Raw genomic sequence first — 57,671 nt, 5'->3', positions numbered from 1 at the left:
ATTGCTCAAGAAAATATGGTAACGGGCGGCACCGGTGCCAAAGTGCGCCCCATTGTTTCTTGCAAAGGCACCACCTGTGTTTTTGGCTTGTACGATACGCAAGCGTTGGCAAAAGAAATTCATATGCGTTTTTACGAAGGGTACAGGGATGTAGCCCTGCCGCACAAATTTAAAATTGGGGTGGGGGGCTGCCCCAACAACTGCATTAAGCCGGATTTAAACGACCTTGGGATTGTTGGCCAACGCGTACCCAAGATACAGGCAGAGCTGTGCAGACATTGCAAAAAATGCCTGGTTGCTGAGGCATGCCCTATGCACGCTGCTGAACTTACCGACGATGTGATTGCGATTGACCGCAATGTTTGCAACAACTGCGGAAGATGCCAAAAAAAATGCCCATTCAACGCAGTTAGCCAGAATGAAACCATGTACAAAGTTTATATCGGCGGGCGTTGGGGCAAACAAATTCGCATTGGCACCCCATTAAATAAGCTATTTTCAACAGATGAGGTACTGAACATGACCGAAAAAGCAATTTTATTTTATAAAAGCAGGGGTATTATGGGCGAACGGTTTGGCACTACCATTGAGCGAATGGGTATGGAAGAAGCCGTAAAGATTTTATTATCCGATGAATTAATGATACAGAAAAACGAAATTCTAAAAATAAAATAACCAAACATACATAAACAGGCGGTACAAAATTGTACCGCCTGTTTTTATTATAGATGAAAAAAGTAAACTGCACTTTTATTAAATTTACCTGTTGTAATATTACATTTGCGCGCCGTTGCATTGCGAAATGTTTTTGAGTGCTTCTTCTGCATTATCCTGAAGATTGGGTGCTACAGAAATATCGCCCAACGCAACCATACCCACTAAGCTGTTGTTTTCAACGATCGGCAAGCGGCGTATCTGCTTTTCGCCCATAATTCTGGCAACATCATGCACATCCATTTCGGGGGTGCCAACTACAGGGTTGCTGCTCATCACTTCGCTAACTTTTTGGTTTTTTGAGTTGATACCAAGTGCTGTAGACCGCAGCGTAATGTCTCGGTCGGTAACAATACCGATTACCTTATTTTCGCTACATACCGGCACAGAACCCACATCGTATTGTTTCATCATTTGGGCTGCTCTTTCAATCGTATCATTTGCATTGACGCAGGCTATATCTTTCGACATAATCTCTCTTACTTTCATTCCATTCACCTCAAGAATAGGTTTTCCATTTCATTTCGTATTATCCTCTTCCCAGGGTAAAACAATATTTTCATATCTTAACAAGTTCTTGATATTTAAGATTTTTTCTTGACACTGCCTTGCCATTGATTCTGCTATGATGGTTTATGAAAGAACAAACGTCGCAGAAGCCGAAAACCCCTTTATACTCATTTATAAATGGCATAAAAATATACAGTTACAGGAGCTGACGAAAAATGGGAATTGTTTTGGCGCTATCGGGCTTAATCGCCCTGGCTTTATTAATCTATTTATTTTACGTTTTGTTTCGAGGTGAAGATTTATGAGCATTATCATCCTTCAAGATTTATTTTACATTGTACTTTTGGTTGGGCTGTCCGTCCCTTTGGGAAACTATATTTACAAAATAATGAACGGGCAAAAAGTATTTTTAACACGCCTGCTTGCACCCGTTGAAAACGGTATCTATAAACTAATGGGGATTCAAAGCAATGAAGAAATGAATGCAAAAAAATATACTTTATCTGTTCTTTTGTTCAGTGCTGTGGGGTTTGTATTTATTTGGCTGCTGCAAATGCTTCATGGTTTTCTGCCATTTAACCCCCAAGCAATCGAGGGCACAAGCTGGCACTTAGCCTTTAACACTTCTGCAAGCTTTGTATCCAACACAAACTGGCAGGCATACGCGGGCGAATCAGCTATGTCGTATCTAACGCAGTTTTTAGGGCTTACTGTACAAAATTTTGTTTCGGCTGCAACGGGTATTGCCGTTTTATTTGCCCTGATGAGAGGGTTTGTTCTTAAAAAAAGCACAACCATCGGCAATTTTTGGGTAGACCTTACCAAAACAACACTTTATGTTTTGATTCCGCTTTCGTTTATAACAGCACTGCTGATTGCCTCACAGGGCGTTGTGCAAACATTTATCCCCTACAAAGAGGTTGCGGTGCTGGAAAGCGGTGCGGTGCAAACCGTGCCGTTGGGCCCTGCAGCAAGCCAAATCGCTATCAAGCAACTTGGCACAAACGGCGGTGGCTTTTTTGGTGCAAACTCTGCGTTTCCTTTCGAAAACCCAACGGCATTTTCAAATTTAATTGAATCGTTATGCCTTATTCTTATCCCCGCTGCACTTTGCGTCACCTTTGGCAAAGCAGTAAAAAACAGCAAACAAGGCAGGGTGCTTTATGCGGTAATGCTGATTTTGTTTATTGCAGCACTTTCTGTAACCACTGTCAGTGAACAATTTGCCGCACCCATATTTCAGGGGGCAGCTGCTTCGGGCAGCATGGAGGGCAAAGAGATTATACACGGTGTGGGGGCATCGTCGCTTTGGGCAACCGCTACCACCGCTGTATCCAACGGCTCGGTTAACTCTATGCACGACAGTTTCACCCCTTTGGGCGGAATGATGCCGATGTTTTTAATGCAGTTGGGCGAAATTGTATTTGGCGGAGTGGGCAGCGGCTTGTACGGTATGCTTGCATTTGTACTGCTGACCGTATTTATTGCGGGGTTGATGGTTGGGCGTACACCCGAATATCTGGGCAAAAAGGTAGAGCCTTACGATATGAAGATGGTTTGTCTTATTGTGCTTACGCCTCCCCTGCTTACCCTTCTGGGTACCGCCGCCGCGGTTATTATGCCCGCTGCCGAAACATGGCTTAATAATTCGGGCGCACATGGCTTTTCAGAGATACTTTACGCATTCTCGTCCATGGGCAACAACAACGGCAGTGCTTTTGCCGGTTTTCAAGCAAACACCGTATTCACCAATGTTACGGGAGGGATTATCATGCTGCTCGCACGTTTTATCCCTATGGGTGCGGCTGTTTATTTGGCAGGTAACATGGCACAAAAAAAATCCGTTGCCGCTGGTGAGGGAACATTGTCTACCAGCAATGCCACATTTGCGGGGCTGCTAATTGGTGTTATCATCATCATTGCGGCACTAAGCTTTTTACCTGCGCTTGCGCTGGGGCCGATTGCCGATTACTTTACTACACGATGAAAATGAGGTTATAAAAATGAAAGAAAAAAGCGTAAATGGTGGCATTTTTGCAGATGCGATACGCCAGTCTTTTGTAAAGCTTGACCCACGCATACAGGTTAAAAATCCTGTTATGCTGGTGGTATATATTGGTGCTGTGTTCACAACGATACTTTATTTTTTATCTTTTGTGGGTATTAAGGACGAAAGCAGCGGATATATTCTGACGATCGCATTGATTTTATGGTTTACAGTATTGTTTGCAAACTTTGCCGAGGCAATTGCAGAGGGGCGCGGGCGGGCACAGGCACAGAGCCTGCGCAGTGCCAGAAAAGACGTAAAAGCAAAAAAGTTAAAATCACCCGCCAACCCCGATGACTACACCGAGGTATTGTCTAACACACTGAAAAAAGGCGATATCGTCATTGTAAAAGCGGGGGAACAAATCCCTATGGACGGCGAAGTAATTGACGGTGCCGCCTCGGTGGATGAGAGCGCGATTACAGGCGAATCCGCCCCTGTCATCCGCGAATCGGGCGGCGACCGCAGCGCTGTTACGGGCGGAACCACTTTGGTATCCGACTGGTTGATTATAGCGGTAACCGCAGAAGCAGGAGAAAGCTTTTTGGATAAAATGATTGCCATGGTAGAGGGCGCATCCAGAAAGAAAACCCCTAACGAAGTTGCCCTGCAAATTCTACTGGTAACGCTAACAATTATTTTTCTTGTTGTTACAGCTACTTTGCTGCCCTTTACCAGTTTTGTAAGCAAGCAGGCAGGCTCAGGGGCCGCTATTTCGGTCACCAATGTCATTGCACTTTTGGTTTGTTTGGCACCTACCACCATTGGTGCGTTGCTTTCATCCATCGGCATTGCAGGCATGAGCCGCCTCAACCAAGCCAACGTGCTTGCAATGAGCGGGCGCGCGATTGAAGCCGCAGGCGATGTAGATGTTCTTTTACTCGATAAAACGGGAACAATCACCTTAGGCAACCGCCAAGCAAGTGAGTTTTTGCCTGTAAACGGGGTAACGGAACAAGAGCTTGCCGATGCTGCCCAGCTTTCGTCCATTGCAGATGAAACCGCCGAAGGGCGCAGCATTGTTATCTTGGCGAAAGAGAAATTTGGTATACGCGGGCGCGATATGTCAAAACTTCAAGCAACGTTTGTGGAGTTTACGGCAAAAACCCGTATGAGCGGCATCGATTTTCAAGGCAACGAAATAAGAAAAGGTGCGGCAGATACCGTAAAGCAATATGTTTTACAACGAAACGGCGATTATCCGGATGAATGCGACCGTATTGTTAAGCATGTAGCCGCAGCAGGCGGCACACCGCTTGTGGTGGCAAAAAACCAACAGGTGCTGGGGGTAATCAACCTAAAAGATATTGTAAAAAACGGCGTAAAAGAGCGGTTTGAAGATTTGCGTAAAATGGGCATTAAAACCATTATGATTACCGGTGATAACCCGATGACCGCTGCTGCCATTGCAGCAGAAGCCGGTGTGGATGACTTTTTAGCCGAAGCAACCCCCGAGGCAAAACTGGCACTAATCCGCGATTACCAAACAAAAGGGCATCTGGTTGCTATGACGGGCGACGGCACCAACGATGCGCCCGCTTTGGCTCAGGCAGATGTTGCTGTTGCGATGAATACAGGTACACAGGCAGCCAAAGAGGCCGGCAATATGGTGGATTTGGACTCCAGCCCTACAAAACTCATCGACATTGTAAGAATCGGCAAGCAGCTGCTAATGACAAGGGGCTCACTTACAACATTTAGTGTAGCAAACGACGTAGCAAAGTATTTTGCTATCATTCCTGTGCTGTTTTTCGGCATCTTCCCCCAGCTTACCGCACTGAATATCATGGGGCTAACCAGTTCAAAAAGTGCTATCTTATCCGCAATTATTTACAATGCCTTGATTATTATTGCATTGATTCCGTTGGCACTGAAAGGTGTAAAATACCGCGAACTGCCTGCCGGCAAACTACTGGAAAGAAACTTGCTTATCTACGGTTTGGGCGGCTTGGCAGCACCCTTTGCAGCCATCAAATTAATTGATATGATTTTGACCGCATGCGGTCTTGTGTGAGGCGAACAACTATGAAAAAAACTATAAAATTAATCCGTCCCGCTCTGATGTGCTTTGCAGTTATGACGGTTCTCTGCGGCGTACTTTATACCGCAGCAGTAACCGGTATTTCGCAGCTGTTATTCCCAAAACAGGCAAACGGCAGTATAATAACCGTACTTTTAAAAGACGGCACCCAAAAAGAATACGGCTCTGCTTTGATTGCACAGGAGTTTACAAAGCCGGAATATCTCATCGGCAGGCCATCAGGCGTCAGCAACCTCTCCCCCGTAAGCGAAGAGCAGAAACAACTTGTACAAAAGCGCATCGAGTGGTGGAAAGCCTTTAACCCTCAAAACACGGCAGATATCCCAATGGATTTGGTTACTGCCTCGGGCAGCGGTGCAGACCCGCATATCTCGCCTGAAGCAGCGGAATATCAAGTGAACAGAATTGCACAGACCAGAGGAATACCCCAAGATGAGGTACGAAACATCATTCAAAAATATACAACGGGGCGATTCCTTGGTTTTATCGGTGAGCCCGCCGTCAATGTGCTGCAAGTAAATTTAGCGCTGGACGGCTTGCTATAAACAGCTGTTGTGCTATATGATATGTAAAAAGGTGGTGATGAATCGGTGGACAACTTTGATAATCGCCCCGACCCGGATAGCATTCTCGAATCTCTGCATGAGAAAGAGGACAGCAAACAGGGCCGGCTGAAAATATTTTTTGGGTATGCGGCAGGCGTAGGCAAAACCTATGCTATGCTGGACGATGCCCACGAGCAACTGAAATGCGGCGTAGACGTTTTAGTGGGATATATCGAACCGCACACACGGCCCGAAACCATGCAGCTGCTGCAAGGTTTGCCGGTGCTAAAGCCGCAGACGGTATTATACCGCAACATTGAACTAAAAGAATTTGATCTGGATGAAGTGCTCAGACGCAAGCCGCAATTGGTTTTGGTCGATGAGCTTGCGCATACCAATGCGGTTGGCGTACGCAATCGCAAACGCTACCAGGATATTGAAGAATTGCTTAACGCAGGCATCGATGTGTATACCACAATCAATGTACAGCATATCGAAAGCCTCAACGATGTTGTGGAGGATATTACAAAAATCCGCGTGCAAGAAACTATACCCGATTATATCTTTGACCGCGCTGATAATATCAAACTGATTGATATTGAACCGGATGAGCTGCTGCACCGCTTTACAGAGGGTAAAATCTATCGCCCCGAGCGGGCAAAAACAGCAATGTCTAATTTTTTTACGCATGAAAACTTAAGGCTGCTGCGAGAAATTGCCATGCGTAAAGCAACCGACCGTATCAGTTTCAAAAACCAAAACGAGCGCAAATTTTCAGACAAAATGGCAAATACCAAACTTTTGGTTTGTATCGGGCCATCCCCTTCCACCGCAAAATGCATTCGGTGGACAGCCAGAGCCGCCGATGCTTTCCACGCACCGTGGACAGCTGTATTCGTTGAAAATATGGAAAGCGAATGTCTCACCGAAGAACAGCAAAAATCTATACGCGCTAATATGGATTTGGCTGTAAAGCTTGGTGCAGACCTTGTTACCCTGAACGGACATGATATTGCCGCCGTAGTTGCCGAATATGCAAAGCTTTCGGGTATCACCAACATCGTTATAGGCAAAAGCAGAAAGATGAAGACAATCAAAAGTTTGTTTGAAGTCGACTTTGAAGATAAACTAATTTCTCTGTTGCCGAATATCGAAGTTCACATCATCCCGGGCAATGTTGGGCGCCGCCCATATCGGAAACCCAGAAAAGCAGAACAAAAATTTAACTTTTGTTTTTCTTGGCAGGATACCATAAAAACAATTAGCATGCTGATTGCAACTACGCTGTTGTCACTGGCACTTCGTGTATTCGATATAGGCGACCAAAATATGATTATGGTTTATATCTTATGCGTTTTGGTGATTTCAAGGGCAACCGTAGGGTATGCGTATGGTATTATTGCATCGGTAATCAGCGTACTAACATTCAACTTCTTTTTTACAGAACCCTATTTCACGTTCAACGCCATACAGGCGGGTTACCCCATTACATTTGTGATTATGCTGCTGGTTGCACTGATTACCAGTGCCTTGACAGTGCGTGTAAAAACGCAGGCAAAACTTGCTGTAGAACGCGAACGGCGTACCGACGTGCTTTACGAAATTAATAAAAAGCTTCTTGCCACAAGAGGGCTTGAAAAAATTGTTGCGCTGGCAAATGACTATATTGTTAACTTGTTTGGGCGTTCTGTGGTATTTTATACCGCCGACCCTGAACAAGGGCCGGCAGGGAATTTTGCACAAGCACCAGAGGATGAAGATGCGTCTTTTCTGCTGACAGAAGATGAAAAAGCCGTTGCGCATTGGGTGTTTATCAATCAAAAACGTGCGGGTGCCGGCACAGACACCTTGATGGGCGCAGGTGCATTTTATATGCCGATTATTGCACAGGGCAGAGTTCTCGCCGTCATGGGTATATCCTGTTCAAAAGGCATTTTAAACCACAACAACCGCCTGTTTTTGCGTATGATTGGTTCACAGGTGGCAATGGCACTGGAGCGCCAGCGCCTGTCGGACGAACAGCGCAGCATTTTGGTGGAATCGGAAAAAGAAAAGATGCGGAGCAACCTGCTGCGCGCCATTTCTCACGACCTACGCACCCCGCTCACCGGCATTTTAGGTGCCAGCTCTGCAATTTTAGAAAATGATGATTATTTGGATAAGCCAACCCGCAACAAACTGATTTCGAATATTAAAGAAGATTCGCAGTGGCTTATACGCATTGTGGAAAATCTCCTTTCTGTAACCCGCATCAACGAGGGAACTATGAATGTTGCAAAAGTACCCGAAGCTGCCGAAGAAATTATCGCAGAAGCAGTTACACGGATACGAAGCAGGTTTCCGCAGCGCAGAATATCCGTACAAGTGCCAGACGAATTGCTGATGGTACCAGTGGATGGTACATTGATTGCGCAGGTACTCATCAACTTGCTTGAAAATGCCATCAAGCATTCGCCGAATGAATCGCTGATTGAGGTTTACCTCAAAAAAAACGGAGCATATGCAATATTTGAAGTTTTAGACGAGGGCAGCGGAATTTCAAAAGAAGACTTCCCATATTTATTTGAAAGCTATATGCCAAACAGCACCAAATCTCCCGATTCGTCCAGAGGGATGGGAATTGGGCTTTCTATTTGTATGTCAATTATAAAAGCGCACAGCGGTAAAATGGAAGCCGAAAATCGAAAAGAAGGCGGAGCCATATTTCAGTTTACACTGCCTTTGGAAAAGAGTGATGAATTATGAGCCTAAAGCCTTTGGTTTTGGTAGTTGAAGATGATGAAACCATCTGCAACTTTATTTCAGCGGTTCTCACCTCGAACAACTACAGCGTTGTTAAAACAGCAAAAGGCAAAGAAGCCATTGCTATGACTACGTCTCATGTTCCCGATGCCATCCTGTTGGATTTGGGGTTGCCCGACCTGGATGGTATTGAGGTGCTAAAAAACATTCGTCAATGGTCGAAAATACCCGTAGTGGTGGTCTCTGCCCGCGGCCACGAGCGCGAAAAAGTTGAGGCTCTCGATTTGGGAGCGGATGATTATATTGTCAAGCCGTTCGGAACATCCGAATTGCTTGCACGCATACGTACCGCCATACGCCACAGCCCCAAAGATGTGGACGGCAGATTGGATAACAATAGTATAAAGATTGGCGAACTTGAAATTGACTATGATAAGCGCATTGTATCCGTTGCGGGAGAAAGAATTCACCTTACGCCGATAGAATACAAAATCATCGTATTGTTATCCAAAAACCGCGGTAAAGTGCTGACTCATGATTTTATTATCCGAGAGGTGTGGGGGCCATACACCAACGAAAGCCATGCGCTCCGTGTGAATATGGCAAATATCCGCAGAAAAATTGAAAATAACCCCGGGGAGCCCATTTACATTTTAACCGAAATGGGCGTGGGGTACCGCATGGTAGAGGAAATTTAAATTGTAAAGCCTCTGAACATACGCTGGAAATCAGCGTTGATTGTAAGTTTCAGGTTTTGCCGAATGAACAGTAATAAACAGTTGATGCAAAAGGATAGGCAGTGCTAAACGGCATTGCCTATCCTTTTGTTTTACAAGCGCAACACATATCCTAGAATATATCTCATATTTTACATGACAAAATCATAGGCATTCAAAATACATTTTCCATCCTTTTATAGAAATATGTGGAATTTTATTGTATAATGCTAACATAGAAGTGTTAACCAAAAATGTAACGATTACATCGAATTGGAAGTAACAAGAATGATAGGAGATTCCTGTTTGCTAAAGATATAATAACATTAACGCAATATTGAATTTTAGAGCGACACTATATTTATCATGAAAACAATTATGAGAAGGAGAGGGTACTTTTGTATGTAGGCCATACAAGTGAAGATGGGCGAGAGCAATCAGTTATAGATCACCTAAAAAAAACGGCACAACTTGCGGGAGACTATGCACAAGCTTTTGGCGCAGGTGAGTTGGGTTACCAAATTGGGCTGACGCATGATATCGGCAAATACTCGGCCGAGTTTCAGCGGCATATTTTGCACAATGCCCCCTCGGCAGACCACTCTACCTGCGGCGCCAAAGAGCTTAAAAACCTCAACATGCTGTGCGCGGCTATTTGCGTGGCAGGGCATCACACAGGGCTGCCCGATTTCGGCAATCCCAGAGATACTGCCGAAAACAGCACCTTGTGTGGTAGGTTAAAACGCGAGCCGCCTACCCTGCCCGATTACAGCGAATACCTCAACGAAATCTCATTAAAGTATGCGCCTTCTCCCCGTTTTGGCAATAATTTTGATAATTCGTTTTTTACCCGTATGCTGTATTCTTGCTTGGTGGATGCAGATTTTTTAGATACTGAGGCATTTATGTCTAATGGTGTTGTCCAACGCGGCGGATATGACCACCTTGACCAGTTAGCCAGCCGCTTAGAAGTTTATATTCAGCCTTGGTGGGATGCAAAAAGCGAGCTGAACAAAAAGCGTTGTGAAATTTTAAAATCCTGTCTGAATGCAGGCAAGAACGCCAAAGGGCTGTATTCATTAACCGTTCCTACCGGCGGCGGAAAGACCGTCTCATCTCTTGCTTTTGCATTACTCCATGCGGTAGAACACAAAATGTCCCGCATAATCTATGTCATACCATACACTAGTATTATAGAACAAACCGCAGACGTTTTTCGCAAAATTGTGGGGGCAGAAAATGTACTTGAACATCATTCCAATATCAGTTTTGACCCAAAGGACGATACGGAAAAAAGCAGAAATAACCTATCAAAACTTCGCCTTTCTGCCGAAAACTGGGATGCGCCTGTAATTGTAACCACCAATGTACAATTTTTCGAGTCTTTGTTCGCCAACAAGTCCTCAAAATGCCGCAAGCTGCACAACTTGGCAAACAGCGTGATTATTTTTGACGAAGCACAAATGCTGCCTTTGCCTTATTTAAAGCCCTGTGTGCGGGCAATTGCAAATTTGGTGCAGTATTATGGGGCAACTGCAGTACTGTGTACCGCCACCCAGCCCTCGCTGGAAAAACTGTTCCCTGCGGATATGACGGTAACAGAAATTTGCCCCAATACCTCCGAAATGTACGAATTTTTTAGGCGTACAAGCCTAAGACATATTGGTAAACAAAGCAACGGTAAACTTGCCGAACATATGGCACAGCAGGAACAGGCGTTAACGATTGTGAATTCGCGTAAACAAGCACACGAGCTGTTCGAGCTTTTGCCGAAAGAGGGCAGGTTTCACCTGTCAACGCTTATGACGCCCCTACATAGGAGAAAAATTCTTCTTGAAATTCGGCAACGGCTGAAAAACGGCTTACCTTGCCGGTTGGTTGCAACCTCTTTAGTGGAGGCAGGTGTAGATGTCGATTTTCCCGCCGTATTCCGCGCGGAGGCGGGGCTGGATTCTATTATTCAAGCGGCGGGGCGCTGCAACCGCGAAGGCAAAAGAACCGCCGAAGAAAGTGTGGTTTACATATTTGAGTCGGAGGACAAGCCCCCGCGCTTGATTGAACAGAATATTAAAATGATGAGAGAAGTGGCACGTAGGTTTTCGGACCTCGCCTCACCGCAAACCATCCACAATTATTTTGATACACTGCATAGTTTTCAAGATGAAAACTTAGATAAAAAGCGAATTATTGATGCGTTTGAGCATGGGCGCAGCGGTTGCTTGCTGCCGTTTGCACAGGTTGCGTCAGACTTCCGTCTGATTGAAACCGAAACCAAATCTGTTTTGATTGCCATTGAAGAGGATGCCGTAAAGTTGGCTGACGAAATGCAATGGGGCAACTGGTCGCGCCAACTGACGCGCAAAGCAACGCAGTACATAGTAAATGTATACCCCCAGCATTTTAAAGCACTGGTTAATACAGGCGCTGTCTCGGCTTTGACCGAAGATATGGGAATACTCAAAGATTTAACTCTTTACAGTGAGCATACTGGTTTATCCCTAAACTGCGACGAAGGGCAATCGTTGTTTGTATAATCTGCTTATAAATTTCATTGATAGAATCAGAAAGGAGCGAGCTTTATGTCTGTAAAAATCGAGGTGTGGGGCGACTACGCCTGCTTTACACGGCCTGAGATGAAAGTGGAACGCGTATCTTACGATGTAATGACCCCGTCTGCAGCGCGCGGATTGGTGGAAGCGATCTATTGGCACCCGGGGCTTGCGTGGCGTATCGACCGCATTTATGTTCTAAACCCCATCCGGTTCACCAACATCCGCCGCAACGAAGTAAAATCAAAAATATCTGCACAAAATGTTCGGTCGGTAATGAACGGTGCTCAAAAACCGCTTTATATCAGCACATCGGAGGATATTCAGCAGCGTGCAGCAATGGTTTTAAAGGATGTGCGTTATGTTATCGAGGCGCATTTTACTCTTACCGACAAGGCAAATGAAACGGATAACGCGGGTAAATTCCAGGATATTATTAAACGCCGCCTTGTACGGGGGCAGTGCTATCATCAGCCGTATTTTGGGTGCCGCGAGTTCCCTGCCAACTTTAAGCTGTTTGAAGGCATCACCATTGATACCGCCTACCCCAACGAGCAGCGGGATTTGGGCTATATGCTGTACGACATGGATTACAGCAACCAGGAAGACATTCAGGCTATGTTTTTTCGCGGTACACTGAAAGACGGTGTAGTGGATTTGACAAACTGTGAGGTGATTCGATGATTTTGCAGGCATTGTACAGCTATTATCATGCTTTGGCTCAAAAAGGTGAAATCTCCAAAGAAGGCTGGTGTGTGGCAAAAGTATCGTTTGCACTGGTGCTGGACCAAAACGGTGCTCTGCTGGACATTATGCCGCTTAAGGTGAGCAAAGAATTTGGTAAAAAAACAGTGGATGTACCGCGAGAAATGAACCTCCCCAACCAATTAAAACGCTCTGGTTCAAAGGCACCTCCGTATTTTTTGTGCGACAACACGCAGTACATACTGGGGCTGGAAAAAGGCGAAGTCACCGAGAAATCGCTGCGCTGTTTTAAAGCTTTTTCCGAGTACCATATTCAAATGCTTTCCCCGCTGCAATGCCCCGAAGCGCAGGCAATCGTCCGCTTTTTACGTTCTTGGCAGCCCATCGAAGCACTCAAACATCCGGTTATCATTGCAAACCAACCGCATTTGCTTGAGGGGGGCAACTTTGTTTTTCGCCTGAGCGAAACCTCTAGCTACGCAATGAGCGGAATTGAGCAAACCTTTCCGCCTCATCTAAATTTGGACGAGCAGGGAACGTTTATACTGGGCTACTATCATCAAACTCAAAAACAATATGAAAAACAGAACAAGGAGGACTAGAACATGTCAGAGCCAATTAAAAACCGCTACGAATTTACAATCCTGTTTGAGGTAGAGAACGGCAACCCCAACGGTGACCCCGATGCCGGAAATATGCCAAGAATTGACCCAGAAACCAGTTATGGTCTGGTAACGGATGTTTGTTTAAAACGTAAAATCCGCAACTATATTGAAATAGCAAAAGAAAATCAGCCGGGGTACCGCATCTATATCAAAGACGGTGTGCCGCTGAACCGCAGCGATGCGGAAGCCTATGCCTATTTGAACACAGACGAAAAATCAATCAAAGACGCTAAGAAAAAAGACAATAAAATTGATGAAAAAATCCGTAACTTTATGTGTCAGAACTTTTATGATATCCGTGCTTTCGGGGCGGTAATGACGACATTTGTGAAAGCGGCACTCAACTGCGGGCAGGTGCGAGGGCCCGTGCAACTGGGCTTTGCGCGCTCTATCGACCCCATTGTACCTCAAGAAGTTACCATTACCCGTGTTGCAATTACCACCGAGGCGGATGCCGAAAAGAAAGGAACTGAAATGGGACGCAAATATATTGTCCCCTATGCACTGTACCGTGCCGAAGGTTATATCTCGGCAAATCTTGCCCGCACTGTCACAGGGTTTTCTGAGGACGACCTTACTTTGCTGTGGCAGGCAGTGATTAACATGTTCGAAACAGACCATTCGGCGGCACGTGGCAAAATGGCAGTACGCGAGCTGATTGTATTTAAGCACGATTCCGAGCTAGGCAACTGCCCGGCATACAAATTGTTTGATACCATTCATGTGGAGCGTAAGGACAGATCTTTGCCCGCACGCTGCTACCAAGACTACGATGTTACCATTGACACAGCTGCAATACCCGACGGGATAACTTGCACACGGATGATATGATGGGTTATTCAGAAGATGAATTTCTGCTTCTTTCAGGGCTTCAGCACTTTGCTTTTTGCAAAAGGCAGTGGGCGCTCATCCATATAGAGCAGCAATGGACAGAAAATTTGCATACCGTGGAAGGCAATTTTATGCATGAGCGTGCACACGACAGCAGTTTAACCGAATTTCGTGACGGTATATTGATTTGCCGAGGCATACAGGTGTTTTCGCGGGAGTTAGGCATTACCGGTGCTTGCGATGTGGTGGAGTTTCACCCATCACCCGACGGCGTTCCTATCGTGGGCAGAGAGGGGCTGTGGCGTCCGGTACCCATCGAATATAAAAAAGGGCGACCTAAAGAGCACGATGCCGATGCCCTGCAGCTCTGTGCTCAGGCAATGTGTCTTGAAAAAATGCTAGTCTGCACCATCCCCGGCGGGTACCTATTTTACGGCGAAACAAAGCGAAGGCAGCCTGTGGAATTTACACCGGAACTAAGGCATACTGTAACCGATATGCTTAATGAAATGCATATGCTCTATCACCGCGGCTATACACCAAAGGTAAAGCCGTCCAAATCTTGCAATGCCTGTTCACTCATCGAAACATGTTTGCCCAAATTATGCAAAAACTTATCTGCGGTACAGTATGTGAACAAGCATTTAAAGGAGGAGGACTTATGAGACATTTGCTGAACACATTGTTCGTTCTAACAGAAGATAGTTATCTCACGCTTGAAGGCGAAAATGTTGTGGTTCTATGCGAAAGTGAAGTTCGTGCAAGGTTCCCTTTGCATACTTTGCAGGCAATTTTGTATTTTGGCTACAAAGGTGCAAGCCCTGCTTTAATGGGTGCATGTGCCAGCCGCGGCGTAACGCTGAGTTTTCTTACATCGTTTGGTAAGTTTTTAGCACAAGCATGCGGCAAAATGCAGGGGAACGTGTTGTTGCGAAAACAGCAATACCGATTGTCGGACAGCGAACATGACAGCTGCCAAATTGCGCGGCATTTTATTATTGGAAAGGTTTATAACTGCCGTTGGATTTTAGAGCGTGCGACCCGCGACCATGCGATGCGGGTTGATGTGGCAAGGCTGAAGAAAAACTCTTTACAGATGGCGGAAATTTTATCTCAATTAGCTCCCTGCTCTGATTTAGATACATTGCGTGGGTTAGAGGGTAAAGCTGCTAATTTTTATTTTGATGTGTTTGATGAATTGATACTGCAAAATAAAGAGCACTTTTATTTTCAAAACAGATCGCGCCGGCCGCCGCGAGACAATGTCAACGCTTTGCTGTCTTTCGCTTATACGCTTTTGGCGAATGACTGCGCAGCTGCATTGGAAAGCGTGGGTTTAGATTCTTACGTAGGCTTTTTGCACCGAGACCGCCCCGGCAGAGCATCTCTTACGCTTGATTTAATGGAGGAATTTCGCGGAGTTTATGCAGACCGTTTCGTAATCTCTTTAATAAACAACAGAGAAATACTGCCAAAGCAATTCGAGCAAAAAGAAAACGGTGCGGTTTGGCTGAATGATGAAGGCAGAAAAGCGGTGCTATCCGCGTGGCAGGCAAGAAAAAAAGCAACCATTACACACCCGTTTTTAAATGAAAAACTGCCATGGGGATTGGTGCCATATGTTCAGGCATTGCTGCTATCCCGCTATCTACGGGGCGATTTGGATGCGTATCCGCCATTTTTTTGGAAGTGAGGTTTACGCCATGCTGGTACTAATTACATATGATGTCAACACACAGGATGCTGCAGGAAGAAAACGGCTTAGGCAGGTAGCAAAACAATGTGTTAATTACGGTCAACGCGTTCAGAACTCTGTTTTTGAATGTATTGTAGATGCCGCACAATGTAAAATTGTACAACATGAACTGGAAGCCATAATCAATAAAGAAAAAGACAGTTTGCGGTTTTACTATTTGGGTAATAACTATCACACAAAAGTAGAACACATAGGTGTCAAAACATCTTATGATGCAGAAGGAGTGTTAATTGTATAGGCAAGAGGGAGTGCGAACTATAAGCAAACAGTTTTCTCCCGGAACGTTCGCACCCTAAAATAAGAGAATTTTATGCTTAATCATCATTGTAGGTTGTTGTAATATGTAGTTTTGATAGTGAAATATATCAAAACAGCACAATAAATTTATTGTTTTCTGTTTATTTTTGCCGTCGCACCCTACGCGGGTGCGTGGATTGAAATGTTTATACTTGCAGACTTAGCACCACTAAAGAATGTCGCACCCTACGCGGGTGCGTGGATTGAAATTACAGTAATGTTTTTTTCCTTGACTTCTGAAATGGTCGCACCCTACGCGGGTGCGTGGATTGAAATTATCAGAACATGTATATGATAAAGAGCAAAATAGTCGCACCCTACGCGGGTGCGTGGATTGAAATTATGTGTGTATTGTCGTATTTTTTGTGTTGTAAAGTCGCACCCTACGCGGGTGCGTGGATTGAAATACCCGCGGAGCTTAATATCTTTAATCTTGTATGGTCGCACCCTACGCGGGTGCGTGGATTGAAATCGTTGAGGACATGCTAAACAAAGTTAAAGGCGATAAGTCGCACCCTACGCGGGTGCGTGGATTGAAATTACATATCGTAACCGTTTCAGCTTGTTCCCTTAAGTCGCACCCTACGCGGGTGCGTGGATTGAAATTGATAATCTTCATAGGCTGCTTTCGCACCCTGTGTCGCACCCTACGCGGGTGCGTGGATTGAAATACCCTCGTCATAAAGTAGCTGAATGAACTCAATGGTGTCGCACCCTACGCGGGTGCGTGGATTGAAATTACCAAGTTTAGTTACAGTATAGCTTATCCTACGTCGCACCCTACGCGGGTGCGTGGATTGAAATAGTTGTACGGCAGCTTTCGTGCCGCATCAGTTCTCGGTCGCACCCTACGCGGGTGCGTGGATTGAAATATCGCAGGGGTTGCAGTATAGCTATGTTTTGGCGTCGCACCCTACGCGGGTGCGTGGATTGAAATTTGACAGTGGCGTTCAAAGCCCCGAAGCGCAGAGCGCGTCGCACCCTACGCGGGTGCGTGGATTGAAATCTTGCATTGTTTACAGTATGGCTTTATCTCTCCTGTCGCACCCTACGCGGGTGCGTGGATTGAAATATTGAATAGGATGGTTAAATCTATTGATTTTGACCGGTCGCACCCTACGCGGGTGCGTGGATTGAAATGTGTCCAATAAATTAAAATGTTTTTTGCAATACGTCGCACCCTACGCGGGTGCGTGGATTGAAATAATATTGGCAAGCTTGATTTGCTTGTAGTGCTCGGTCGCACCCTACGCGGGTGCGCGGATTGAAATGTATTGATATTTGTTGGCATATGCTCCGCTTACGGTCGCACCCTACGCGGGTGCGTGGACTAAAAGCAAACGAACTGGCTCTGAAACAAAACTTATATCTTTCATCAGCACCCTATATTATCTTAATCCAGTTTAGTATATAATGTAAATAATGGACATCAATAAACAAATAGGGGGATTTTATGAAGACGGTATTGATAAGTGAATGCAGTGACTATAACATACCTCATACTGCGCTGCTTGACCTTTCGACTATCAAGGTAAAAGGCTGTACTGGCTGCTGGACTTGTTGGTGGAAAACACCCGGCAAATGTATTCAGCATGATTTGGATGATTTTTACCGAAGTTATCTTAACTCTGATAAAGCTATATTTATTGCAAAGCTTGAAAATGGATTTATCAGCGGCAACATGAAGTCGTTATTTGATAGAATGATACCACACTTTTTACCTTACTGCGCTTTTGCCAACGGCGGAACAATGCACATGCCCAGATATAAAAAATACCCCGATATTGAATTTTACTATGACTATCAATTTGAAAATCAAGATGTATACAACATATTCTTCGATTATATTAATAAGGTCTTCACACAATTTTACTCTAAAAATATACTTATCAAAAATGTATCGGATTTTAATACAAGGAGGGAGCGCGATGAAAACAATAATCTTGAACGGCTCGCCCAAAGGTAATGTAAATAACAGCGGAAGCTACTTCTTAGCAAGGGCATTTGTTAGTAAAATGGAAAATCCCTGTGAAATACATTCAATAGCAAAAGAAAACCAGCAAGACCTTTATAATTACATCGAACATTTTGATAACATTATAATTATTACACCGAATTATGTACATTCTGTGCCAGGTGTAGTTCTTGATTTTCTACACAAGTTTCCCTCTGCAACATGCAATAAATCCATTGGATTTATTATTCAATCAGGGTATCCTGAAACATCCGAAAGCGAAATTATATGTCGATATTTTAAAAAGACAGCGGAAAGATTAGGATATCATTATTTGGGAACCATTGCTAAAGGTGAATGTGCCGGCATTGCAATTATGCCGAATATGTTTAAAAAGCTTGCAGAACAATTTGCAGAGCTTGGTAAAACTTTTGAACAGACAAATTCATTTGATAAAAAATACATTGATTTATTTTCTCAACCTTATTTACTTCCAAAAGGGATTGTTGTGTTTCTAAATTTACTTAATACGATAGGCATTGGAAAACTTGGTTGGATAAAAATGATAAAGAAGAATAATGCATATCAACAAAGGCTTGATATGCCGTTTTTAGATCAACCGAGATAGATACTTTGATGAAATAATGAAAAGTGCTAATCAAACACAAGTACTAAAAGAGATTATGAAAAAATATAATTTAAAATTTCAAGAGGTTAGCAGCGATTAAAGAAAATTTGTATCATAGTTAAGGATTATAATTCTTACCTTTCCAAACTATATGACCAGTCATTATCTCCGTTCTATACAAAGCTTCTTTTCATCCGGCTCCTAATGATATTCAAGTATCAAAAACACACACAAAATAGGCACTCGATTCTATTATCGGGTGCCTATTTCTTGTCTGCGTTTAGAATTACGTACTGTAAGACAGTACATCTCTCGATTTTTATCTGCCGTCGTTCCAGCTAATACATATATTTGCGGAGGTTCTTTAAATTATTGCAGTAAGTAGTCACTATTTAAATCAGATACACGCTTTTCCAGAAGACTCCAACTATGTTCACCTAAGGTACCATCCGCTTTAATTTGTTCATCAATTTGGAATTGGCGCAGAGCTTTGTACGTATCAGTACCAAATCGTCCATCTGGTACTCCATCGTAATAGCCAAGTTGTTTTAACATCACCTGCAGTTCGAGTACATCGCTTCCCACTTTGCCATCCATAAGAACACGGAATGGTGCGGTATCATGCTTTATGTACACAAGCACACCAATGGATATATACTTTTTCAACTCCGACACATCTTGATTTTTCATTCGGATACACCCGTGTGAGATGTTATGATTGCCCACCACCCAAGGATTTACCGTACCATGAATACCATATTTGCCCCAAGGAACATTAAGGGCAATCCAACTACCGCCAAAGCCTTGACCCCAATTTCCAATATCGGTAACAATCCATAAACCGGTGGGGGACGGATTTTCTTTGCTTCCTCCGGAAACTGGCCATGACTTGATTTCTTTTTCACTCTCATAGAGAATTAGTATTTGCCGATCCAAATCAACAAGGATAGAATAGCCTTCCAACGCAGGTGTAAAATGGCCAAAGATAGATTGGTAGTGCCAATTACCAACAGCTGGATTAGGCTCTGGCATCTGGTAATGAATTACCCATTGGTCCCATGGTCCATGAGTAGCAACTAACACAATTGAAGTAAAAATTATTAAGGACAATGCAAATTTTATAATTTTTCTCTTTGTAAAAATAACAAACACGGCATCCCCTCTTAAAAACAGATACTATATATAACTATATGCAAAACATATATACTATATAATTCGTATTATTAATTTACTATTTACTGGCAGGCACACTAAGCTGCCCGCCACTATTCATGCCTACAAACTCCCTAATAGCGTTTTTATAGTTTATGTGTAATTTACTTACTCAAATGCAAATGCAGCAAGAGCCTTGAGGCTGTACCCAGCCTGTTACATTAGAAGACACACGTGCAAATACGATTGCATGGTGGCTTTCCTCCGAACGCGCGATCGCAGTTTTAAACTATTTTGTGGATGAGTGTCATCTTCCCGAAAACCAAATGTCTGTAGCAGGATATGCTCATTTCCTTCCTGTCAGCAATAGCGATTGGGCAAAATCCCGTTCACTAAACCGTAGGGTGGAAATAAAAATTAGCGGAAGAGATTTTTAGAATCGATTCTGTACATTGTATCAATAATAATGCCCGTAGGCATAAAAACATTGAAAAAATGCTTGTCCATCCTCTGCTCTGATGATAAATTAAAAAAGCAAAAAAGCCTATGAAACCATAGACTTTTTTGCTTTTTAGTAATATAAATGGTGGGAGAGGATGGATTCGAACCATCGAAGCGATTCGCAACAGATTTACAGTCTGCCCCCTTTGGCCACTCGGGAACTCTCCCCTATTCACTTTTACAATGCGAAAAAAATGGAGCTGGTGGACGGATTCGAACCCCCGACCTGCTGATTACAAATCAGCTGCTCTACCAGCTGAGCTACACCAGCATATTTTCGACGCTCTAATATATTATCACATTTAAAACCAGTTGTCAACAAGTTTTTCATGTCTTTTTATAACAGAGCAATCCGCCCATAATTTGTATTGCTTTTTTGTCAAACCCCTCGCTTTAATTAAAAAGCTATAAAGGTATTGGTGGTCGAGGCGACAGGACTTGAACCTGCGGCATCTTGGTCCCAAACCAAGCACTCTACCAAACTGAGCTACGCCTCGTTGTTGCACCGGGGAACTAAGTTGTACCTGCCTGTGTCAATATATTTACCTTAAAACAGGAAGTTTGCGCAACCGACACAAGCAACATAATTAACAGTGCAAAAAATATTATAGTATAGTTTTGCATTTCTGTCAACCTACAATTATAATAATTTTATAAAAACCGCCTGCATATGGGGGTTTTTGCTTGACTTATAGGTATAACACATTTAAAATAGAACGGTAAGACAGATTTTATTTGTACTACCCACAATCTGTGAATTTTGTGCCTTGAAATGGCAGAACGGAGGACCCCCCAATGCTGAAGAATTCAGAAAAAACTATGGATAAAATCGTTGCCCTTTGCAAAGGCCGAGGTTTTGTATATTCCGGTTCCGAAATCTATGGCGGACTTTCAAATACATGGGATTACGGCCCGCTCGGCGTTGAATTTAAAAATAACGTGAAAAGAGCATGGTGGAAAAAATTTGTGCAGGAAAGCCCTTACAACGTAGGCTTGGATTCTGCTATTCTTATGAATCCTCAGGTATGGGTGGCATCCGGCCATGTGGGCGGATTTTCGGACCCATTGATGGATTGCAAAGACTGTAAAACACGCCATCGCGCCGATAAACTGATAGAAGACCAGACCGGTGTTTCGCCCGAAGGCTGGGAATTTGATAAAATGAAGCAATTCGTTGTAGATAACAACGTGAAATGCCCCGATTGCGGCAGCCAAAACTTTACCGACATCCGCAAATTCAACCTGATGTTTAAAACATTTCAAGGCATTACCGAGGACAGCAAAAACGAAATTTACCTGCGCCCCGAAACTGCACAGGGTATTTTTGTTAACTTTAACAACGTACAGCGCACCACTCGCCGCAAACTGCCGTTTGGTGTCGCACAGGTTGGCAAAAGCTTCCGTAACGAAATTACCCCCGGTAACTTTACTTTTAGAACCCGCGAGTTTGAACAGATGGAGCTGGAGTTTTTCTGCAAACCAGATACCGACCTTGACTGGTTCTACTACTGGAAAGACTACTGCCACAACTGGCTGCTGAGCCTTGGCATCAAAGAAGAGAACCTTCGCCTGCGCGACCATGCACCCGAGGAGCTTTCGTTCTATTCAAAAGCAACAACCGACATCGAGTTTGTGTTCCCCTTTGGCTGGGGCGAGCTGTGGGGCATTGCAGACAGAACCAACTACGATTTGTCGCAGCATCAAAATCATTCGGGCAAAAGCATGGAGTACTTTGACCAAGAAACCAACGAAAAATATGTACCCTATGTGGTTGAGCCGTCTTTGGGCGCAGACCGTGTAGTACTTGCATTTCTTTGCGAAGCGTATGATGAAGAACAGATTGATGAGAAAGATACCCGCGTAGTGATGCGCCTGCATCCTGCACTGGCACCTATTAAAGCATGTATTCTGCCGCTTTCGAAAAAACTAAACGAAAATGCAACCAAGGTGTTCCACGACCTTTCGAAAAAATTTATGGTGGATTACGACGATGCCGGTTCCATCGGCAAACGTTACCGCAGACAGGACGAAATCGGAACACCGTTCTGCATCACCTACGATTTCGATTCGGAAAATGACGGCTGCGTAACCGTACGTGACCGCGACACAATGGAGCAGCAGCGTCTGCCCATCAGCGAACTTGTTTCGTTCATTGAATCTAAACTTGAATTTTAGTGACGGTATCGCCACAAAAACGGGTGTAACCCCTTTGCACATTTACAACAAGCCGTCGAGCCTCTCGGCGGCTTTATTTTATTGGAGGATTAGATGGCACTTTTAAAAAAATATCTTTACAGCGACATGGATGGCACACTGATCGGCAATAACAAAACCGTATCTCAGCGTAACATTGATGCCATAAAAGAGTTTGTTGCACATGGCGGTGAATTTTCGGTAGCAACCGGGCGTTCGGCAGAACTTGCACTGCCCTATCTTGCAGGCATCCCGCTTACGATGCCTGGTATCATTTACAACGGCGCTGCGGTGTACGATTTTGATAAGTGTACTTACCTGCACAAGTGGTGCATACCCGAAGATATTATGCGCAAACTCGTTACCACAGCCATACAGGTTTACCCTACCGTATGTGCCGAAGTGTGCGACGGCAGACCGATGCAGCTTGTAAACCCAAACAGTGAAATGGATGTTTACATCATTGCAGAAAACCAGGCTTATGAGTTTGCCTCTCTCGACAGCTGCGGTGATTGCCTCAAGGTTTTATTCTACGGTGAGCATGAGCGATTGCTCGAGGTGCAGGCAGCCATAGAAAGCGCAGGCATCCGCGGTGTTACCTCTTGCTTTTCTGCTCCGTTTTACCTCGAATACTTGCCCGAGGATGCATCAAAAGGGCATGCTTTGCAATGGATTAGCGAAAACCTCGGCGGAGACCTTGCACAAACCGCTGCCATCGGCGATTTTGATAACGACATCACGATGATTGAGGAGGTTGGTTTCGGCGCAGCGCCCTCCAACGCACAGCAGGTGATTAAAGACCGTGCCGACGTAATTGTTGCACACCATACCGAAAGTGCAGTGGCAGATTTGATTTATTCGCATTTGCTCCTTGATGAGCACGCTGTTTTATAAAAAATGTTTCAAGGGCGGGCGCAGTTGTTATGCTGTGCCCGCCCTTTTTCTTTGGTTATCTTGTTATAAATAAGGTGAATCGGGCATTACTACCGCAGCAATGATATATGCCAAAATACCAACACCACAAAATATAAATACCAACCGAACAATGGTCGGGTCCCAATTAAAATATTCGGCAATACCGCCGCAAACACCTGCAATAATACGGTCATTACGGCTTTTGCAAAGCCTTTTATTCTCCATTGTATTTTCACCCCTTTACAAAATGCAATAAAAATTCTATCTTAACATACTTTCGTTTTCAGCAATCGCTCATTTAGAATAGTTGATGATATCATTGATATCTTGTAGGTTTTTAACAAAAAACACCTTGCCTTTATAAGGTTCTAAAAATTCTATGATTTTTGGGATATTGTATTTCTGATATTTATTTGTCCAAATCAGTAAATCTTTTAATGATTTTAATGTTTCTTTTTTCGATTTTTCGATACCAAACTTTCTTCGGATAAATCGACGGATGATTCTATAGTGAAATACAATGGGTTTGGTTGTTAAAATAAATATATAGTCAGCCTTCGAAAAGCTATCTTGTAACCAATCGTAAAACACGCCTTCTATAATCCAATCATTATTTTTCAAGATGTCATTTAACTTTTGGGTACGATTTTTAACCGACATCTTTGTACCATATGTATTTGACATATGATCCCAATAAATATTGTCTAAATCAAAATGACGAATGTTATACTGCTCGGCAATCTTATTGGCAATATAAGTTTTGCCTGTGCCGCTGCCTCCGAGAATATGTATTTTCAAAATAGCGCCACCCAGTTTAAATCAAAATTTTTTCCTCTTTTATTTTCCGCTTATCAATAGCCCATTTTACAAGCAGTAAAATAGCTACATAGCCAAAAAACACCGCCCCTAACAAGTTGCTTGTGTTATCAACTACTTTGCCGTTTTCAACCAACGCTTTGTATACGCCCACTCTTGTTGATAGGCTTGTAAAGCTGAGAAAGTTAAGTATGCTAAATATAGAAAAACATACAATCTCTGAAGCAAAGCTATCTCCTTCTCTAAGAGATGCATTTTTAATAATCGTACAAGTGGAAAAGTATACCGCCGGCATAAACAGCAAAATACATGCTTTCGCTATGGGTTGTGCCCAATCATAATTGCACTCAATCCAACTATTTATAATGATTAGTGCAACGGTTATGCCAAGCGTTTGATGACCAATTTTTTGTCTGATTATTTTTTGTGTTTCATCGTAACAATAGCGTGACATGTCTTCTTCCCCCTTATATTATTGTTGCTATAAGCGCAGATGTTGTTCGATTTGCGTTTCACCAATTACTTTTATACCGTTTTTCAGCAGCAGCTCTGCGGTGAACCCATTGCCGTTTATTAATTTGCCTGTAAAACTGCCGTCATAAATTTTACCGCACCCGCACGATGGGCTTCTCTCTTTTAATATAGCAAGGCTGCATTCGTAAAACTCTGCCAGTTTTAAAACCTCTTGGGCACCTTTTATATAGCATTCGGTAACATCTTCGCCCGCTGTGTTTACCACCCTGTTATTTAGTATTTCCGCAGGCTCACGCGGTGTTTTCATTCCGCCGAATATCTCTGGGCAAACGGGTATAAAGTGGTATTTCTCCTTGTAATTTTGCAATCCGTCATAAAGTACACCGCTTGCATTGTATCTGCAATTTACGCCCACCAAACATGCACTAATCAAAACGTTCATATTAAAACAGCATCCTCCATCGTTTGCAAAACGCAAATATTTCAATAAAAATTTAGGCAGCCGTTTCAAACACAAACCGCTGCCTTTCTTTTTTATAATGTTTTTTCAGTAACAGCAAAAAGAATATCAATGGCAGGCAGCCTGCCATTACTCGCTTGCGTGTGGTGCTCATATTCCAAATTCAGCGCCTTATAGTCGCTTGTCGGCAGCCATTGTGTATAAAAAAACCGCTTTGCCTCGCCAATGGCGAGTCCCCACAAAAAACCGAATTTTGGCTTTACCGTAATTTTAGCATACAAACCTTGGGGTAAAACAGCGCTTTCAAGGCAATTGCTGTTTGCAACGCTGCCCACAAACAATGCAAAGTCTTGTGTGCTTGGGTTATAGTCTTTGGATAAAACAAAAAACGGCAATACGTTTCCTTTTTCTTTTTTCGTGATTTGATAATACTGTTGCGAAATATGTGCTATATCTTTCGCTATCGTCTTATCGTTCGATTTACCCCAAACGCCATAGAGATTGCGCGCCTCAAGCTGATGCAGCGTCACTTCGAGTTTTGCCATATCAAATACCTCCGCACAGTATATCAGAGTATCATTTTTATTTTAACACTAATATTTTCCATTTGCAACAACACTTTTATTATAAAAGCGGCTGCATACTAGCGCGCGCAACAAAAAAAGCAGCTATTTCTATTAAGAAATAACTGCCCTGTTTTTTGCTTATATTATTTAGCGGATGGTTCATTATCTAATCCCGAAATCTCTTTTTGTACTTTTTTTGTAAGAGTTTGCAGCACTGCCATGTAAGCCTTATCCGCCATATCGCGTACCACATCATCGGGTACATTACCGTCAAGATACAGTGAGTTCCAGTGTTGTTTGTTCATATAGTAGCCGGGCACAATATCTTTGTATTGCTTGCGCAGATAGTCGCCAAACAGCGGTTCTAACTTCATTGTAAAAATAGGTTTGCCGTTTTTATCGCCGCCCTGCATAGCAAACATTTTGCCGCCGATGAAGTATCTTGTTGCCTGCCACTCGGGTTGGTAATCTTTTATAACGCCTTGCTTATTCAAACAATACTCATCCAGCCATTCGTATGCCATATTAAGCCAACTTTCTGTACAAATATTCTTTTTTGCAAACTTCAGTAAAGTCTTACGCCAAAACGCTTGATTTTTTCCAACATTCACCATATAATAGGTTTAGAGGCACATTAAGTGCAAAGCAGGCACAGAGTGATAGAAGCACCCTGTACCCTGTATACGGAGCACAACCTCCATAAACAACGGCATAAAAGCCGCACTTTGCATATCTATTATAAGCCGAACAAACCCGTTTTGTAAAGCATAATATGCAAATTGCACTTGAATTCTGGTGTTGTATGGGTTAACTCCATGCAGCACTTTTTTGTTGCCTCGCGGATAAGCGATGGGGGTTAATAGCCTGCTCCTCCAAGCAGTATATTTCCGTCACCCCCCATCTTGCTTATTCCGTCGAGGAAGAGCAAACCCCGCCGCGCACAATGCGGACGGGGTTTTTTGTTTTAAAATTTTACATGAAAAGCGTTTGTACCTGCGTATTCGGAGGTTGTGCGCAAGTGTTCTTCAATCCGGAGCAAACGGTTGTACTTGGCAACACGGTCGGTACGGCAAGGTGCGCCTGTTTTAATTTGCCCCACACCGGTAGCCACTGCAAGGTCTGCAATGGTGGTATCTTCGGTTTCGCCCGAGCGGTGCGAGATAATGGCGGTGTAGCCTGCCTTTTTGGCAGTTTCGATTGCCTGTAAAGTTTCGGTAAGGGTACCGATTTGGTTTACCTTAATCAAAATAGAGTTTGCGGCGCCAAGCGAAATGCCCTCTTGCAAACGCTTGGTATTGGTAACAAACAGGTCGTCACCCACCAACTGCACACGGCTGCCCAAGCGTTCTGTAAGCTGCACCCAGCCGTCCCAGTCCTCTTCGCCTACGCCGTCTTCAATCGTAATAATGGGGTATTTCGAGATAAGGCTCTCCCAATGGGCGACGAGTTCTTCGCGCTGCAAGGTTTTTTGTGCTTTGGGCAGGGTGTAAACACCGTTTTGGTACCATTCGCTGCTTGCGGCATCTAAGCCGATTTTAATTTGATTGTCTGTATTATATCCTGCTTTTACTACAGCCTGTATAATGTAATCAATTGCTTCCTCATCGCTTTCAAGGTCGGGTGCAAAACCGCCCTCATCACCGACAGCAGTTGCAAGCCCTTTGCTTTTTAAAATGCCGCCCAGTGTGTGGTAAATCTCTACACACCAACGCAAAGCTTCGGTAAAGCAGCAAGCACCCACAGGCAAAATCATAAATTCTTGTATATCAATGTTATTGGTTGCATGTGCGCCGCCGTTTAAAATGTTCATCATTGGTACGGGCAGTGTACGCGCACTTGCGCCGCCAATATAACGGTAAAGCGGAAGATTTACCGCCGATGCCGCCGCCTTTGCCGTTGCCAGCGACACTGCCAGCATGGCATTTGCGCCAAGGTTTTGTTTGTTTTCGGTACCGTCTAACGAGTTGAGCGTATTATCGATGAGTGTTTGGTTTGCGCCGTCCAAGCCCACCAGCTCTTGCGCAATCGTTGTATTGATGTTGGACACTGCCTGCTGCACGCCTTTGCCGTTATAACGGCTATTATCGCCGTCACGCAGCTCATGCGCCTCAAAAATGCCGGTAGATGCACCGGACGGCACACTTGCAACGCCCTTTGCACCACATTGTAACCGAACCTGAGCCTCTACCGTAGGGTTGCCTCTTGAATCTAAAATCTCTCTGCCGCGAACATCTGCAATGCGAAACGGATAATCCATAATGAAACCTCCTAAATTTTATATTGTTATTTTTTTATTTTATTTCTAAAATATACCTAATTGTTTTTTTGATTAAATTTGCATTCCTGCACATACTAGTTGTGAAATAAGGTTGAAATTTTATGATTTCTTCATTTATTTCGTCGAAGAAGGTGGTAAACTATACTTATAAACATATTTATAATAATAGTTTGCCCAAATTCCGACAGGAATTATACTTGGAGGTATATTTTCAATGAAGTTTTTAAAAACAGCACTGATTCTGGCAGCAATGACGGCGATGGTTACACTTTCTGGTTGTACCGCATGTAACAACCTTAAAGGTACTACTACATCTTCGGTTCCACCCGTAACATCGTCTGTTCCGCCGGCAACATCATCTGCACCTGCTATAACCAGCAGCGAAGGCAGCGTGTTGCCATCAGAGCCTAAAACAAGTTCCAGCACACCCTCTCCTTCTGGCACTATGGTACCGACCTTGAGCACCGATTTCTCTGAAATCGGTGCCCTTGACGGTAAACAAGTTACCTGGGGCCCCGGCAGGCAAAAGGATGAAGTAAACCGCCCTACCGCGTGCCTTCAGCTACAAAAAAAATACGGTAAATACAACGCTTATTTTATCGGCAGCGAAAAAGGTAAACTATACTTAACTTTTGATGAGGGCTATGAAAACGGTTACACCTCAAAAATTCTTGATGTACTTAAAGATAAAAAGGTGCCTGCCGTATTCTTTGTTACCATGCACTATGTTAAAACCAACCCCGAACTGATACAGCGAATGATTGATGAGGGGCATGTTGTGGGCAACCACAGCGATAAGCACCCCAACTTTACCACACTTCCGCTTGATGCAGCACAAACCGATATTATGAGCCTGCACAATTACATGAAAGACAATTACAATTATAATATGAGCCTGTTCCGTTACCCCGAGGGGGCATTTAGCGAGCAAACATTGGCTCTTGTAAATAAAATTGGCTACAAACAGCTTTTTTGGAGTTTTGCTTACAACGACTGGAACCCCGATAAACAGCCCCCTGTAGAAGATGCAACAAACCGAATGGTTGATGCTGCCCATGACGGTGCAATTTACTTGCTGCATGCGGTTTCCAGCGCAAATACCGCCGCATTGCCCAAAGCGATTGATACTCTGCGCAATCAAGGTTACGAGTTTGTCCTGTTTAACGAGGACAGCCCAACAACAATCAGCTAGTTTCTGTAAATATCATAACTTATAATTGTGTACAAATTTTGTATTATAAGAAAAATTTGCTAAAAATTTAATTCCGTCCGAAAAAATCCGTCTCTGACGGATTTTTTTTGCTTAAATGACCGTTCAATAAAAATAAGTGCAACATGTTTACAGTTATTCGGTTAAATTATCCATATGCTTTTTCATGTAACACTCTGTACAAATTTGTCGAAAAAATGTTATACTATTTTTAAGCGTAAAATTTGTATAAGACGAAAAAAGAAAGTTTCGTTTAGGAGGAAAAAAATGGCGTTTGGTTTTTTTGAGGTTGTAAATTTATTAGGTGGCTTGGCGTTGTTCTTGTACGGCATGAATTTACTGGGCGGCGGGCTTGAAAAGCTCTCTGGCGGACGTATGGAAAAAACCCTTGAAAAATTGACAAGCAACGTGTTTAAAAGCGTTTTGCTGGGTGCTTTGGTAACTGCGGCAGTACAAAGTTCATCGGCAACAACAGTGATTGTAGTTGGCCTTGTAAACGCAGGCATTTTAAAATTGCGGCAAGCAATCGGCGTTATTATGGGTGCCAACATTGGTACTACCATTACCGCGCATATCCTTCGCCTGTCCGATATTGACAGCAGCAATTTTTTTATACAGCTGTTAAAACCCACCAGCCTTGCCCCCATGATTGCAATTGTGGGCATTCTGCTGCTGATGACTTCGAAAAAAGCAAGCAAACGTGATTGGGGGCAAATCCTAATTGGGTTTGGTATTTTGTTCACCGGTATGTTTAATATGGAGGCGGCTGTTCGCCCCTTAAAAGATTTGCCGCAGTTTGCCGAGATGTTCGCATCACTCTCCAACCCTATTCTCGGGGTAATTGTTGGTACTTTGGTAACTGCAATCATCCAGTCGTCTTCGGCATCGGTTGGTATTTTGCAGGCTCTCAGCTCTACCGGTATTATCTCCTATTCTGCGGCGTTCCCCATTATTATGGGGCAAAACATCGGCACTTGCATCACACCCATGCTTGCAAGTATCGGCGCCAATAAAAACGCAAAACGTACCGCTATGGTTCATCTTTACTTCAATCTTATCGGTACTGCAATCTTTTTGATCGCTACCTATACCATTCAGTACACCATTGGTTTTCCGTTTTGGGATTCACCCATCGGGCGTGGTGGTATTGCTAATTTCCATACCATCTTTAACGTAACCATAACACTGCTGTTTATGCCGTTTACCCGTATACTCGAACGGCTTGCCTGCTGGACAGTGCGCAGCAAAGAGGGGGATGCCCCCGATGAAGAAGTTAATATTTTGGATGAACGCTTTATGGTATCCCCCGGTCTTGCAATCAACCAGGCACGCAACACCGTCATTCATATGGCAAAGCTTGCCCACAAAAATTTTCTTGAATGCACAGGGTTATTTCATAAATTCGATTTAAAGGCTGTCGAGCGCATTAAAGAAAACGAAAACCTCATCGATAAAATGGAGGATTTACTCTATCCTTATCTGCTCAAGCTAGCCGAGCATGAATTAACAGAGCTGGAAAGCCGCCAGGTTAGCGAATTGCTGCAGCTTGAGAGTGAGTTCGAGCGCATCGGCGACTACTCCATTAATGTGCTGGAATGCGCACAGTCGCTTTACGAAAAAAGCATCAGCTTTTCTGATACTGCTTTGGCAGAACTTGATGTAATCAACCGTGCGGTAAGCGAAATCATCGGCATCGCCGTAGAAACAACCGAAGGGCACGACTTGAAAAAGGTACTGAACATTGAGCCGCTGGAAGAAAACATTGATTTGATGGAAGAAACCCTTAAGGCACGCCATATCGACCGGCTTAAACAAGGGCTTTGCTCGGTGGATGCAGCCTTCCCCTTTGTGGAAACTCTCGCAAATTTAGAGCGTATTTCCGACCATTGCTCCAACATCGGGGTATACCTCATTGGGCACGAGGGCGAAAAACGCAACCTCGACCGTCACGAATACATCCGAAAAATCCACAAGGGAGAAACCGAACACTATAATGAAAAGTTTGCATTTTACGAAAACAAATATTACAGCAAAATAAAATAACAGCCTGTTCTGTAAAAGCTATCCAAAATTACGGGTAGCTTTTTTAATTGAGATGCAACAATTCACCCCATTATCGGCACTATATGATTACTGGAACAAAAAATTCAAGCATCATTTAACGCTCAATTCTGTGTACAAAATGTAAAATGCTTGGCATCGCACTTGCCATCTATTTATAAATAGTGTATCATAAAAAATGTTAATTCATGCGTTTTGATGTTGTTGTATGGCAAAAGAGAGGAGTATTTTTCTTATGGGAATGGATCCATCGGTAGGTATGGCAGGCGCTGCAGGTGCCGCAGGCATTGTGACGGTGCTCAAATATATTATTATCACGTTGGTCGGTGGGGTTGCCCTTGGGGCAATCGGTGGTTTGATTTTTGCAGGTATTAAATATCCCAATCCAAACAAAAAGGCTATATTTACTACCAAACAAAAAATCATTGTGCTAATTGTTATTGCTATCAGCATTTCGCTGATTGTATTTGCATTTGTTAAAAAGCCCAAATCGGGTGGAGACATGATGGTAAACGGTGATGGAATTGAAGCAAGCATGGCTCTGGATGAAAATGGCAACCCCATTGAAAACGGCGATGCCGCTTTAGATTCAGAGGCATCACACCCTGCTGAGGGCGATGGCGAAACAGAAGCTAGCGGTGAAGCCGATGCAGAAAGCTCTGAAAAAACAGACGAAAAAAGCGAAACAGAAAGTTCGTCCAGTGAAGATGCATCGTCTGAATCCGAAAGCAGTACGGCATCTAAATCCAGTGGCACTGTTAAAAGTGGCGGCAGCAAGGTAATTGCTGGCGGCGGTGTAACCATTGCCCGCCCAATGATGTAATTTTTTCTATGTAAAGAACATAATTTGAACAGCCTGTAAAGATTTTTTCTTTGCAGGCTGTTTTATTTGCAATATGCTACAGACATGCTGTATAATTAAAACCTGTCAGACATTACATTTTATAATAAAACCAATTGGAGGGTATTATGAATTTAATTAAAAAATCTGCTGCTTTGGTGCTTGCGCTTGCAATCTCTGCTGCAGCACTTACCGGTTGCGGTGCTGCATCAAAAAAACAGAGTTACCTTACCGACAGCGAGGGCAAACCCGTTCAAGTAGAAAATATTGCAAAGATTGACGGCGAGGATATTTCTCTTGAAGAATACCGCTATTATTTCTTGTCATCAAAAGCATATTTTGAGCAGATGTTTGCAGGTGCGGCAAGTTCTTCGGCATCGGGTGAAGAAACCGACATTTGGGCAAATGAAGAAATGCTGAATTCTGCCAAAGACCAAGCCCTGGAAGCCATAAAATTTGACCGGATTCTGCGCAAATACGCAAAAGACAATAAAATTGAGCTGACTGCCGAAGATAAAAAGAAAGTTGACGACAACATCAAAAGCGCCATCGAACAAGCAGGCGGATTAGAACAATACAAAAAAACACTGGAAGAAATGTTCCTTAACGAGAACCTCTACCGCAGTGTTGTTGAGTCACAAATACTTCAATCCAAAGTGCAAGAGGCTATGACCTCTGCCGGCAGCCGTCTTGCGCCGTCTGAGGATGAAGTGAAAACCTATTTTAACGAGAATTATTTGCATGCAAAACACATCCTCATTTCAACACAGGACATCACCGATGAAGCAGAAATAGCAAAGAAAAAAGAAACTGCCGAAAAAGCACTGAGCCGTGCCAAAGCAGGTGAAAATTTTGATGCTTTGATAAAAGAATACGGTGAAGACCCCGGGATGACCAGCACCCCCGACGGCTACTATTTCCCTGAAGGGCAAATGGTTACCGAGTTTTACGAGGGTACAAAAGCACTGAAAGATAACGAAATTAGTGGTTTGGTCGAATCCAGCTTCGGTTATCACATCATTCAGCGCCTGCCCATTGCAGCCGATTACTTTGACAAAAACAAAGATACGGTTGCCCCGCAAATTGTTGCTGAAAAAGCCGGCGCAAAGTTGAATGAAGAAATTTCTGCTTTAATGGAAGCCAGTGTTGTGGAAAAAACCCCGGAGTTTGAAATGATTAATTCTAAAAACCTAAAATAATAAATACAGCCGAAGGAGCGATGCTTAAAGCATCGCTCCGTTTTTGTTATGCTTCTATCCACTTTTCGCCGTCAGCATATTTACCGTTCACGCGTACTTCAAAGTGGCAATGGTAGCCTGTAGCAGTGCCCGTTTTACCTACAACTGCAATCACATCGCCTTGCTGCACCACGTCACCCGGCTCTACCAAAAGTTCTTTGCAGTGTGCATAAAGCGTAGTTATTCCATCGCCATGGTCAAGAATAATATGTTTGCCATAACCATATTCCGTATCTTTCGCAAATGCAACGGTTCCGCTTGCAGCCGCAAGAATGTCCGTACCTTCAGGCGCTGTATAATCTGTACCCATGTGCTTTTCATAGCTCCAAAAGGATGCGGAAACCCAACCATCCGTCACCGGCTTAATCAGCGAGATTTTAGGCTCTCCTAAATATTTAGAGTCATCAATCACAGTAGCCAAATCTTCGGCAGAATCTTCAAATTCTTGTTCGGGCTCAAGCAAAATTTCACTGCTGCCATAATCGGTTGCCTCGTTGCTCATAGCCATCTGTTGGGGCTTTGGTGTTTTAGGGTTGAACGCACTTGCTGTAAATACGCCCACTGTGCTTAAACCGATGACCGCACAGATACCAACAAACAACAACAGCTTTTTTGTTTTTTGAACACTCATAATTAAATGCAATCTCCTTTTCATAAGTTTCTTTCCTCCTATGAAACCAGACACTACATCGGGAACTCTCCACCGTTTACCGTTCATTTGGTTGAGAATCGCAAAACCATATGCCCTGCGCTGCTCCTTATCCATATACTGTACCAGTGTTTCATCACACGAAAGTTCGCACAGCTCATTTATCTGCCTGCTTAAAAGATACATCAGCGGGTTAAACCAATGCAGTGCATTTACAAACAGTGCCGCAAGCTTATAAACTAAGTCTCTGCGCTTGCAGTGAGTTAGTTCGTGTAAAAAAATCAATTCGCATTCTTGCTTGCAAATCTTGGGGTTGGGCAGGATAATAGCAGGTTGAAAAATGCCCATCAGCATGGGGCTGCCCACCTGTTCACACACTCTAACCCCCACGTTGCGCTTTATATGCAGGTTCCCTTTGCACCAATCCAACTGTTGTGTTAATGTGCTGTCGGTAACCGTGGCACTGCAATGACGTACACTTTGGTAAAACCGCGCCCAAACAAACAGCTTGTACATTGCAAACAGCAACGCACCAACTGCCCATACCCCAGCCACCACATGCAACGGTGTTACCGTGTTACTCGGTGTAGGCAAAGGCGGTTGTACAACGGCTTCAAACAATTGGTTTACCGCCGTTATATGAACATGTGCATCAGCGGGCATTTCGTGCGGGCGCTGCTGAAAAGGCAACACATGAAACGGCACAATAAATACCACAAGCGGGATTAGCCGCGCATAGTACTGCCATGTACTGTTCCAAACTTGTTTTACAAGTGGAGTAAGAACGAGCAAAACGAGCATGGTTGCTGAACCTGCCATCGTAAGCGGCAATATTGTGCGATAAAAAAAGTTTAGCATGTTACTTACCTCTTCGACAGCCAATCTTTCAGCTCATCGATTTCTTGTTGCGTCAGTTCGTTGGAGTCAACCAGCGATGCCATAAAACTTTTTACAGAACCGCCGTGTACATCTTCCAAAAAGCTGACTGTTTCTTTCCCCCGATAGCTCTTCTCACTCACCAAAGCTTTGTAAACATTTGCCTTGCCTTGTTTTTCTACCTGCACCATGCCTTTTTCTGCAAGGCGCGATAAAAAGGTGAGTACTGTGGTGTTTTTCCAGTCCCTGCCCAAAGGCAGACGCTCCAGAATCTCGCCACTGGTAATTGGTGCGGCATGTTCCCAAATAATTTGCATCAGTTCCATCTCGGATTTAGAAATTTTCGTCATGATCATGTGGCTCCTTTTATCTTCTACACTGTGTAGTAACATCATTCTACATTATGTAGAATTTAAAGTCAAGCATAAAAAAGAGAAACTTTTCCAAGTCTCCCTTTAAAAATCCAGTATTAAAAATTTATCCGAGTTACTTTCTATTTCTTTTTTTATAGCGGTTATATAAAACAGTGGATGCAAGCGAAATAATAATCATAACAGCAAAAGGCAAAATAAACTGCATCGAGGTGGGGTTTTCAAGGTTTTTGCCAACCAAAACCGCGGGTATCATCACAGGCAAAAGCCCTAAAATGGAGCCTACCACATAGGTGCGAAAATCCATGCCCGAAGCACCCAGCAACATGCTTATAATATCGCCTGGCAGAATGTTTACCACTCTAAGCAGATAAGAGAGAAACACACCGTTTTTCTCAGAATAATCCGATAGCTGTTGTGCTTTGGGGTATTTTTTTACCAGTTTGCCTACCGCCTCACTACCCGAAAATCGCCCGATATAATATGGAATTGCAATGCAGATGAACAACCCTGCTGCACTGAGCAAGATTGCATACAGCGTAGGGAACATTGCCCCCGCAGCAATATACAAAACCAACAGAGGGAAAACAACCGATACCGATTTAACTGCATACAGCCCTAAAATTGTTAACGAAGCCAACACGTAGTTGTGGGGCGCTATGCTTAAAATATCGTTAATTGAAATACGCTTAAGGGCAGCACCAAAAAATACAACGATAGCTGCCATTGCCACAAGTGGCAGATATTTAAGCAGTTTTTCTCGGTTCATGCCTTATCCCTCCCTTTACATAACAGTGTAATGTGCATTGGCATTTTTGTAAATATATTCGTCAACGTGTAAGAAAAATCGACATGCAATTCGTAGTTTTATGGGGTAAAGGTGCAAGATTTTTGTTGAATATTGATATTATTCCCTATATGAAGTAAACTATAAAGTATTGCGTTTATCGATCTAAGAGAAAAGGAGTACACTTATGTCCCAATCACCAAAACACAACCGAGGTCAGTTCACCTCATCACTCGGGTTTATTCTTGCAGCCGCAGGCTCTGCAATCGGGCTTGGCAACCTGTGGAAGTTCCCCTACATCGCCGGTAACAGCGGCGGTGGATTTTTTATTGTATTTTATATTTTATTCGCACTGATTCTCGGTGTTCCTATAATGCTCGCTGAAATGAGTATAGGCAGAAAAACAGAGCTTAATCCCATTGGTGCATTTCAAAAGTTGAACAAAAAATGGACGTTTGTCGGCGTTCTGTGCTGTGTTTGTTCTTTTATCATTCTCTCGTACTACAGCGTAGTTGGTGGGTGGGTGATGAAATATATTTTTGCTTACTTGACCGGCGGCAAATTCGGCTCGGATACCTCAGCTTATTTCGGAAAATTTGTATCCAGCACGTTTGAACCTGCCATTTGGCATATATTTTTTATGGCATTTTGTGCGGTAGTTGTTATAGGGGGCGTTGCCAAAGGCATTGAAAAGGCAAGCAAGTTTATGTTGCCCTGCCTTTTTGTTTTGATTGTAGTTGTGGCAGCGCGTTCAGTCACTTTACCGGGCGGTATGGCAGGTGTAAAATTTCTTCTTGTACCAAGATTTGATGCACTGGGCTCGCTGCGCGAACTCAGTAACGTTATGGTTCTTGCTATGGGGCAGATTTTCTTTAGCCTCAGCCTTGGCCTTGGTATTGCAATCACCTACGGCAGCTATTTAAAGAAAGATTCCAACCTGCAAAAAAATGCATTTTACATCGTAGGCCTCGATACATTAATGGCTGTTTTGTCCGGTCTTGCCATTCTTCCCGCCGTATTTGCATTTGGGTTTAAACCCACCGCGGGCCCCGGCCTTATTTTTGAAACACTTCCTTCTGTTTTCAGCTCCATGCCTTTCGGCGGGCTGTTCGGCCTTTTGTTCTTTATCCTGGTGTTCTTTGCAGCTGCTACCTCAGCTATTGCCTTGTTGGAGGTTGTTGCCGCTTACTTTATCGACCATTATCACTGGAGCCGTATTAAGGCAACGGTGCTAATGGCAATCATTATGGGCATTATCGGTATATTTGCATCGCTCTCGATGGGGCCGCTTGCAGACTTTACTATAGCCGGTATGAACTTGTTTGATGCAATGGGCTTTCTAACCGATAAGATCTTTATGCCGATTGGTGCATTTTGTACTTGTCTGTTTGTGGGCTACGTATGGGGTGTGGACAATGTTGCTGCAGAAGTACAGCAGCATGGCGTAAAATTCCATATTAGCCGCATATTCAATATATGCATAAAATATATTGCTCCGGCACTAATTCTTGTAATCTTTGTAATGGGGCTTATCCCTGCATAACCAATAACACAAAAAGCCGCCTGATTGCGAATCAGGCGGCTTTTATAATGTAGATTCATTTAATTAGTAATTAGTAGTTTTTCACTCTTTGTGCAAAGTAAGCCTTGGGGTGGTCACACACCGGGCATTTTTCAGGCGCAGTTTTACCGCGATGAATATGTCCGCAGTTTAAGCAAATCCAAACGATCTCTTCGTCTTTTTTAAATACAGTATCGTTTTCAACATTTGCAAGAAGTGCACAGTATCTCTCTTCGTGCTCTTTTTCAATTTTTGCAACAGCTTCGAATAAAAATGCAATTTTATCAAAGCCTTCTTCTTTGGCGGTTTCGGCAAAGCCTTTGTACATATCTGTCCATTCATAATTCTCGCCCGCAGCAGCGTCCTTCAGATTCTCAGAGGTTGTTCCGATCCCGTGAGCCAGTTTAAACCATATTTCGGCATGTTCTTTTTCATTGTTTGCCGTTTCGGTAAACAGCGCTGCAATCTGCTCAAAGCCTTCTTTTTTTGCTTTGGATGCATAATAGGTGTATTTGTTTCTTGCTTGAGATTCGCCTGCAAACGCAGCCAGTAAATTCGCTTCGGTTTTCGATCCTTTTAATTCCATAATCTTACCTCTTTCTGTCTTATATTATTTATGTTTGCATTTATTACATAAACCATTGATAATGAGATCATGATGCCTGACAACAAACCCTGTGCTTTTTTCAATTTCAGAATCCAGCTCTTTCAAACTATCCAGTTCTACATCAAAAACCTCTCCGCAGCAGTCGCAAATCATATGATAATGTTCATCCGTACGAAAATCGAAACGGTCGCTGCCGTTGGGGATCGCTATTTTATGAATGAGACCATGATCGGCAAGCAGATTCAAATTGCGATATACAGTACCAAGGCTGATGTTTGGGTTTGCGCTTCGGAGATGGCTGTACACAAAATCGGCAGTAGGATGTACTGGATTTTCTATGACAGTGTTCAGTACAAGTTCTCTCTGCTTTGAATATTTCATTACAGTTTTCTCTCTTATTTCTTTATTCAATCAGCGATAATAGTAATTGTTATCGTTTACTGTGTCTATACTATACCACATTGGTGTATTCTTGTCAACCATATCTTTTTGCTGATTATTACCTAAAAATTGCACTTTCACTACATTTTTCTTGCTTTCATTTTCATATCGTGTATAATTAAATTAGGAAAATATCTCCAATATTTTCAACTTGAGATATGCATTCATTACCTTTTATGAGTAGGAGGGACAACCCCATGAAGAAAAGTATGCGCGGTACGCTAACCTACATCGTCACATTTTGTTTGGTATTTGCATTACTGCCGGTAAGTGCTTTGCAACTGATAAACTCTGTGTCTCCGGCAATAGGCAATAGTGAACAGGTTTACGACAGCAGTGAAATTGTTGACAGTGGTCATAGAAGAACATCGCGCAAAAGTACCAACGACGCAGATCGTTTGGCTTATGACTACTGGATGGGTATACGAGAGGACATTACGTATGCATCCGATGAAGCAATCATCTATGTCGAAGCCAAAGACTATAAAATTATTCCTGTTCAAGTGTTGGAAGAACTCAAAGACAAAGATGTCACATTAGAAATTGATTACCGAGGCGACAGCATCATTATTTATGGTAAAAAGATGCATCCCATCGAAGATTACCGTATCTATTATAACTTAAACGATTTGCAGGAATTGTACGAAACACCTGTAGAAGAGCCAGAAGTACCTGAAGAACCCGAGCAGACTTCTGCCCCGCCCGTCAAAGAGGCGCCCCCCAAGGTTGTGGGTACAATTACACCTCCCCCATCATCTTCTTCCCAATCGGAAGCTTCTTCTTCCTCTTCTGCATCTGAGTCAGAGCCCGATCAGCCTGCTGAAGCAATCACACAGCCTGCTGTAGTACAGCCGCCCAAGCCAGAAAGCAGTGTTCGGCTATGGATGGTAATTACCATTGCATCGGGCGCCATTGCGGTAATTTCTGTAATTGTTTGTATTCTCTCGATACAAAGGCAAAAACGCAGATTCTAATTAACTAACAGGGAGACGCGAGATGCATCTCCCTGTTTCAATCATTTTTTCAGAAACATCTTGACAAAATAATTGGGAAATGATAATATAGTAAAGCAACATGCGGATATGATGGACTTTGTGCACTAGATTTAGGTTGTGCACTTCTGTATACATATTCAATTATTCGATAAATTCGAGATTTTTCTCGTTTTTATATTTGTGGGTTAAGCTAAGTGCTCCACCTCGGTTTTAAGTTTTCTTCACCGTGTAAAAATTAAAAGGGAACGTTATATATGCGGATATGGCGGAATTGGCAGACGCGCTAGATTCAGGTTCTAGTGAGTTCACGCTCATGCAGGTTCAAGTCCTGTTATCCGCACCAAACAAAAACCTCGCTACGCAAACTGCGTCGCGAGGTTTTTTTGTTTAAAATAAAAGCTGCACTGCAAAAACTGTGGTAATATGCTTGTTATGTGTAGCTTTGACAACAACGGGGAGAATGACAATGGGATTATTCAATAAAAAGCAAAAACAGCAAGATTATATTGCTTTGGTAAGAAAAACTGCAGAAGAAGCCATGCCCGAATTAAAAGGCTGGGATATGACATTAACAGCTTCTAAAAGCAGCGCCATGTCTACATTTAAAAAGGCAGGAGGCTACTTATTAAAAAATGTTGCTGCTAATGTTGCGGCAAGCGTAGTTGGACTTAGGGTTCATTTTAACGAAAACCCTTTTGAAGAAATTATGTTTATTACTTGCTTTAAAGGCACTGACATTTACTTTTTATCCATCGGCGATGGACTAAGCAAAGAAAACTTAACCATAGATAATGATATGTGCTTTCACTTTACCGGTGCTGAAATACAAAGCCTTAAAAAAGGTTTTGGAAAAAAAGTCACGCTGAATTTGCGTGACGACGGAAAATTTATGTTTACATATGGCGTTGGCGCAGGAACGATATACTCTATACCAGAGGGCGATAAGCAACTGGAAAGTTTTATAAAGTTGTTTTAGTAACTTTGATAAAAACCATGTGATGAGATTCATATCCTTGCATATTTTTTCCTATCCTTATTTATATTCCATTCTGAATCCATTCAGTTATATGTTGCCTCAATTATAATATATCATGGTATCTTCTAATTCTTTAAGATGTGCATATAGCCCCTTGGTACAAAAAACCTTCTATCGTAGTTTTTACTCTTCGATAGAAGGTTTTTTCCGTCACTTTTTCATTTCTTCTGCATAATGTGGATTGCAAAACCCGCAAACTCACCTGCAAGATAGACATTCGTTATTCTGCCGTCAGTGTCGTAGGCGGCGGTATCCATGTTGAAGCTGAAGCCCTTAGACTTAAGCTCCTCCATTGCACCTGCAAGGTCATCGGTACACATAGCGATATGACCGTGTGTACCGAGAAACGGTGATTTCATACACTCGAAGTACTGCCCGCCAAAGATATTCTTTTGCCCTTGGCGCACCTCAAGATTAAAAAGCAAGGATTTGCCTTGTTGGAGGTGAAGCACTCAATGGCATGTGCAAGTGCATCCACACCTGTGGCCGCCGCTATGTTGCGAGGCAGATTCTTGATCATTGACGCATCAAGTATCACATAATCGGCAATCATTTCAGGGTTAACTATGCCCACCTTTCAACAAAAAGACATGGGATTTTCTTCTCAACAGCCCAAATTGTCCGCTAAGCGACACCGTCAACACACTGCACCTTCGCAATGTCGATGCACTTGACGGGGAGATGGCTCGTGAGCTTATCGCTGCACTGCAGGTAATGGAGGTATGCAGGCGCAACCGCGTGCTTTTCAGCAGCGTGCGTACTGCCAACGAGTGGATCTCACCCATTGGGCAGGAGTTTGTGCGAGAGATTGATTGTGTGGTAGTGCCTCTGCCGCCACTGAGAGCGCGCTCCGACACCGTTCCATCACTTGTGAGCATCTATCTCAATCGCATCAACCCTGCGCTAGACCGACAGATTGCGGGCATCACCCCCGATGGTATGCAGATGCTGCAAGAGTATCGCTGGCCCCACAACTACACCCAATTCAAAGGTTGCTGCAAGAGCTTGCGGTTATGGCAAAGGGGCCAATCATCAGCACAGACGAGGTAGCATGCGCCCTATTCACCAGAAGCTGCCATTGCAGTAATGCGTTCAGGGTAAGCGTATCATCATTTTATTGTAGATTATGGTAAGATTGTGGGCTGCTTTGGTGAGTAATTTTCAACACAAAAGGCAGTAGATAGACTATCTACTGCCTTTTTATTATGCTGTTTTAAGAGAGATTATTGTAAGTAAAATAAGCGCTGATATTGTCATAGAGTTTGCTGTGCAAAGCGCAATTGAATTTATATCTAGGATAATTATTTGAAGTTACATCACTCTAATCAATTGGGATATAATCATGCTGCACCCTCATTTTCAAAGTTTATTACCGTTCTGGTCTCACCGCTGTCGAAGTATTTTGGGATAGATGAATCTAGATACTGCTCTTTTGCCAAATCAGGCATTGGAGTAATTCCTTCTATAGAAGTAGGTTCTGTTGTAAAGGTGGTGGTTAACGGAGTGCTTTCTTTCCCAAAAGATTCAATTGCCGCTATTTCCACACGATACTTTGTTCCTTTGCTTAACCCGCTGACAGTAAAGGTTTGAGTTGGTGCCATTTGAGGAATACCTAAATAAAAATCTGAAAACCACAACTGATTGGAAGTTACTTGGTTTGTAGTTTGATTGATTACTTTAACACGGTATGAATGAACAAAATCATCATGAACACCTTGCGGAACAGTGAACGATGCAGTGTTTTGAGTAACATTAGTTACGGTAATGCTGCTGCCTTCAGCAAATTCTGGGGCACTTCTTGAATCTGCCCTGGTATTGCCGTAAATAAAATCCGTTTTTGATATTGGCAGATCAATCATCCAATCGTCTTTTATTTGCTCATCGTTATGAAAGTCCCATTTTTTAATGTCTACTGTCGAATCGGTAACATCAACAATCAGCCCTTGGGCAACTTCGTCTGCACGCGGAGGAACACTGCCATTTACTTTGCCGTTTTCAAGTTCGGTATAACTTAATGTGCATGTAGCTACGGAGGTAAAATCTGTCTGGTCAATGGAACGTTCATCTTCTAAAGGGCAATGAGTATGCCCCGCAAACAGGATTACTTGAGGATAACTGTTTAAAAAATTTCTGAGTTCAGAATTTCCCCAACCATCACTCATATAATTTGTGTTAATTGCAGGGATATGCGAAAAAACAAAGATAGGCTTGTTGGGGTCAGATGCAATGGCATTATCAATCTGCTGTTTTAGCCAATTTAATGTACTTGATGGAAAATCACCTTCTGTAGACCTGTCATTGGTGCTTACGCCAATAAAACTGTAACCATTCATCACAATTGTTCTATTGATATCCGCCCCGAAAGCCGATTTAAAACGAGACCGGCATAAAGACGGGAATATGCTTCCATAGTAATCGTGATTCCCCATTACCATTAACTTTTGCGGTCTGGTAGCGGGGTCATCAAATACTTGATTGAAAATGCTATTGAACTTTTCATATGATCCCTTTTTCCCGCTGTTTGCAATATCTCCCGCAACCATTAGTGCATCAATATTTTCTTGCTTAAATTTCGTAAGTGCTTTGATTAAATTTTTATCTTCTTTGTAATCTTGTGAGGATTTATCATTGAGGTGAACATCGCTTATTACACCAAACCGTACACTTGGTGAAGCCGGCTCCTGTGCCAATACAGGTACACAGGTTACTACTTGAGTTATAATGAATAAAATATTTGCTGCTACAAACAGAATTGCTCTTTTAAGTTTACTCATTTTTATCCACCTTTCAAAATTTTACTTCACTATGGCGGCTCTGCTGTTTTGCCTTACGCATATTCTGCATCATTAAGAACAGGCTTATAAAGTCTGAGCTGAAAAATGCCGTTGCAAGCACACCTTTAAGTGTCAAGAACTTGTACATCATGCAAGTTTATAAAATTTTGTGCTGTTTACACTTAACACCGGAACATTACCAATAGGATAGCTTGACGGATTACACACCTCCTTATTTTAATACTATTTAAAAATATCAATAATTATATCAATATGCGGTAAAAAATTAACATCCGGTGCTTTGGGCGTACTCGGTTTGATGGAATAGGAGGAATTGTGTAAAAGCAACAAAAGGCAGACAGCTTACGAAAAACTGTCTGCCTTTTGCACACCATTAAATATTATATAAAAATATTTCGCTGCCATACGTTGGCGAAGCCGCTTGGCTTTGCTAAATTAATTCAAGCAAGTGCTAACCCAAATAACAATTAAGCATTGTATTCTCCCAAAAAAACATTGTTTTTCTTGAGTCTGTTACGCAGATAGTTTATATCAATACAATTTACAGCAATGTTGTTTTGTGCACTATGGGCAGCGGCTGTTCCTGCCGCCTGGGCAATTGCCATTAAGATAGGCGTAACGCGAACAGCGGCGCATGCTTCGTGCGTAGCACTGATACATCTGCCTGCAACAACTAGGTTGCTGATTTGATTTGTAATAAGGCAGCGGTAAGGAATAGAATACCAACTGCCCGGTTTTAAAAAGCAATGCTTGGTGCTTTCGCCATCAGGCGAGTGTATATCAATGGGATAGCCTCCCATCGCAATTGCATCTTCAAACATCCGGTTACTCAGCAAATCTTCTGCTGTTAACTTATAAACGCCTTCTATTTTTCGGCTTTCACGAACACCAATATGAGGCCCTGTCATAACAATATGGCAATTTTCAAACCCGGGTATATACTTCTTCATAAAAGCAACTATTTGGTGAGCCTGCCGTCTGCCTTCAATTTCAGCATCCGTTAAATCAAACGCATCAACAGCCGATTTATTGGCAATGCGGCTCATGTTGAGGATAAACTCGCCTTTATTATTTGTTTCGAAGCACAGAACCATATCACGGTCTATGTTAAACTTGCCATTTTGCTTTGCAAGCTTGATTACGGAATACGCACCCTGCATGCCGGTACGTGCTAGTTGCTGCAAACGGTCAAAAGGGATGGTATGAAGCATATCGTTTTTGTTTTGAACAATATATTTCATAACCATATCGCGGTTTACGTTTGCAACCTTTACATTCATGGTCATTGGCTGCGCAAGGTTGTCGCTTTCTCGCCCATAAATACTGGGAATACCGGCGTGTGTTGCAAGGTCTGCATCGGCGGAACAATCTATAAACACTTTTGCAGTAACATTAAAAAAACCATTTTTCGCAAAAAGGCGCACCTGCTGAATGCTCCCTTTTTCCACGGTACAACCTGTATAAACTGTATGGTAAAGCAGTGTTACGCCTGCCTCTTGCGCCATCGTTTCAAGCACCAGCTTCATGCCCTCAGCGTCAAATGGGGTAATGCTGCTTGCATAACCCACAAAATCCTCCATATGCCCGGGCGACATCCCAAGTTGCTTTAAGCGTTCTACTATTTCATCCGGTATGCCTTTTACAACCTGTGTACTGCCTGCATGAAAAGTCATTTGCGGCCCTGTACCTGCCATTGTAAGCATACCGCCAAGGTATCCGTTTTGTTCAACCAACAGCGTTTTTGCGCCTTCTCTCGCTGCAGCTATCGCCGCAGTTGCTCCCGCAGGTCCTCCGCCTATCACAACAACATCATAGTTTAAACAATTATTCATATTATGCCTCCCAATTTTGCAAAAGTTCAAAATAGGTTCTTACAAAGGCATGTGCGCCTATTTCACTCAAAGCCCGAACCCCTGTTTTACCAAACTTGAAAGAACCAATTGAAACGGCAGGTACCATATATTCGCGGCTTGTAAGACCGATTTTTGTATATTCTAAAAAATGAAAGAACTCATGGCCTAAAATCATATTTTTCGCCGTAGAGATAGCAAGGTTGTTTTGCTCTGCCCACAGAGCTATGGATTTTAAATGGAGAATTATTTTGTTTTGACCTGAAAGATAATCGCTGAAATACCTGCGGTTGCCGATGACACAATCCCTATCCTGTTCTTCACATTGCAGCCCACACTCTACCGCAAGCTTAAAAAAGCTGGTTTCGCCGTTATGCTTTTTCAATATAGATTCCGCTGCCTTTTTGCCTTTTTGCCATGCGGAATGTACAATTTTTTCTCTGTCCTCTACGGGGATTTTTGCAAAGCACAAATCATAGCTGAGTTCTTTGTAGGCAAGTTCTATTTTTGGGAAAGGAAAAGCATCCTGCGGCATCGTTATTCTCCTTTTTCTTATGCGTCCACACGCTTTGTGCAGGCAATAATTATGGGTTCATCTTCTCCGCAACCTGAAAGCTCAACATCGCCAAGGCTGTAAATCTGGTCATCATTTTGCAAACCGGATAAATCAATAATGCGTTTTCCAATCACAATATAAATATTCGGCAGGTTTGCACCGCCATCGTTGTATACTGTGAGCTCTTCAATTAAAAAGCCTGCATCGTTTCGCCATTGTTTAACTGCTGATTGTTTCACCCATGCATTGTTTTTCTGCAAACGGATAACGCCTTCATCATCAATAAGGCGCAGGGGATGAGTTTTTTTCTTTCTTAAACCGAAGAGCTTTTTTTCTATTTTATCGTATTGAACTGCATAAACAGTCTTGTTTTCGGCGGTTATTTTTAAATGAGACTGCGCAACGCCCAAATTTTCAGCCACTGTTTTCAACAGTTCATCCTTGCTGAGTTGACGGTTTAGCAAGTTTTTACTTCTTAATTCGGTAGCACCAACTGCGATTGCCCTTATTACATTGCGCTGTGTATCTACCTCTACCGAAACTTCAATCGTTCCGGGGGCTGCACCGTTTTGGATTGCCTTGAGTTCAGCCTCTCTTCGTACACTGATGATGTCTTGGTCTGTGGGATTGGCTACCGTACGTTCTACCATATCGCGTACCATAGCAAGTGCAACACCTATGGTGGATATGACCGGTGCGTTTTTAGCAATCCGATAGCTGAGTTCCATAGTTTTTGCAAGATGAGGTACTACAACAGCCCCGCCACCTCCGCCGCCCACAAACATAGTTGTACGAGGGTCCATATTATAATCCTTCATAAGTTGTGCCGTTGTTTGGGCATTTTTGGCTGCGGCAAAGGTAAGAACCTGTTCAGCTGCTTTTTCTACTGTACACCCCATATTATCTGCAAGTGGCTTCCATGCTTTTTTGGCGGCTTCAACATCACCGTAAGCATAATCTCCTTCACGCACATATCCGGCAATATTAGCGGCACCTGCCATGGTAAGCGCCACTTTTATGCCGTTGTCGCATTCTATGCACGCATATTCGGGGTCTGTTGGGGTTGGCCGTATGGTTGTGAGGCGAGGATTTACGATTTGTTCTGCTTTTGTATAAACCTCGTATTTTAAATTGGCAATATGTGCACTGCGGGGGCCGGTTTCTACCGCCTTGCCGCCTTTTACCTGAACCATACTTCCTCCGCCTATACCGACGGTACGCACATCAAGGCTGTTTAGATAGGTTTTGTGTCCGCCTACCTCGGCATATTTAATCATTACCTTACCGTCTTTAACACAGGAAATATCAGTTGAAGTGCCGCCCACCTCAAAGAAGATTCCATCCGTAAGCTTTTCATACATCAATGCACCTGCAACACCCGCCGCAGGGCCCGAAAGTATGGTAAGGATAGGGCGGTTGCGTACTTCTTCAACCGTCATAACCCCTCCATCGCAGCGCATAACCATAAGCGGACTTTTAATGTCTGCGTTGAAAATACTCTGCTCTGTCATAGTGGCAGCCTCAAGCATTTTCGGCATGATACTTGCATTGACAACAGCGGTTCTTGTACGCGTTTTCAAGCCATATAACTTAGAAACATCATTGGTGGCGGTGCTTGGTACGCCAAGTCCTGTACATAGATGTACCGCTGTGTTTTCGTTTGTTGGGTCATCAACGCTGAATGCTTCTGCCGCCACTATGCTATTGGCTCCGTTTTTAACAAGCTCTTCTACACCTTTTTTAATAGCTTGTTTTAAATCGCCTGCCGCCCCAGTATCAATATAAGCATTTTGAGATTTTAAAAATTTACCGGGCGCGAGTTCAATACTTCCCATTGTTGTGTCACTTTTGCTTTTTGCACCTTCCAAACCCGTACCAAGGGTTATAATCCCCACTTCGGCAACATCGCCCTCCAACAATGCATTGGTTGCTTGAGTTGTACCGTGTGCAATAAAAATAACATCCTCGGGTTTTATGTTGCATTGTTCCATAAGCTTATGTAACACTTCTATAATGCCTGCGGCTACACCCTCTTGGGCTGTATGAGTGGTTGGAACCTTTACCGTACCTATCAATTCATATGTATCGTTGTTTATGGCGGCAGCATCGGTAAATGTACCGCCAACGTCAATCCCTATGCGAACTTTCATATAGCGTCCTCCAAAAATGTAAATGGCTTTGCAGCTGAGAGCAGCATATTTAAAAATCAAATATACTGCTCTCAGCTGCAGAAGAAATAATTTCTTCCACAGCTTGGCAAGTTTTGTGTTAATAATACAATACGGCTGACAGAATAACACCAAATATCGAAATAACCCACAGATAAGGCAGCAGTTTTTTGGTGATGCCGTTTACATCAACCTCCGCAAAGTTTGCTGTCCAAACGTTTTGTGTATTGGTGGGGTCTCCACAGCCTTGAATACGCTCTGCAGCAAGAAAAGCACCCATAACGGCAAGCGGTGACAATGTACCAAGCCCTATAATAAGTGCAGCTATTCCGGAGCCCAAACCAAACAGGTTCATCGGGCCTCTGTAAAGCGACAACGGCGCGAGTACACAGAAGAAAATAATATAGCCCAGCTTGTTTGAAGGTACTACCGCAAGTAAAAACGGGCTGAGAACGTCCTTCACCATTGTATGTGTAACGGCGAGGTACAAAACACCAATGCCAATCATCAAGATTACGGCAGGTGCAGAGTCTGCGATGCCGTCAAAACAAGTTTTAACTAAAAGGTTCATCGCTTTTGAAAAGCCCTTCGAGGTAAACACAAGTATCCAGATAATGCCTGCTATAAAAGACGGTATAACCGGTATTTTAAAACCAGCAACCAAAACTATCGGGATTAATGGGGTTAACATTGCCATAATACTCGAAAATCCTCTTAGCTGTTTTGTTGCTGCTTCTTCTTTTACCGGTGCAGAAAAGCTAAATTTGATGCCGTTCTTTTTAAACTCAATAAATACGAATATAAGTGTTGCTACAAATGTAGCTATTGCTAAGTACATTTCAAAACCTTTTATCTGTTCTATATCAATGCTGAATATGCTGGAAAATGTTTTCCAGTTTGCAATGTTAAAGGTAATTCCGGTGGTAAAAGCCATTAAAAAAATACATGCCGCAGTCAGAGCCGGTACCCCTACCGAAATTAAGATTGGCAATACGATGGAGCCAACCATAATGATTGAACCCAAACCGGAAAGTGTAGTAAATAATACAGAACAAGCTACTACCATTATAATTGTAACTACCAATGGGCGGTCACCGCCCAGCTCGGCGCTTTTTTTGATAATGCTTTCGGTAACGCCGGTTTTATTCATCAGCTGGCCAAGCCATGCACCAAAAATAACAGCCATAATGGCGCTGCCCATGCGAACCGTACCTGCTTCGATGACAGTTTGCAGCCAACCGATTGCTTTACCCTCTGCATCAGTCCCCACAGCGGGTACTCCGGCAATGATACAAATCAAAACAGCCATCAAAGGCAATGCTACCAAAGTAGGCAGTTTTTTTGTCATCATTAAACTTGCAATAACAAGGAACGCTACGATAATTAAACTCCCCTGTAACATAACTGTGCTCCTTTTTTTAGGGCCGGCAGCCCTTATTTTTACGCGTTATCATATTTTTAAATAGCATCTATTGCATTGCGAAAGGCTGCGGTAACCGATTTTACTTGCTCGGCGTCGGGTTCTTTCCCCATGACTATGGCGCCTATCATAACCGCTTTGCAACCTGCGTCTGCAAGGTGTTTCACCTCTTGCGGCTTAATATTTCTTTGCGTGGGGATAAGACAGTTTTTTCCGCTTTTGCCAGCAATGTCTGAATAGCGCAAAATATCCGCATAGTTAAGCGGTGTACCGTAGTTTTCGCCCGGCTGCACACTGCACTCTAATACATCAATAGCAGAGTTTTTAACCGCATCAAGCGTATTCTGGTTGTATGTATAATCAATCGCCGCCATTTTTACAAGCTTTTCGCTTTCCATCATGTGGCAAGGTAAATGGTGGATATAGGACGAAAAAAAACCAAGCCCCATAGATTCAAGTTCCAAACGATCTTCAACCGTAATAAAAGCCTCTTCTGCGCCCGGCACCAGGCCAACAGGTACATCCCCACAAAGAGAAATAAGCTCTTTTAGAAAAGGTTTGTTCTCCTGATACGTACCAAACGTATGCCCGCTTGCCCTGTGCCATACATTACAGTGTACTTTAACCGCCTGTGCACCTCCTTCAAGGGCAGCCTTTGCCAAATCCAAGTTGTTGGATGGTAAACTGACCACCAACGAGAATTTGTTGTCCGCAATCATTTGTTTAAAATTCATTCACGTCTCCCTCTTCCTATAAAATAATTTATAACGAACAAAGTACATTCTTTCTCAAGTTCTCTGCCAAAACAGTTGCCAAATTGGCGGGTTCAGAACTTGAAATATCAAACTTGGGTGCAATCAAAGGATAGATTGCATTTTGAACGCGCTTGAAAACAGCTTCTACAAATCCGTTTATTTTGGTTATCTTCCCGGATAAAAAGATTGTTTCAAGCGGGAACAATGTACATAGGGCTGAAATAGAAACTGCAAGCTGGTCTACCAAAATTGTTATGAAACCGGTTTGGTTTGCAAGCATATCGGCAGAGTTTTCAGTTTGGCCAATTTTATCTTCAAGCAACATTGGTATTTCTTGATTGGCGTTGGATAGCAACGGCGTAATATCCGAAAAACGTCCGTCCCGCAGTTGCAGGTGCTCTCCTGCTAAAGTAATACTGACAAGCACCTTACTACCTATTGCAATATGAGCACTGTTTTTAAGCGTTTCATTCTGATGTAAGGCATTGGTTAAGGTGTAAACCTGAGAATACTCCTCCAGTACCGGCAAATGAAACTGAGTTATCAGTGCCTCACGCAGAGAAATATTCGCAGATGAAAATCCGGTGGAATACATTACGTTAAACTCCCCCGACTGCATATCGTCTTGAAACAAAAGCCCAAACCCCAGCATGCTGCCTTCGCGCAACTGCTCATGATTAAAGCACTGAAACACTGCCGATGTTATGGCTATCAGTAAATCGTTGCCCGAAATATAATTATCTGAAAGGACAATGACACATTTCTGATTAAGAGCCATATCAAATAATATAAATTTGGCGCCGTTTCTGGCAATCTCGACAATTCCAATATTGCTATACCGATTGTTGATTGAAAGTTCTATTCGGCTGCGCCCTCCTGTTGAGGCCTGTGCACCTGTTTCTGCCAAAAGGTTTTCCTGTATCATTTCGCCTACAAGGCCGGATACGGTGCTTGGCGAAAGCTCTGTTGCCTGTGCAAGCTCAATGCGCGACATAGAACCTTTTTTTAAAATATTTTCTATAATAATTGTTCGGTTAATTTTTTTCATATCTTTTAATCCGCTTTTTTTCACACTATCACCCACCTAAACGCATTGTTATTTCGGAGTCCGAAATAACTAACATCAATATAGCATCGAACCTGCTTATTTGCAACCCCTCCAACCTATTTTTAGTAGTATCTCATTCTTTCTCTCTTAAAATATTGTGCATTTCACACAACAGCTGGGTTGGCATAGTTGTATATAAACATAAAAGGGATAGGCTGTTGCCTATCCCTTTTTCTTTTATAGTACCCAATTGCATGCTGTTGTTATATTTTACATCTGGCGATTTTCATGACAATAGCATACAGAATATTCCTCAAAACCTACCACAAGGTAATAGATGCACCATCTGCACTTATTTTTGCGCAATATGTTTTATTTTCCCATATAAAGTTAAATTTAAGCGAAGTCCACGAATCGGGTAAATGTGGGTGGAGCTTAGGCGAACCATCTGCAAAAGACAGCCCTGCAAAGCCGAATACAACTGCCTGCCATGTTTCACCCAGGCAAGCAAGGTGCAGCCCTTCTTTACCTGTATTACCCATAACCTCTTTTAAATCCAAATACAGCGCCTGCTCAAAATAATGCTCCGCAGGCTCTACCAATCCGTTTTGCGCGGCAAACAGTGCATGAGAGGCAAAACTGAGGGTGGAATCATGCAAGCACAGAGGCTCAAAGTCCTCCCAAGCGTTTAATTTCTCCTGCGCTGTAAATTTTTCGGGGAGACGGCTCATCAATAAAAGAACGTCCGCTTGTTTTATCACTTTGTAACGCTGTAAACGGTCAAAACAAACATGGTGATAACTGGCACCTGCGTCCGGCTTGATTGTGCTGAGGTCAACCGGCTCCAAAAGGTGAAAGGTATCGTCTGTACGCCAATGTTTGGTTACAGGGTCTTGAGGCAGCTTGATTGCGTGGTGCAGGCATTCCCAGGTCTGTATTTCATCCTCACTTATACCAAGCTTTTGGTATTGTCCAAAATTGTTTTGTCTTAAATATTCTGCCGCACGGATTGCCAATTTTAAATTGTGCTGCACCATTACATTTGTAAACAGATTATTGCTTGTAATGCCGCAGTATTCATCCGGGCCTTTGCAGAACAAAAGATTTACTTTGTCTGTATTGGGCTCGGGAGTATAACGGCTCAGCCAAAAACGGGCGGTTTCAATGTAAACCTCTGCTGCGCCGTTTTTATAAAATTCTTCATCCAAAGTGGCAGTGACATACTGGTTCATCGCATAAACTATGTCTGCGGTTATATGTACCTCACTTGCACCAATATCCCAGCTTTCGCATTGCTCGGTTCCGTCGTAAGATACCATCCAGGGGTAACGAGCACCGGCATTGTTCATTTTAGCGGCATGCGCTTTTGCCTGAGGCAACGTATTCACCCTAAATTGCATTAAGCTTTTTGCGGCGCAAGGGTCGGTTAAAAGGTAAAACGGCATCATGAACAAATCGGTATCCCAAAAATAGCAGCCTTTATAGCGTGTATGTGTCAAGCCGCGAGCACCGATGTTCACAGTATCGTCTCTGGCAGAACAGTTGACAATCAGTTGATAAATACAATAATGCAAGGCGGCTTGTGTTTGTGCATCTCCTTGTATTTCAATGCCGCAAAGCTGCCACTTATTTTGCCACCATACTTTTTCTTGCTCTAACAGTCCATCAAAGCTCCATCCCGACGATAAAGGAGTGATGAGTGGGTCTTTGTCGCGGCTTGTGAATAGAGCAGCAGCTTTTTCAATAAAAAGAGTTTGGTTTTTGGCAGCGTCAACGTCAAAACTCATCCCCACAGCGTCCCCTGCCCGATGGAACGAAACCCCTTTGCCAAAGCCTTGTGTACGAAAGCTTATCTGCTGTTCTAAAGAGATATTGGTAACATGGGTTGCAAAATTGCTGGTAAACCCATTGTCGTAAAAATGGGTATTCTTTTCCATAGTCAATTGAATGGTTTCGCTGTTTTCCTTCACCTGGTCATCGGGGATGGGGCAGTTGCAGCAGGCGGTGTGTATCCCGCTCTCAATATGAACGTGCATTTCTGTTTGAGGGATGCAAATAGTGCGTTGCAGCAGAAGTGATGTCTGTGACATCGAAAAAAAGCGTTGATGCAAAACATTTAAATGCTTTTCTCCCACAGTCAACACATATTCAAAACTTAACACACCGCATGAAAAATCAAGAGTACGTTTGATGGGAGCAGCAAGAGTGGGGGATTTGCCGTCCATTTTAATTTGTTCCCAGATAGGGGTAGGGAGATTTACAAAATCAGTAATTCCGGGTTTTATTTCGTCATAAACACCTGCGATAAAAAGTCCCGTTTGTATCGGACGGGCGGAAGGCTCAAACGGTATGTAACCGCGTGCCCCCATGCGCCCATTGCCCGTAAAAAAGGTGCTTTCGTAAAAATCATCTGCAAAACAGTTGCTTTCTGCTGTGATGCTTTTTTCAAAAAGAGTGATATCATTTCTCATTTGGTTTACCTCCGCCGAACGCAAGCTTGATTGCGTGACATAAAAATCCGGCACAAGTGGCAAACGCTTCTCCGGTTGTGCATTCTCCTGTTGTCTCATCTACGCTTTCACAGGCAATCATGTTATCCATCTTTACTTTCAGCAAAATATCTTTGCAGTGGTCGATACGTCCGCAAATAAGGCTGTTGGCAACGCTGAGCATCCATGGATGGGGTGCATGCGGACAGCCGATTTCTACAATATTGCAGCCCGCAAAGCTGTAAGCATAATCGGGTGAGCGGATCATGTCCACCGTGTTTTGGTAAACCTCATCATCATAGCTGCAAAAGCCAAAGTGCGGCAGCAGCTGCAAGCTGCCCGGGGGTTCATCGTAAATGTCATGGTGCCCTTCTAAATTCACAGACCATGCATAGTAATGCTTCCCATCTTTTACTTTAACGCAATGCTCGGCAATTGCAGTTTTCACTTTGTCTGCCTGCGCTGCTGCTGCGGTATGGGATGGAAAAAGCTTTGAAACAGCACACAATGCTTTCCAGACAAGAACGTTGTTATAGGTTAAATAGGGGTATACATGCTCATCATCGGTAGGCTGTAAAAAAGTGGAATACAATGCAACTGTGTGGTGTTTGCGGCTTTCAAGCTTATCCAGTATTTCGTCCATTGCTTTTTGTACGTTTGGTTCGCCTAAAATAGATAAATCCTGCGTTGCGCGTATGTAGCTTTCCAGTGCAAGCACGGGAGCCATCAGTTCATCCAGCTCAAAACCTGGTTCAAGCACAGTACCGTCAATAAAGCGCGAATGTATACCAATGTTTCTGCGCTGCCTGCCAAACACATACTCAAGCATTTGTCTTGCAAGCTTGGCATCCGCGTCTAAAATGGCAGGGAAACTCCACAAAAGGCTGTCTCTGTCCCAATAAGCGGCACTAACATAATACCGTGGGCTGCGGCTTGTTACAAGCACCAGTTCCTCCGTATCTAAGGTGATACCCGTGGAATAAAATATGCAAAAAAACAGGTTCGTATTGTAAAGCTCGGTAAGCTTTTCGTCATCCAGTTTTGTGCTGCGCTTTACAAGGTAGGCTTTGGTGCGCTCCAGCTCATACGCAAAACCCTGCCGTACCATCTCTTTGGCACTGGTGGTAGCCGCAACCTCTTCAAAACCCAGCCCCCAATAAATCGTCATGCAGCATGTGCTGTTTGGGGCAATGGTTTCTTCGCGGAACAGCTGATACTGCACACCATCGTCTTTCCTTTCAAAGGAAGAAGTGCAGGGAACATCGGACATGGGCGCAAAGCAAAACATAGGAACACCCGAGCGCACGTCAAAAACAAGGCTGTTGTTCCATGCGCTTTCATAGCAATGCATGGTTCCTTCAATTGGTTTATCCTCATTAACACAGTGCCAAGAAGACTGCCATTTGCCGTGCATGCCATACTTGATGGTGTGCGCCTGATTGCTTTTATTGTGTAATTCCAAGCCGACAGCAAACCCGCGTTCTTCTACCGGCGTAAGGATGATCCCTTTTACGCTGATATCATCAACGGTTGCCGTGAATTGTGGTATCCAATAGTATAAACGGCTCCATTGCAGATTTTGCAGAGATGCCTCTTTTCCATCCACCGAGACAAAAGGCTGAATCAGTGCAAGGTCATCCGAGCCGCGTACGTCAATCAGCCCTTTATAGCCCATGTGTAAAAAGGTGAAATCTTCAATGCCTGCTGTTTGTTCGTTTATTTTGGGGAGAGAAATCATTTCGTTGCCGGTTGGCAGGTAGTTTTGAATCATATGTGTATCCTCAAAATCATATAATTGTTTAAGCGCTTAAACTACTTAACAAATCAAATATACCATAATAACGAAAACTGTCAACTATTTGTTCGTAAAAATTTAAAAAAGTATTGACAAATCGCCATTGTACTGGTTATTATATGAAATGAAGTGGTTAACCGATTAAACAATTTTGCGAATAATAAAACAAAGGGATGAGCGAATGAGCAATCGAGTTACTTTAAAAGACGTTGCAAAAAAAGCCGACGTGTCATCCGCAACGGTTTCTTATGTTCTTAACGAAAAAAAGAGCATTTCAGCAGAAACAAAAAAGCGTGTTTGGGATGCGATTGAAAGCTTGGATTATGTACCCGATTTGAGTGCCCGTAGCCTTACTATGCGAGATTCAAAACTGATTGGTGTGGTTGTTCCTCAAACAGAGCCGGGCAGCAAACTGATGTTTCAAAACAACTTTTACAGTGAAATTTTGGGCAGCATCGAATACCACGCGCGTTTGCATGGTTATCATGTCATTATTTCGGCAACAGATGCCAACGAAAGCTATATGACGCTTGCAAAAGAACGTAATCTTGATGGAATTATTGTGATTGGTATGTATCCGGATGAGTTTTATCAGCAAATGAAAAAAACGCGTATCCCCATTGTACTGATAGACAGCTACTGTGACGACCACTATTACCATAATATCCGAATTGATGATGCTTATGGCAGCTATTTGGCTACAAAATATGTGTTGGAGCAAGGACACAGAAAAATAGCGTTTTTCTCAGGGCAGCTAAAAGAAAATGGCGTGATGAAAAAACGCCTTATTGGTTATCAGCAAGCACTTGCAGAAAAACAGGTGCCTTTTTGCCCCGAATATGTGTTTGAGGGAAAAATAGATTACGATAGCGGCATACAGCTTGCCGAGAACCTGCTTGGTGCCAAACTACCCGCAACGGCAGTTGTTGCAGCTGCGGATATCTTGGCGATGGGTGCAATGAAAGGTTTTTACGAACGGGGAGTAAAAGTTCCGGATGATTTATCGGTTATGGGGTTTGATGATTTGGAAATTTCTAAATATCTCACACCCGGGCTGACAACAATCAAACAGGAAATTTCACAGAAGGGCGAACGCGCTGTTGAAATGCTGTTTAAGAATATTCAGGAGCCAAACTTGACAAAGCAGGAGCAAATATTGCCGGTAAGCATTGTCGAACGAAGTTCGGTCAAATCTATAAAACAGAAGGGGGAATAAAAAAAGCGGTTTACACCCACCTGCAACAGTATGTGTAAACCGCAGCAAAAAACGACCTCAAAAAGCCTTTTTGCTTATACCAGTGTAAGCGAAAAGAACCTGAAAATCAATTGTTTATCATCAAATTTTAGGAGGAAAACAAATGAAAAAATTATTGTCCGTAGTCGCCGCTGCAATGGCGCTTACACTTACCTTTACTGCTTGTGGCGGAGCATCAACCAAAAACTCATCTGCAAATGCAGAAAAAACCGGCAGCGAGCCTATCACCATTACTTTTGAACAGTTTTCGGGCGCTGGTGACAATGAAGTGTATTTGAAAAAAATGATTGATGTATACACCGCGCAAAACCCAAATGTTACAATCAAGCTGCAATCTTTTGGCTACGATGACTATTTTACACAGCTTACAGCAAAAATTTCGGGCGGCAAAGCTCCGGATGTTTTTGAACTGAACTATGAAAACTTTGTGTCCTATGCTCAAAAAGGTGCACTGACGCCACTTGATGATATTATAAAAGAAAAGAATATCGATACCTCTATCTACAACGAAAAGGCGCTGAACGCATTTAATCTGGACGGTAAACAATATGGCGTTCCCAATAGCTTTTCGAATGTTGTTCTCATCTATAACAAAGATTTGTTTGACAAGGCAAACGTAGCATACCCTACCGATGACTGGAAGTGGGCAGACGCTATGGCTGCCGCAGAAAAAATACGCGCTTTGGGCAAAGATATTTACGGCTATTATCACCCCATCACCTACCACGAGTTTTTTAAAACGGTGCAGCAAAACGGCGGTAACCTTTTAAGCAAAGATGCAACAGCGTTTACCATTAACTCAAAAGAAAATG

At 43.2% G+C, this 57,671-nt stretch carries 52 protein-coding genes, 4 tRNA genes, 1 pseudogene and 1 CRISPR repeat array (2 of these 58 running past the window's edge); of the genes and pseudogenes, 29 read left to right on the top strand and 28 right to left on the bottom strand.

What is annotated here, in order from left to right; genetic code table 11:
- Nucleotides 1-675 carry the 3' portion of a 4Fe-4S binding protein gene (locus EDD70_RS01040; protein ID WP_092753871.1) on the top strand. Its footprint begins 240 nt before the window's first position, so only the last 675 of its 915 coding nucleotides appear in the window; the start codon falls outside the window, past its left edge; the stop codon is at nucleotides 673-675.
- 99 nt (nucleotides 676-774) lie between these two features.
- Here EDD70_RS01040 and EDD70_RS01035 read toward each other — a convergent pair whose 3' ends face one another.
- Nucleotides 775-1,203 carry a CBS domain-containing protein gene (locus tag EDD70_RS01035; protein WP_092753873.1) on the bottom strand — a complete coding sequence of 143 codons (429 nt, stop codon included), beginning with the start codon at nucleotides 1,201-1,203 and terminating at the stop codon, nucleotides 775-777.
- Between the two features lie 236 nt (nucleotides 1,204-1,439).
- Between EDD70_RS01035 and kdpF the strand changes: the two genes are divergently transcribed.
- The 15 genes from kdpF (at nucleotide 1,440) to EDD70_RS00960 (ending at nucleotide 18,700) form a co-directional block, all read left to right on the top strand.
- Nucleotides 1,440-1,529 (top strand): K(+)-transporting ATPase subunit F, encoded by a 90-nt coding sequence (gene kdpF, locus EDD70_RS15310; protein ID WP_092753875.1) that lies wholly within the window; start codon nucleotides 1,440-1,442, stop codon nucleotides 1,527-1,529.
- Nucleotides 1,526-3,211 (top strand): potassium-transporting ATPase subunit KdpA, encoded by a 1,686-nt coding sequence (gene kdpA / locus EDD70_RS01025; RefSeq protein WP_092753877.1) that lies wholly within the window; start codon nucleotides 1,526-1,528, stop codon nucleotides 3,209-3,211. The genes kdpF and kdpA overlap by 4 nt, the downstream gene beginning before the upstream one ends.
- 10 nt (nucleotides 3,212-3,221) lie before the next feature.
- Nucleotides 3,222-5,285: a potassium-transporting ATPase subunit KdpB gene (gene kdpB, locus EDD70_RS01020; RefSeq protein ID WP_242943141.1), complete on the top strand. Its 2,064-nt coding sequence runs from the start codon at nucleotides 3,222-3,224 to the stop codon at nucleotides 5,283-5,285.
- 11 nt (nucleotides 5,286-5,296) lie between these two features.
- Nucleotides 5,297-5,857 (top strand): potassium-transporting ATPase subunit KdpC, encoded by a 561-nt coding sequence (gene kdpC / locus EDD70_RS01015; RefSeq protein WP_092753881.1) that lies wholly within the window; start codon nucleotides 5,297-5,299, stop codon nucleotides 5,855-5,857.
- 45 nt (nucleotides 5,858-5,902) lie between these two features.
- Nucleotides 5,903-8,602 (top strand): sensor histidine kinase, encoded by a 2,700-nt coding sequence (locus EDD70_RS01010; RefSeq protein ID WP_092753883.1) that lies wholly within the window; start codon nucleotides 5,903-5,905, stop codon nucleotides 8,600-8,602.
- Nucleotides 8,599-9,297 carry a response regulator gene (locus tag EDD70_RS01005; protein ID WP_092753885.1) on the top strand — a complete coding sequence of 233 codons (699 nt, stop codon included), beginning with the start codon at nucleotides 8,599-8,601 and terminating at the stop codon, nucleotides 9,295-9,297. The genes EDD70_RS01010 and EDD70_RS01005 overlap by 4 nt, the downstream gene beginning before the upstream one ends.
- A gap of 416 nt (nucleotides 9,298-9,713) precedes the next feature.
- Nucleotides 9,714-11,849 (top strand): CRISPR-associated helicase/endonuclease Cas3, encoded by a 2,136-nt coding sequence (locus EDD70_RS01000; protein WP_092753887.1) that lies wholly within the window; start codon nucleotides 9,714-9,716, stop codon nucleotides 11,847-11,849.
- 45 nt (nucleotides 11,850-11,894) lie between these two features.
- Nucleotides 11,895-12,548 carry a type I-C CRISPR-associated protein Cas5c gene (gene cas5c, locus EDD70_RS00995; protein ID WP_092753889.1) on the top strand — a complete coding sequence of 218 codons (654 nt, stop codon included), beginning with the start codon at nucleotides 11,895-11,897 and terminating at the stop codon, nucleotides 12,546-12,548.
- Entirely contained in the window at nucleotides 12,545-13,171 is a 627-nt protein-coding gene (locus tag EDD70_RS00990) for a type I-C CRISPR-associated protein Cas8c/Csd1 (RefSeq protein ID WP_092753891.1), read from the top strand. Before cas5c ends, EDD70_RS00990 begins: the two co-directional genes overlap by 4 nt.
- A gap of 3 nt (nucleotides 13,172-13,174) precedes the next feature.
- Entirely contained in the window at nucleotides 13,175-14,065 is an 891-nt protein-coding gene (gene cas7c / locus EDD70_RS00985) for a type I-C CRISPR-associated protein Cas7/Csd2 (RefSeq protein WP_092753893.1), read from the top strand.
- The gene (cas4, locus tag EDD70_RS00980; RefSeq protein WP_092753895.1) at nucleotides 14,065-14,730 is read left to right on the top strand and encodes a CRISPR-associated protein Cas4; all 666 of its coding nucleotides are present in this window, start codon (nucleotides 14,065-14,067) and stop codon (nucleotides 14,728-14,730) included. The genes cas7c and cas4 overlap by 1 nt, the downstream gene beginning before the upstream one ends.
- Nucleotides 14,727-15,758 carry a type I-C CRISPR-associated endonuclease Cas1c gene (cas1c, locus tag EDD70_RS00975; protein ID WP_092753897.1) on the top strand — a complete coding sequence of 344 codons (1,032 nt, stop codon included), beginning with the start codon at nucleotides 14,727-14,729 and terminating at the stop codon, nucleotides 15,756-15,758. The genes cas4 and cas1c overlap by 4 nt, the downstream gene beginning before the upstream one ends.
- Nucleotides 15,759-15,768: 10 nt before the next feature.
- On the top strand, nucleotides 15,769-16,059 hold the full coding sequence (gene cas2 / locus EDD70_RS00970; protein WP_092754666.1) for a CRISPR-associated endonuclease Cas2: 291 nt from the start codon (nucleotides 15,769-15,771) through the stop codon (nucleotides 16,057-16,059).
- Between the two features lie 171 nt (nucleotides 16,060-16,230).
- Nucleotides 16,231-17,455: a CRISPR direct-repeat array (repeat unit 32 nt; unit sequence GTCGCACCCTACGCGGGTGCGTGGATTGAAAT).
- 116 nt (nucleotides 17,456-17,571) lie between these two features.
- Nucleotides 17,572-18,084 carry a flavodoxin family protein gene (locus EDD70_RS00965; RefSeq protein ID WP_092753899.1) on the top strand — a complete coding sequence of 171 codons (513 nt, stop codon included), beginning with the start codon at nucleotides 17,572-17,574 and terminating at the stop codon, nucleotides 18,082-18,084.
- On the top strand, nucleotides 18,047-18,700 hold the full coding sequence (locus tag EDD70_RS00960) for an NADPH-dependent FMN reductase family protein (protein WP_092753901.1): 654 nt from the start codon (nucleotides 18,047-18,049) through the stop codon (nucleotides 18,698-18,700). The genes EDD70_RS00965 and EDD70_RS00960 overlap by 38 nt, the downstream gene beginning before the upstream one ends.
- Nucleotides 18,701-19,069: 369 nt before the next feature.
- On the opposite strand, the gene EDD70_RS00955 is transcribed toward EDD70_RS00960, so the two are convergent.
- The 4 genes from EDD70_RS00955 to EDD70_RS00935 all read right to left on the bottom strand — a co-directional run bounded on the left by EDD70_RS00955 (nucleotide 19,070) and on the right by EDD70_RS00935 (nucleotide 20,850).
- Nucleotides 19,070-19,852 (bottom strand): L,D-transpeptidase family protein, encoded by a 783-nt coding sequence (locus EDD70_RS00955; protein ID WP_092753903.1) that lies wholly within the window; start codon nucleotides 19,850-19,852, stop codon nucleotides 19,070-19,072.
- Between the two features lie 584 nt (nucleotides 19,853-20,436).
- Nucleotides 20,437-20,521: transfer RNA gene (locus EDD70_RS00945), tRNA-Tyr, on the bottom strand.
- Between the two features lie 27 nt (nucleotides 20,522-20,548).
- Nucleotides 20,549-20,624 (bottom strand) — tRNA-Thr (locus tag EDD70_RS00940).
- 149 nt (nucleotides 20,625-20,773) lie between these two features.
- Nucleotides 20,774-20,850, bottom strand: a tRNA-Pro gene (locus tag EDD70_RS00935).
- A 298-nt stretch (nucleotides 20,851-21,148) separates the two neighbouring features.
- Between EDD70_RS00935 and EDD70_RS00930 the strand changes: the two genes are divergently transcribed.
- Nucleotides 21,149-22,528 carry a glycine--tRNA ligase gene (locus EDD70_RS00930; protein WP_092753907.1) on the top strand — a complete coding sequence of 460 codons (1,380 nt, stop codon included), beginning with the start codon at nucleotides 21,149-21,151 and terminating at the stop codon, nucleotides 22,526-22,528.
- Nucleotides 22,529-22,621: 93 nt separating this feature from the next.
- Nucleotides 22,622-23,440, top strand: coding sequence for a Cof-type HAD-IIB family hydrolase (locus EDD70_RS00925; RefSeq protein ID WP_092753909.1), 819 nt, complete (start codon nucleotides 22,622-22,624; stop codon nucleotides 23,438-23,440).
- A gap of 63 nt (nucleotides 23,441-23,503) precedes the next feature.
- Here EDD70_RS00925 and EDD70_RS00920 read toward each other — a convergent pair whose 3' ends face one another.
- From EDD70_RS00920 to eno, 7 genes are all read right to left on the bottom strand, one after another.
- The gene (locus EDD70_RS00920) at nucleotides 23,504-23,686 is read right to left on the bottom strand and encodes a PspC domain-containing protein (protein WP_092753911.1); all 183 of its coding nucleotides are present in this window, start codon (nucleotides 23,684-23,686) and stop codon (nucleotides 23,504-23,506) included.
- Nucleotides 23,687-23,755: 69 nt separating this feature from the next.
- Complete coding sequence (locus EDD70_RS00915; protein ID WP_092753913.1) at nucleotides 23,756-24,259, bottom strand: P-loop NTPase family protein; 504 nt, start codon at nucleotides 24,257-24,259, stop codon at nucleotides 23,756-23,758.
- A gap of 16 nt (nucleotides 24,260-24,275) precedes the next feature.
- The gene (locus tag EDD70_RS00910) at nucleotides 24,276-24,731 is read right to left on the bottom strand and encodes a hypothetical protein (protein ID WP_092753916.1); all 456 of its coding nucleotides are present in this window, start codon (nucleotides 24,729-24,731) and stop codon (nucleotides 24,276-24,278) included.
- Nucleotides 24,732-24,758: 27 nt separating this feature from the next.
- Nucleotides 24,759-25,193, bottom strand: coding sequence for a 2-thiouracil desulfurase family protein (locus EDD70_RS00905; protein WP_092753918.1), 435 nt, complete (start codon nucleotides 25,191-25,193; stop codon nucleotides 24,759-24,761).
- Nucleotides 25,194-25,285: 92 nt separating this feature from the next.
- On the bottom strand, nucleotides 25,286-25,756 hold the full coding sequence (locus tag EDD70_RS00900) for a GyrI-like domain-containing protein (protein WP_092753920.1): 471 nt from the start codon (nucleotides 25,754-25,756) through the stop codon (nucleotides 25,286-25,288).
- A 164-nt stretch (nucleotides 25,757-25,920) separates the two neighbouring features.
- Nucleotides 25,921-26,301 (bottom strand): MmcQ/YjbR family DNA-binding protein, encoded by a 381-nt coding sequence (locus EDD70_RS00895; RefSeq protein ID WP_092754670.1) that lies wholly within the window; start codon nucleotides 26,299-26,301, stop codon nucleotides 25,921-25,923.
- Nucleotides 26,302-26,741: 440 nt separating this feature from the next.
- Nucleotides 26,742-28,034 carry a phosphopyruvate hydratase gene (eno, locus tag EDD70_RS00890; RefSeq protein ID WP_092753922.1) on the bottom strand — a complete coding sequence of 431 codons (1,293 nt, stop codon included), beginning with the start codon at nucleotides 28,032-28,034 and terminating at the stop codon, nucleotides 26,742-26,744.
- A 235-nt stretch (nucleotides 28,035-28,269) separates the two neighbouring features.
- Between eno and EDD70_RS00885 the strand changes: the two genes are divergently transcribed.
- The 4 genes from EDD70_RS00885 (at nucleotide 28,270) to EDD70_RS00870 (ending at nucleotide 33,366) form a co-directional block, all read left to right on the top strand.
- A complete protein-coding gene (locus EDD70_RS00885; RefSeq protein ID WP_092753924.1) occupies nucleotides 28,270-29,247 on the top strand; it encodes a delta-lactam-biosynthetic de-N-acetylase in 978 nt (325 codons plus the stop codon).
- 285 nt (nucleotides 29,248-29,532) lie between these two features.
- Complete coding sequence (locus EDD70_RS00880) at nucleotides 29,533-31,308, top strand: Na/Pi cotransporter family protein (protein ID WP_092753926.1); 1,776 nt, start codon at nucleotides 29,533-29,535, stop codon at nucleotides 31,306-31,308.
- 253 nt (nucleotides 31,309-31,561) lie between these two features.
- Nucleotides 31,562-32,149: a hypothetical protein gene (locus EDD70_RS00875; protein WP_092753928.1), complete on the top strand. Its 588-nt coding sequence runs from the start codon at nucleotides 31,562-31,564 to the stop codon at nucleotides 32,147-32,149.
- Between the two features lie 146 nt (nucleotides 32,150-32,295).
- Complete coding sequence (locus tag EDD70_RS00870) at nucleotides 32,296-33,366, top strand: peptidylprolyl isomerase (protein ID WP_092753930.1); 1,071 nt, start codon at nucleotides 32,296-32,298, stop codon at nucleotides 33,364-33,366.
- A gap of 46 nt (nucleotides 33,367-33,412) precedes the next feature.
- Here EDD70_RS00870 and EDD70_RS00865 read toward each other — a convergent pair whose 3' ends face one another.
- From EDD70_RS00865 to EDD70_RS00855, 3 genes are all read right to left on the bottom strand, one after another.
- Nucleotides 33,413-34,912, bottom strand: a complete 1,500-nt coding sequence (locus EDD70_RS00865) for a M23/M56 family metallopeptidase (protein ID WP_092753932.1) — start codon at nucleotides 34,910-34,912, stop codon at nucleotides 33,413-33,415.
- A 5-nt stretch (nucleotides 34,913-34,917) separates the two neighbouring features.
- On the bottom strand, nucleotides 34,918-35,280 hold the full coding sequence (locus EDD70_RS00860) for a BlaI/MecI/CopY family transcriptional regulator (protein WP_162840872.1): 363 nt from the start codon (nucleotides 35,278-35,280) through the stop codon (nucleotides 34,918-34,920).
- Nucleotides 35,281-35,416: 136 nt separating this feature from the next.
- The gene (locus EDD70_RS00855; RefSeq protein WP_092753936.1) at nucleotides 35,417-36,070 is read right to left on the bottom strand and encodes a TVP38/TMEM64 family protein; all 654 of its coding nucleotides are present in this window, start codon (nucleotides 36,068-36,070) and stop codon (nucleotides 35,417-35,419) included.
- A 205-nt stretch (nucleotides 36,071-36,275) separates the two neighbouring features.
- On the opposite strand from EDD70_RS00855, the gene EDD70_RS00850 reads away from it, so the two are divergent.
- On the top strand, nucleotides 36,276-37,631 hold the full coding sequence (locus tag EDD70_RS00850; RefSeq protein WP_092753938.1) for a sodium-dependent transporter: 1,356 nt from the start codon (nucleotides 36,276-36,278) through the stop codon (nucleotides 37,629-37,631).
- A gap of 70 nt (nucleotides 37,632-37,701) precedes the next feature.
- On the opposite strand, the gene rbr is transcribed toward EDD70_RS00850, so the two are convergent.
- Both rbr and EDD70_RS00840 read right to left on the bottom strand, forming a co-directional pair.
- Nucleotides 37,702-38,238 carry a rubrerythrin gene (gene rbr / locus EDD70_RS00845; RefSeq protein WP_092753940.1) on the bottom strand — a complete coding sequence of 179 codons (537 nt, stop codon included), beginning with the start codon at nucleotides 38,236-38,238 and terminating at the stop codon, nucleotides 37,702-37,704.
- A gap of 21 nt (nucleotides 38,239-38,259) precedes the next feature.
- Nucleotides 38,260-38,637, bottom strand: coding sequence for a Fur family transcriptional regulator (locus EDD70_RS00840; RefSeq protein WP_092753942.1), 378 nt, complete (start codon nucleotides 38,635-38,637; stop codon nucleotides 38,260-38,262).
- Between the two features lie 257 nt (nucleotides 38,638-38,894).
- Between EDD70_RS00840 and EDD70_RS00835 the strand changes: the two genes are divergently transcribed.
- The 3 genes from EDD70_RS00835 to EDD70_RS00825 all read left to right on the top strand — a co-directional run bounded on the left by EDD70_RS00835 (nucleotide 38,895) and on the right by EDD70_RS00825 (nucleotide 40,668).
- Entirely contained in the window at nucleotides 38,895-39,671 is a 777-nt protein-coding gene (locus EDD70_RS00835) for a hypothetical protein (RefSeq protein ID WP_092753945.1), read from the top strand.
- A gap of 277 nt (nucleotides 39,672-39,948) precedes the next feature.
- Nucleotides 39,949-40,035 (top strand) — tRNA-Leu (locus tag EDD70_RS00830).
- A 123-nt stretch (nucleotides 40,036-40,158) separates the two neighbouring features.
- On the top strand, nucleotides 40,159-40,668 hold the full coding sequence (locus tag EDD70_RS00825; RefSeq protein ID WP_092753947.1) for a hypothetical protein: 510 nt from the start codon (nucleotides 40,159-40,161) through the stop codon (nucleotides 40,666-40,668).
- Between the two features lie 218 nt (nucleotides 40,669-40,886).
- On the opposite strand, the gene EDD70_RS00820 is transcribed toward EDD70_RS00825, so the two are convergent.
- Both EDD70_RS00820 and EDD70_RS00815 read right to left on the bottom strand, forming a co-directional pair.
- Complete coding sequence (locus tag EDD70_RS00820; RefSeq protein WP_242943112.1) at nucleotides 40,887-41,153, bottom strand: 2-dehydro-3-deoxyphosphogluconate aldolase; 267 nt, start codon at nucleotides 41,151-41,153, stop codon at nucleotides 40,887-40,889.
- Nucleotides 41,153-41,305: pseudogene (locus EDD70_RS00815) on the bottom strand (iron-containing alcohol dehydrogenase); the annotation flags it as partial. The gene EDD70_RS00820 and the pseudogene EDD70_RS00815, both read right to left, overlap by 1 nt.
- 104 nt (nucleotides 41,306-41,409) lie before the next feature.
- On the opposite strand from EDD70_RS00815, the gene EDD70_RS00810 reads away from it, so the two are divergent.
- Nucleotides 41,410-41,778, top strand: a complete 369-nt coding sequence (locus EDD70_RS00810) for an AAA-type ATPase lid domain-containing protein (protein WP_092753949.1) — start codon at nucleotides 41,410-41,412, stop codon at nucleotides 41,776-41,778.
- A 290-nt stretch (nucleotides 41,779-42,068) separates the two neighbouring features.
- On the opposite strand, the gene EDD70_RS00805 is transcribed toward EDD70_RS00810, so the two are convergent.
- The 9 genes from EDD70_RS00805 to EDD70_RS00765 form a co-directional block, all read right to left on the bottom strand.
- Nucleotides 42,069-43,502 (bottom strand): metallophosphoesterase, encoded by a 1,434-nt coding sequence (locus EDD70_RS00805; protein ID WP_092753951.1) that lies wholly within the window; start codon nucleotides 43,500-43,502, stop codon nucleotides 42,069-42,071.
- A gap of 488 nt (nucleotides 43,503-43,990) precedes the next feature.
- Nucleotides 43,991-45,355 carry an FAD-dependent oxidoreductase gene (locus tag EDD70_RS00800; RefSeq protein ID WP_092753953.1) on the bottom strand — a complete coding sequence of 455 codons (1,365 nt, stop codon included), beginning with the start codon at nucleotides 45,353-45,355 and terminating at the stop codon, nucleotides 43,991-43,993.
- Between the two features lies 1 nt (nucleotide 45,356).
- Entirely contained in the window at nucleotides 45,357-45,908 is a 552-nt protein-coding gene (locus tag EDD70_RS00795) for a hypothetical protein (RefSeq protein ID WP_092753955.1), read from the bottom strand.
- Between the two features lie 17 nt (nucleotides 45,909-45,925).
- Nucleotides 45,926-48,079: a hydantoinase/oxoprolinase family protein gene (locus EDD70_RS00790; RefSeq protein ID WP_092753957.1), complete on the bottom strand. Its 2,154-nt coding sequence runs from the start codon at nucleotides 48,077-48,079 to the stop codon at nucleotides 45,926-45,928.
- A 118-nt stretch (nucleotides 48,080-48,197) separates the two neighbouring features.
- Nucleotides 48,198-49,499, bottom strand: coding sequence for a C4-dicarboxylate ABC transporter (locus tag EDD70_RS00785; protein WP_092753959.1), 1,302 nt, complete (start codon nucleotides 49,497-49,499; stop codon nucleotides 48,198-48,200).
- 56 nt (nucleotides 49,500-49,555) lie between these two features.
- Nucleotides 49,556-50,251 carry a hypothetical protein gene (locus tag EDD70_RS00780; protein WP_092753961.1) on the bottom strand — a complete coding sequence of 232 codons (696 nt, stop codon included), beginning with the start codon at nucleotides 50,249-50,251 and terminating at the stop codon, nucleotides 49,556-49,558.
- A gap of 28 nt (nucleotides 50,252-50,279) precedes the next feature.
- Nucleotides 50,280-51,344, bottom strand: a complete 1,065-nt coding sequence (locus EDD70_RS00775; protein WP_092753963.1) for a MarR family transcriptional regulator — start codon at nucleotides 51,342-51,344, stop codon at nucleotides 50,280-50,282.
- Between the two features lie 296 nt (nucleotides 51,345-51,640).
- Complete coding sequence (locus EDD70_RS00770; RefSeq protein WP_092753965.1) at nucleotides 51,641-53,791, bottom strand: glycosyl hydrolase family 65 domain-containing protein; 2,151 nt, start codon at nucleotides 53,789-53,791, stop codon at nucleotides 51,641-51,643.
- Nucleotides 53,781-55,580 (bottom strand): glycoside hydrolase family 125 protein, encoded by a 1,800-nt coding sequence (locus EDD70_RS00765; RefSeq protein ID WP_092753967.1) that lies wholly within the window; start codon nucleotides 55,578-55,580, stop codon nucleotides 53,781-53,783. The genes EDD70_RS00770 and EDD70_RS00765 overlap by 11 nt, the downstream gene beginning before the upstream one ends.
- 205 nt (nucleotides 55,581-55,785) lie before the next feature.
- Here EDD70_RS00765 and EDD70_RS00760 point away from each other — a divergent pair, with 205 nt between their 5' ends.
- Nucleotides 55,786-56,820, top strand: coding sequence for a LacI family DNA-binding transcriptional regulator (locus EDD70_RS00760; protein ID WP_092753970.1), 1,035 nt, complete (start codon nucleotides 55,786-55,788; stop codon nucleotides 56,818-56,820).
- A gap of 142 nt (nucleotides 56,821-56,962) precedes the next feature.
- Nucleotides 56,963-57,671: the 5' portion of an ABC transporter substrate-binding protein gene (locus EDD70_RS00755; RefSeq protein ID WP_092753973.1), read on the top strand. The gene runs 584 nt beyond the window's last position; 709 of the gene's 1,293 nt are visible here — the first part of the coding sequence; it begins with the start codon at nucleotides 56,963-56,965; its stop codon lies off the right edge, out of view.

This window comes from Hydrogenoanaerobacterium saccharovorans, from assembly GCF_003814745.1.
GTDB classification, from domain to species: domain Bacteria; phylum Bacillota; class Clostridia; order Oscillospirales; family Ruminococcaceae; genus Hydrogenoanaerobacterium; species Hydrogenoanaerobacterium saccharovorans.
This window is presented reverse-complemented; position numbering and strand designations above follow the sequence as displayed.

Coding starts and splice junctions, on each gene's coding strand:
- EDD70_RS00855 (WP_092753936.1), bottom strand. CDS start 36,070: ATGAACCGAGAAAAACTGCTTAAATATCTGCCACTTGTGGCAATGGCA.
- EDD70_RS00930 (WP_092753907.1), top strand. CDS start 21,149: ATGCTGAAGAATTCAGAAAAAACTATGGATAAAATCGTTGCCCTTTGC.
- EDD70_RS00825 (WP_092753947.1), top strand. CDS start 40,159: ATGGGATTATTCAATAAAAAGCAAAAACAGCAAGATTATATTGCTTTG.
- EDD70_RS00785 (WP_092753959.1), bottom strand. CDS start 49,499: ATGTTACAGGGGAGTTTAATTATCGTAGCGTTCCTTGTTATTGCAAGT.
- eno (WP_092753922.1), bottom strand. CDS start 28,034: ATGGATTATCCGTTTCGCATTGCAGATGTTCGCGGCAGAGAGATTTTA.
- EDD70_RS00805 (WP_092753951.1), bottom strand. CDS start 43,502: ATGAGTAAACTTAAAAGAGCAATTCTGTTTGTAGCAGCAAATATTTTA.
- kdpA (WP_092753877.1), top strand. CDS start 1,526: ATGAGCATTATCATCCTTCAAGATTTATTTTACATTGTACTTTTGGTT.
- cas4 (WP_092753895.1), top strand. CDS start 14,065: ATGGGTTATTCAGAAGATGAATTTCTGCTTCTTTCAGGGCTTCAGCAC.
- EDD70_RS00835 (WP_092753945.1), top strand. CDS start 38,895: ATGAAGAAAAGTATGCGCGGTACGCTAACCTACATCGTCACATTTTGT.
- EDD70_RS00865 (WP_092753932.1), bottom strand. CDS start 34,912: ATGCTAAACTTTTTTTATCGCACAATATTGCCGCTTACGATGGCAGGT.
- EDD70_RS00880 (WP_092753926.1), top strand. CDS start 29,533: ATGGCGTTTGGTTTTTTTGAGGTTGTAAATTTATTAGGTGGCTTGGCG.
- EDD70_RS00780 (WP_092753961.1), bottom strand. CDS start 50,251: ATGAATTTTAAACAAATGATTGCGGACAACAAATTCTCGTTGGTGGTC.
- kdpC (WP_092753881.1), top strand. CDS start 5,297: ATGAAAAAAACTATAAAATTAATCCGTCCCGCTCTGATGTGCTTTGCA.
- cas5c (WP_092753889.1), top strand. CDS start 11,895: ATGTCTGTAAAAATCGAGGTGTGGGGCGACTACGCCTGCTTTACACGG.
- EDD70_RS00905 (WP_092753918.1), bottom strand. CDS start 25,193: ATGAACGTTTTGATTAGTGCATGTTTGGTGGGCGTAAATTGCAGATAC.
- EDD70_RS00910 (WP_092753916.1), bottom strand. CDS start 24,731: ATGTCACGCTATTGTTACGATGAAACACAAAAAATAATCAGACAAAAA.
- EDD70_RS00860 (WP_162840872.1), bottom strand. CDS start 35,280: ATGACGAAAATTTCTAAATCCGAGATGGAACTGATGCAAATTATTTGG.
- cas1c (WP_092753897.1), top strand. CDS start 14,727: ATGAGACATTTGCTGAACACATTGTTCGTTCTAACAGAAGATAGTTAT.
- EDD70_RS01035 (WP_092753873.1), bottom strand. CDS start 1,203: ATGAAAGTAAGAGAGATTATGTCGAAAGATATAGCCTGCGTCAATGCA.
- EDD70_RS00875 (WP_092753928.1), top strand. CDS start 31,562: ATGGGAATGGATCCATCGGTAGGTATGGCAGGCGCTGCAGGTGCCGCA.
- cas7c (WP_092753893.1), top strand. CDS start 13,175: ATGTCAGAGCCAATTAAAAACCGCTACGAATTTACAATCCTGTTTGAG.
- EDD70_RS00790 (WP_092753957.1), bottom strand. CDS start 48,079: ATGAAAGTTCGCATAGGGATTGACGTTGGCGGTACATTTACCGATGCT.
- EDD70_RS00895 (WP_092754670.1), bottom strand. CDS start 26,301: ATGGCATACGAATGGCTGGATGAGTATTGTTTGAATAAGCAAGGCGTT.
- EDD70_RS00810 (WP_092753949.1), top strand. CDS start 41,410: ATGGCTCGTGAGCTTATCGCTGCACTGCAGGTAATGGAGGTATGCAGG.
- EDD70_RS00960 (WP_092753901.1), top strand. CDS start 18,047: ATGAAAACAATAATCTTGAACGGCTCGCCCAAAGGTAATGTAAATAAC.
- EDD70_RS00870 (WP_092753930.1), top strand. CDS start 32,296: ATGAATTTAATTAAAAAATCTGCTGCTTTGGTGCTTGCGCTTGCAATC.
- EDD70_RS00760 (WP_092753970.1), top strand. CDS start 55,786: ATGAGCAATCGAGTTACTTTAAAAGACGTTGCAAAAAAAGCCGACGTG.
- EDD70_RS00850 (WP_092753938.1), top strand. CDS start 36,276: ATGTCCCAATCACCAAAACACAACCGAGGTCAGTTCACCTCATCACTC.
- kdpF (WP_092753875.1), top strand. CDS start 1,440: ATGGGAATTGTTTTGGCGCTATCGGGCTTAATCGCCCTGGCTTTATTA.
- EDD70_RS00840 (WP_092753942.1), bottom strand. CDS start 38,637: ATGAAATATTCAAAGCAGAGAGAACTTGTACTGAACACTGTCATAGAA.
- EDD70_RS00765 (WP_092753967.1), bottom strand. CDS start 55,580: ATGATTCAAAACTACCTGCCAACCGGCAACGAAATGATTTCTCTCCCC.
- EDD70_RS00925 (WP_092753909.1), top strand. CDS start 22,622: ATGGCACTTTTAAAAAAATATCTTTACAGCGACATGGATGGCACACTG.
- EDD70_RS00965 (WP_092753899.1), top strand. CDS start 17,572: ATGAAGACGGTATTGATAAGTGAATGCAGTGACTATAACATACCTCAT.
- EDD70_RS00900 (WP_092753920.1), bottom strand. CDS start 25,756: ATGGCAAAACTCGAAGTGACGCTGCATCAGCTTGAGGCGCGCAATCTC.
- EDD70_RS00920 (WP_092753911.1), bottom strand. CDS start 23,686: ATGGAGAATAAAAGGCTTTGCAAAAGCCGTAATGACCGTATTATTGCA.
- EDD70_RS01005 (WP_092753885.1), top strand. CDS start 8,599: ATGAGCCTAAAGCCTTTGGTTTTGGTAGTTGAAGATGATGAAACCATC.
- EDD70_RS00990 (WP_092753891.1), top strand. CDS start 12,545: ATGATTTTGCAGGCATTGTACAGCTATTATCATGCTTTGGCTCAAAAA.
- EDD70_RS00885 (WP_092753924.1), top strand. CDS start 28,270: ATGAAGTTTTTAAAAACAGCACTGATTCTGGCAGCAATGACGGCGATG.
- cas2 (WP_092754666.1), top strand. CDS start 15,769: ATGCTGGTACTAATTACATATGATGTCAACACACAGGATGCTGCAGGA.
- EDD70_RS00795 (WP_092753955.1), bottom strand. CDS start 45,908: ATGCCGCAGGATGCTTTTCCTTTCCCAAAAATAGAACTTGCCTACAAA.
- EDD70_RS00770 (WP_092753965.1), bottom strand. CDS start 53,791: ATGAGAAATGATATCACTCTTTTTGAAAAAAGCATCACAGCAGAAAGC.
- EDD70_RS00800 (WP_092753953.1), bottom strand. CDS start 45,355: ATGAATAATTGTTTAAACTATGATGTTGTTGTGATAGGCGGAGGACCT.